The 57478-nt window shown below is 48.5% G+C and carries 54 protein-coding genes (2 of these 54 cut by a window edge); 29 read left to right on the forward strand and 25 right to left on the reverse strand.

Translation table 11 applies throughout. The annotated features are described in order from the left end of the window. A protein-coding gene (gene polA, locus V5J35_RS12300; protein WP_354007416.1) for a DNA polymerase I crosses the window boundary here: on the forward strand, positions 1–1491 show its 3' portion. It extends 1302 nt beyond the left edge of the window; only the last 1491 of its 2793 coding nucleotides appear in the window; its start codon lies beyond the left edge, outside the window; its stop codon occupies positions 1489–1491. 678 nt (positions 1492–2169) lie between these two features. Here the strand turns inward: polA and yihA are convergent. After that, positions 2170–2847, reverse strand: a complete 678-nt coding sequence (yihA, locus tag V5J35_RS12305) for a ribosome biogenesis GTP-binding protein YihA/YsxC (RefSeq protein ID WP_354007417.1) — start codon at positions 2845–2847, stop codon at positions 2170–2172. 430 nt (positions 2848–3277) lie between these two features. On the opposite strand from yihA, the gene V5J35_RS12310 reads away from it, so the two are divergent. The 7 genes from V5J35_RS12310 (at position 3278) to V5J35_RS12340 (ending at position 8338) form a co-directional block, all read left to right on the forward strand. Next, on the forward strand, positions 3278–3895 hold the full coding sequence (locus tag V5J35_RS12310) for a c-type cytochrome (protein ID WP_354007418.1): 618 nt from the start codon (positions 3278–3280) through the stop codon (positions 3893–3895). Positions 3896–4015: 120 nt separating this feature from the next. Next, positions 4016–4780, forward strand: a complete 765-nt coding sequence (locus V5J35_RS12315; protein WP_354007419.1) for a thiol:disulfide interchange protein DsbA/DsbL — start codon at positions 4016–4018, stop codon at positions 4778–4780. Positions 4781–4855: 75 nt separating this feature from the next. Next, complete coding sequence (locus V5J35_RS12320; protein ID WP_354007420.1) at positions 4856–5728, forward strand: endonuclease/exonuclease/phosphatase family protein; 873 nt, start codon at positions 4856–4858, stop codon at positions 5726–5728. A gap of 445 nt (positions 5729–6173) precedes the next feature. Further along, positions 6174–6743, forward strand: coding sequence for an adenylyltransferase/cytidyltransferase family protein (locus V5J35_RS12325; protein ID WP_354007421.1), 570 nt, complete (start codon positions 6174–6176; stop codon positions 6741–6743). Between the two features lie 10 nt (positions 6744–6753). Beyond that, positions 6754–7413, forward strand: coding sequence for an NUDIX domain-containing protein (locus V5J35_RS12330; RefSeq protein ID WP_354007422.1), 660 nt, complete (start codon positions 6754–6756; stop codon positions 7411–7413). Beyond that, a complete protein-coding gene (locus V5J35_RS12335; RefSeq protein ID WP_354007423.1) occupies positions 7406–7954 on the forward strand; it encodes a hypothetical protein in 549 nt (182 codons plus the stop codon). Before V5J35_RS12330 ends, V5J35_RS12335 begins: the two co-directional genes overlap by 8 nt. A 39-nt stretch (positions 7955–7993) precedes the next feature. Further along, positions 7994–8338 (forward strand): hypothetical protein, encoded by a 345-nt coding sequence (locus tag V5J35_RS12340; RefSeq protein ID WP_354007424.1) that lies wholly within the window; start codon positions 7994–7996, stop codon positions 8336–8338. Here V5J35_RS12340 and def read toward each other — a convergent pair. Further along, complete coding sequence (gene def / locus V5J35_RS12345; protein WP_354007425.1) at positions 8335–8943, reverse strand: peptide deformylase; 609 nt, start codon at positions 8941–8943, stop codon at positions 8335–8337. The genes V5J35_RS12340 and def overlap by 4 nt on opposite strands. Before the next feature lie 154 nt (positions 8944–9097). On the opposite strand from def, the gene purU reads away from it, so the two are divergent. Both purU and V5J35_RS12355 read left to right on the forward strand, forming a co-directional pair. Further along, a complete protein-coding gene (gene purU, locus V5J35_RS12350) occupies positions 9098–9952 on the forward strand; it encodes a formyltetrahydrofolate deformylase (RefSeq protein WP_354007426.1) in 855 nt (284 codons plus the stop codon). A gap of 108 nt (positions 9953–10060) precedes the next feature. Beyond that, positions 10061–10354, forward strand: coding sequence for a hypothetical protein (locus tag V5J35_RS12355; RefSeq protein ID WP_354007427.1), 294 nt, complete (start codon positions 10061–10063; stop codon positions 10352–10354). On the opposite strand, the gene znuA is transcribed toward V5J35_RS12355, so the two are convergent. The 3 genes from znuA to V5J35_RS12370 all read right to left on the reverse strand — a co-directional run bounded on the left by znuA (position 10355) and on the right by V5J35_RS12370 (position 12663). Continuing rightward, the gene (gene znuA, locus V5J35_RS12360; RefSeq protein WP_354007428.1) at positions 10355–11296 is read right to left on the reverse strand and encodes a zinc ABC transporter substrate-binding protein ZnuA; all 942 of its coding nucleotides are present in this window, start codon (positions 11294–11296) and stop codon (positions 10355–10357) included. Between the two features lie 214 nt (positions 11297–11510). Then, positions 11511–11687, reverse strand: coding sequence for a hypothetical protein (locus tag V5J35_RS12365; protein WP_354007429.1), 177 nt, complete (start codon positions 11685–11687; stop codon positions 11511–11513). A 118-nt stretch (positions 11688–11805) separates the two neighbouring features. Further along, positions 11806–12663 (reverse strand): MurR/RpiR family transcriptional regulator, encoded by an 858-nt coding sequence (locus V5J35_RS12370; RefSeq protein ID WP_354007430.1) that lies wholly within the window; start codon positions 12661–12663, stop codon positions 11806–11808. A gap of 133 nt (positions 12664–12796) precedes the next feature. Here V5J35_RS12370 and uvrD point away from each other — a divergent pair, with 133 nt between their 5' ends. Then, entirely contained in the window at positions 12797–14968 is a 2172-nt protein-coding gene (uvrD, locus tag V5J35_RS12375) for a DNA helicase II (protein ID WP_354007431.1), read from the forward strand. A 41-nt stretch (positions 14969–15009) separates the two neighbouring features. On the opposite strand, the gene V5J35_RS12380 is transcribed toward uvrD, so the two are convergent. Next, positions 15010–16302 carry a hypothetical protein gene (locus tag V5J35_RS12380; protein ID WP_354016393.1) on the reverse strand — a complete coding sequence of 431 codons (1293 nt, stop codon included), beginning with the start codon at positions 16300–16302 and terminating at the stop codon, positions 15010–15012. A 206-nt stretch (positions 16303–16508) separates the two neighbouring features. Between V5J35_RS12380 and V5J35_RS12385 the strand changes: the two genes are divergently transcribed. Then, positions 16509–17615 carry a TRAP transporter substrate-binding protein gene (locus V5J35_RS12385; RefSeq protein WP_354007434.1) on the forward strand — a complete coding sequence of 369 codons (1107 nt, stop codon included), beginning with the start codon at positions 16509–16511 and terminating at the stop codon, positions 17613–17615. An 18-nt stretch (positions 17616–17633) separates the two neighbouring features. On the opposite strand, the gene murI is transcribed toward V5J35_RS12385, so the two are convergent. Continuing rightward, positions 17634–18641, reverse strand: a complete 1008-nt coding sequence (gene murI, locus V5J35_RS12390) for a glutamate racemase (protein WP_354007435.1) — start codon at positions 18639–18641, stop codon at positions 17634–17636. 6 nt (positions 18642–18647) lie between these two features. On the opposite strand from murI, the gene cdd reads away from it, so the two are divergent. Together cdd and V5J35_RS12400 are read left to right on the forward strand one after the other, a co-directional pair. Further along, entirely contained in the window at positions 18648–19559 is a 912-nt protein-coding gene (gene cdd, locus V5J35_RS12395; protein ID WP_354016394.1) for a cytidine deaminase, read from the forward strand. A 57-nt stretch (positions 19560–19616) separates the two neighbouring features. After that, entirely contained in the window at positions 19617–19853 is a 237-nt protein-coding gene (locus V5J35_RS12400) for a hypothetical protein (RefSeq protein WP_354007438.1), read from the forward strand. 13 nt (positions 19854–19866) lie between these two features. Here the strand turns inward: V5J35_RS12400 and V5J35_RS12405 are convergent, their stop codons facing one another. Then, positions 19867–21558 carry a hypothetical protein gene (locus V5J35_RS12405; protein WP_354007439.1) on the reverse strand — a complete coding sequence of 564 codons (1692 nt, stop codon included), beginning with the start codon at positions 21556–21558 and terminating at the stop codon, positions 19867–19869. 212 nt (positions 21559–21770) lie between these two features. Here V5J35_RS12405 and V5J35_RS12410 point away from each other — a divergent pair, with 212 nt between their 5' ends. Both V5J35_RS12410 and V5J35_RS12415 read left to right on the forward strand, forming a co-directional pair. Then, positions 21771–23024 carry an FAD-dependent monooxygenase gene (locus V5J35_RS12410; protein ID WP_354007440.1) on the forward strand — a complete coding sequence of 418 codons (1254 nt, stop codon included), beginning with the start codon at positions 21771–21773 and terminating at the stop codon, positions 23022–23024. A gap of 96 nt (positions 23025–23120) precedes the next feature. Then, the gene (locus V5J35_RS12415; RefSeq protein WP_354007441.1) at positions 23121–23342 is read left to right on the forward strand and encodes a hypothetical protein; all 222 of its coding nucleotides are present in this window, start codon (positions 23121–23123) and stop codon (positions 23340–23342) included. A gap of 34 nt (positions 23343–23376) precedes the next feature. Here V5J35_RS12415 and V5J35_RS12420 read toward each other — a convergent pair whose 3' ends face one another. Further along, complete coding sequence (locus V5J35_RS12420; protein ID WP_354007442.1) at positions 23377–24294, reverse strand: cation diffusion facilitator family transporter; 918 nt, start codon at positions 24292–24294, stop codon at positions 23377–23379. A 219-nt stretch (positions 24295–24513) separates the two neighbouring features. On the opposite strand from V5J35_RS12420, the gene V5J35_RS12425 reads away from it, so the two are divergent. From V5J35_RS12425 to parC, 3 genes are all read left to right on the forward strand, one after another. After that, entirely contained in the window at positions 24514–25158 is a 645-nt protein-coding gene (locus tag V5J35_RS12425) for a queuosine precursor transporter (protein WP_354007443.1), read from the forward strand. A gap of 151 nt (positions 25159–25309) precedes the next feature. Then, positions 25310–26011, forward strand: coding sequence for an endonuclease (locus V5J35_RS12430; protein ID WP_354016395.1), 702 nt, complete (start codon positions 25310–25312; stop codon positions 26009–26011). 59 nt (positions 26012–26070) lie between these two features. Beyond that, positions 26071–28326: a DNA topoisomerase IV subunit A gene (gene parC, locus V5J35_RS12435; RefSeq protein WP_354007445.1), complete on the forward strand. Its 2256-nt coding sequence runs from the start codon at positions 26071–26073 to the stop codon at positions 28324–28326. Positions 28327–28368: 42 nt separating this feature from the next. On the opposite strand, the gene V5J35_RS12440 is transcribed toward parC, so the two are convergent. The 5 genes from V5J35_RS12440 to trxA form a co-directional block, all read right to left on the reverse strand. After that, on the reverse strand, positions 28369–29016 hold the full coding sequence (locus V5J35_RS12440) for a TetR/AcrR family transcriptional regulator (protein ID WP_354007446.1): 648 nt from the start codon (positions 29014–29016) through the stop codon (positions 28369–28371). Positions 29017–29214: 198 nt separating this feature from the next. After that, positions 29215–29943 carry a hypothetical protein gene (locus V5J35_RS12445; RefSeq protein WP_354007447.1) on the reverse strand — a complete coding sequence of 243 codons (729 nt, stop codon included), beginning with the start codon at positions 29941–29943 and terminating at the stop codon, positions 29215–29217. Between the two features lie 5 nt (positions 29944–29948). Then, complete coding sequence (ubiD, locus tag V5J35_RS12450; RefSeq protein ID WP_354011289.1) at positions 29949–31424, reverse strand: 4-hydroxy-3-polyprenylbenzoate decarboxylase; 1476 nt, start codon at positions 31422–31424, stop codon at positions 29949–29951. A gap of 117 nt (positions 31425–31541) precedes the next feature. Further along, positions 31542–32801, reverse strand: coding sequence for a transcription termination factor Rho (gene rho / locus V5J35_RS12455; protein WP_262565037.1), 1260 nt, complete (start codon positions 32799–32801; stop codon positions 31542–31544). Between the two features lie 514 nt (positions 32802–33315). Next, on the reverse strand, positions 33316–33639 hold the full coding sequence (gene trxA, locus V5J35_RS12460) for a thioredoxin TrxA (RefSeq protein ID WP_354007448.1): 324 nt from the start codon (positions 33637–33639) through the stop codon (positions 33316–33318). 197 nt (positions 33640–33836) lie between these two features. Between trxA and ppx the strand changes: the two genes are divergently transcribed. Further along, entirely contained in the window at positions 33837–35339 is a 1503-nt protein-coding gene (gene ppx / locus V5J35_RS12465) for an exopolyphosphatase (protein WP_354007449.1), read from the forward strand. Positions 35340–35378: 39 nt separating this feature from the next. On the opposite strand, the gene V5J35_RS12470 is transcribed toward ppx, so the two are convergent. Next, positions 35379–37190 carry a Na/Pi cotransporter family protein gene (locus V5J35_RS12470; protein WP_354007450.1) on the reverse strand — a complete coding sequence of 604 codons (1812 nt, stop codon included), beginning with the start codon at positions 37188–37190 and terminating at the stop codon, positions 35379–35381. A gap of 193 nt (positions 37191–37383) precedes the next feature. Between V5J35_RS12470 and V5J35_RS12475 the strand changes: the two genes are divergently transcribed. From V5J35_RS12475 to V5J35_RS12485, 3 genes are all read left to right on the forward strand, one after another. Then, positions 37384–37599, forward strand: a complete 216-nt coding sequence (locus V5J35_RS12475) for a hypothetical protein (protein WP_354007451.1) — start codon at positions 37384–37386, stop codon at positions 37597–37599. Positions 37600–38142: 543 nt separating this feature from the next. Further along, positions 38143–38571: an H-NS family histone-like protein gene (locus tag V5J35_RS12480; protein ID WP_354007452.1), complete on the forward strand. Its 429-nt coding sequence runs from the start codon at positions 38143–38145 to the stop codon at positions 38569–38571. Between the two features lie 184 nt (positions 38572–38755). Next, the gene (locus V5J35_RS12485) at positions 38756–40075 is read left to right on the forward strand and encodes a hypothetical protein (RefSeq protein WP_354007453.1); all 1320 of its coding nucleotides are present in this window, start codon (positions 38756–38758) and stop codon (positions 40073–40075) included. 5 nt (positions 40076–40080) lie between these two features. On the opposite strand, the gene V5J35_RS12490 is transcribed toward V5J35_RS12485, so the two are convergent. The 7 genes from V5J35_RS12490 to V5J35_RS12520 all read right to left on the reverse strand — a co-directional run bounded on the left by V5J35_RS12490 (position 40081) and on the right by V5J35_RS12520 (position 47873). Further along, positions 40081–40743 (reverse strand): hypothetical protein, encoded by a 663-nt coding sequence (locus V5J35_RS12490; RefSeq protein ID WP_354007454.1) that lies wholly within the window; start codon positions 40741–40743, stop codon positions 40081–40083. Positions 40744–40820: 77 nt separating this feature from the next. Beyond that, positions 40821–42143 carry a prephenate-dependent tRNA uridine(34) hydroxylase TrhP gene (trhP, locus tag V5J35_RS12495; RefSeq protein ID WP_354007455.1) on the reverse strand — a complete coding sequence of 441 codons (1323 nt, stop codon included), beginning with the start codon at positions 42141–42143 and terminating at the stop codon, positions 40821–40823. A 317-nt stretch (positions 42144–42460) separates the two neighbouring features. Beyond that, the gene (locus tag V5J35_RS12500) at positions 42461–42787 is read right to left on the reverse strand and encodes a hypothetical protein (protein WP_354007456.1); all 327 of its coding nucleotides are present in this window, start codon (positions 42785–42787) and stop codon (positions 42461–42463) included. Positions 42788–43014: 227 nt separating this feature from the next. Continuing rightward, on the reverse strand, positions 43015–43182 hold the full coding sequence (gene rpmG / locus V5J35_RS12505; protein ID WP_034879088.1) for a 50S ribosomal protein L33: 168 nt from the start codon (positions 43180–43182) through the stop codon (positions 43015–43017). 20 nt (positions 43183–43202) lie between these two features. Beyond that, positions 43203–43439, reverse strand: coding sequence for a 50S ribosomal protein L28 (gene rpmB, locus V5J35_RS12510; RefSeq protein WP_034879091.1), 237 nt, complete (start codon positions 43437–43439; stop codon positions 43203–43205). 337 nt (positions 43440–43776) lie between these two features. Beyond that, on the reverse strand, positions 43777–44466 hold the full coding sequence (gene radC / locus V5J35_RS12515; protein ID WP_354007457.1) for a RadC family protein: 690 nt from the start codon (positions 44464–44466) through the stop codon (positions 43777–43779). A 143-nt stretch (positions 44467–44609) separates the two neighbouring features. After that, positions 44610–47873 carry a hypothetical protein gene (locus V5J35_RS12520; RefSeq protein ID WP_354016396.1) on the reverse strand — a complete coding sequence of 1088 codons (3264 nt, stop codon included), beginning with the start codon at positions 47871–47873 and terminating at the stop codon, positions 44610–44612. Positions 47874–48142: 269 nt separating this feature from the next. Between V5J35_RS12520 and coaBC the strand changes: the two genes are divergently transcribed. The 5 genes from coaBC (at position 48143) to V5J35_RS12545 (ending at position 53875) form a co-directional block, all read left to right on the forward strand. Continuing rightward, positions 48143–49372, forward strand: coding sequence for a bifunctional phosphopantothenoylcysteine decarboxylase/phosphopantothenate--cysteine ligase CoaBC (gene coaBC, locus V5J35_RS12525; RefSeq protein ID WP_354007459.1), 1230 nt, complete (start codon positions 48143–48145; stop codon positions 49370–49372). Continuing rightward, complete coding sequence (gene dut, locus V5J35_RS12530) at positions 49369–49824, forward strand: dUTP diphosphatase (RefSeq protein WP_354007460.1); 456 nt, start codon at positions 49369–49371, stop codon at positions 49822–49824. Before coaBC ends, dut begins: the two co-directional genes overlap by 4 nt. Before the next feature lie 237 nt (positions 49825–50061). After that, positions 50062–51015 (forward strand): acetylglutamate kinase, encoded by a 954-nt coding sequence (argB, locus tag V5J35_RS12535; RefSeq protein WP_419095758.1) that lies wholly within the window; start codon positions 50062–50064, stop codon positions 51013–51015. After that, complete coding sequence (gene slmA, locus V5J35_RS12540) at positions 51008–51598, forward strand: nucleoid occlusion factor SlmA (RefSeq protein ID WP_354007461.1); 591 nt, start codon at positions 51008–51010, stop codon at positions 51596–51598. Before argB ends, slmA begins: the two co-directional genes overlap by 8 nt. A 189-nt stretch (positions 51599–51787) precedes the next feature. Further along, positions 51788–53875, forward strand: coding sequence for an alpha-amylase family glycosyl hydrolase (locus V5J35_RS12545; RefSeq protein ID WP_354007462.1), 2088 nt, complete (start codon positions 51788–51790; stop codon positions 53873–53875). 63 nt (positions 53876–53938) lie between these two features. Here V5J35_RS12545 and pyrE read toward each other — a convergent pair whose 3' ends face one another. Next, on the reverse strand, positions 53939–54583 hold the full coding sequence (gene pyrE / locus V5J35_RS12550; protein ID WP_354007463.1) for an orotate phosphoribosyltransferase: 645 nt from the start codon (positions 54581–54583) through the stop codon (positions 53939–53941). A 398-nt stretch (positions 54584–54981) separates the two neighbouring features. On the opposite strand from pyrE, the gene V5J35_RS12555 reads away from it, so the two are divergent. Further along, the gene (locus tag V5J35_RS12555; protein ID WP_354007464.1) at positions 54982–55758 is read left to right on the forward strand and encodes an exodeoxyribonuclease III; all 777 of its coding nucleotides are present in this window, start codon (positions 54982–54984) and stop codon (positions 55756–55758) included. Positions 55759–55776: 18 nt separating this feature from the next. On the opposite strand, the gene V5J35_RS12560 is transcribed toward V5J35_RS12555, so the two are convergent. Both V5J35_RS12560 and V5J35_RS12565 read right to left on the reverse strand, forming a co-directional pair. Then, the gene (locus tag V5J35_RS12560) at positions 55777–56373 is read right to left on the reverse strand and encodes an AAA family ATPase (protein ID WP_354007465.1); all 597 of its coding nucleotides are present in this window, start codon (positions 56371–56373) and stop codon (positions 55777–55779) included. A gap of 38 nt (positions 56374–56411) precedes the next feature. Next, positions 56412–57478, reverse strand: the 3' portion of a protein-coding gene (locus V5J35_RS12565) for a hypothetical protein (RefSeq protein WP_354007466.1). 583 nt of this gene lie beyond the right edge of the window; only the last 1067 of its 1650 coding nucleotides appear in the window; the start codon falls outside the window, past its right edge — the gene reads right to left on this strand; its stop codon occupies positions 56412–56414.

A 57478-nucleotide genomic window follows, 5' to 3' on the forward strand; every position in this document is an offset into this window, starting at 1 on the left:
ATCCATTTGAAAGGCATTGCCTTTGATACCATGCTGGAGTCGTACGTATTCAATTCCACGGCAACCCGCCACGATATGGACAGCCTGGCTGACAAATACCTTGGTCATCAATGTACGTCTTTTGAAGACATTGCCGGCAAGGGTAAAAAACAACTGACGTTTAACCAGATCGAACTGGAGAAAGCCTCGCCTTATGCGGCGGAAGACGCCGATATCACCCTGCGTCTGCATCAGGCACTTTATCCGGGGCTGGAATCCGAACCTTCACTTGGCAAAGTGTTCCATGACATTGAGATGCCGCTGGTGGATATTATCTCGCGCATGGAGCGCAATGGTGCGAAAGTCGACGGGGCTTTGCTGGCAAAGCAGAGCATGGAGATCGGAGAACGACTGAAAGAGCTGGAACGTCAGGCCCATGAAATGGCGGGTGAACCGTTCAATCTGGCGTCTCCAAAGCAGTTGCAGGCTTTGTTGTTTGAAAAGCTGGGGCTGCCCGTCATCAAGAAAACTCCCAAGGGGCAACCATCCACAGCGGAAGAGGTGTTGCAGGAGCTGGCGCTGGATTACCCTCTGCCGAAACTGTTGATTGAGCACCGGGGGCTGAGCAAACTGAAGTCGACTTACACCGACAAACTGCCACAGATGATCAACCCAGGAACCGGGCGTATTCATACGTCGTATCATCAGGCGGTGACGGCTACCGGACGCTTGTCGTCTTCTGACCCTAACCTGCAGAATATTCCGATTCGTACGGAAGAAGGCCGCAGGGTTCGACAGGCGTTTGTTGCGCCCGAGGGCTATAAACTCATTGCTGCGGACTACTCCCAGATTGAATTACGGATTATGGCACACCTCTCTGGCGACAGAGGCTTGCTGGAAGCCTTTGCCAACGGGCTGGATATCCACAAAGCTACGGCTTCGGAAGTATTTGGAGTTGATCTGGACGATGTCACCTCTGAACAGCGGCGGAGTGCCAAGGCGATTAACTTTGGCCTGATCTATGGTATGTCTTCGTTCGGATTATCGAAACAGCTGAATATTTCCAGAAAGTCAGCTCAGGAATACATTGACCTGTATTTTGACCGCTATCCGGGTGTACTCCGTTATATGGAAACCACCAAAGAGAGCGCCCGTGAAAAAGGGTATGTTGAAACCCTGTTTGGTCGCCGTCTCTACCTGCCGGAAATTAACGCCCGTAACGGTATGCGCCGCCAGGGCGCTGAACGTACTGCTATCAATGCCCCGATGCAAGGGACGGCAGCCGATATCATCAAACGCGCGATGATTGATGTTGACCAATGGCTGATGGAAAGCGGTCTGGATGCCCGTATGATTATGCAGGTACACGATGAACTGGTACTGGAAGTCGCTGAAAGTGATCTGGAAGCGGCTTGTAGAGGGGTTGAGGAGAAAATGTCTCAGGCGGCTTCTCTGGATGTACCACTACTGGTCGAAGCGGGTGTTGGCGACAACTGGGATGAAGCCCACTAGGCAGAAACTCATTAAGCAGAATCTCACCAAGCAAGAGTATGCAGGTGCAGTCAGGAGATTTGTAAGGTTTTTGTAAGGATGAAAAAAGCCGGGAACTAATCTCTGAACGACTTGTCTTAGATAGTAACAGTCACGTTTAGTGGCTTGTTTACTCCTTGTGTGTTTAGTGTTGGCAAAGCAGTGGCTGTTCCCCTGCAGACCACTGCGATCAACCAGCTTCCTTCCCCCAAAGGTAGCTGGTTTTTTTTGCCCTGAAAAAAATTCAAAAAAATTTTGAACTTTTCTAAATAACGGTTGTCTTAAGTAATGCAGGAGGGAAACTTTCTGCATTCCTTGTGTGTTTAGTGTTGGCATTAACGGGCAGTCTGACGTTCCCCAACAACAGACTGTCATCACCAGCTATCGGTCCCCACTGGTAGCTGGTTTTTTTTGTCCATATATACGACGACTGTTTGTTTTTTACATGGTTGTCTGGATAAAGCTTTTCTCTTTTTTGTCGATTTCTTACTCTATGACCCACTTTTTTTGAACTATTCAGAAAAACGCTGGTCTGAGGTTGTGTAAGGAGACAAATGCTCTTCTTACACCAACTCCTTGTGTGTTTAGTGTTGGCAAATACTCCGTTATCGGAGCTTTAAACTCCAGTTCCCCTCCCCCGGGAACTGGAGTTTTTTTTGCTTACTCTTCGGAAGCTTCTACATCATCATCTGCCTCTTCATCGAAAAAGGCTTCGTCTTCAACACCCAGCCAGGTATCGAGGTGGTGAGCCAGCTCGGTAACACCGGTTTTTTTCAGGGAAGAAAATAGCTGAACGGTTACCTGGTCATACTCTCTGACTTCATTTTTAAGCTTGTTCAGAGCCTGTTTGCCTACACCGGATTTCAGCTTGTCTGCCTTGGTCAGAAGGATACGAAGTGGCATATGGGACTGGATGCTCCACTGCAGGATCATCCGGTCAAACTCTTTCATCGGGTGGCGAATATCAACGAGCAGCACAACACCTGCCAGTGATTCACGGTTGGTCAGGTAGTCATCCAGATGCTTTTGCCATTTAATTTTCATGGCTTCAGGCACTTTGGCGTAACCGTAACCTGGCAGGTCAACAAGGTATCGATTTTCTTCTATTGCAAAGAAGTTGATCAGCTGCGTCCGTCCTGGTGTTTTACTGGTTCTTGCCAGCTTGGATGAACCCGTCAGGGCATTAAGGGCGCTGGACTTTCCTGCATTAGATCGACCGGCAAATGCCACTTCGCGGGCATTATCCGGTGGACACTGCTTCAGGGTGGGCGCACTCGTCACGAATTGCGCTTTACGATAATTCAGGTGACGGGGAGTTGTATTATTTGTTTCAGTCATGGGGCTTGTTCTGGTCGCAGACTCGGTAAGTGTTTATACTAGTCAGCGTTTCGGGGTATATGCAGCCTTTGGCTGCTGCGATTGTGTCATCTAAGTACTCAGCCGTATGGAATCGAATATTTCTGGCTTATTGGGCAGGTGCTATGCAAGGCGCAACGGCGGGAGCATAGCAAGCTATGTGACCAGAGTTGCAACGCAGTCACGACTGCATGGATGCAGGAGATAGGGCAACGCAGGAGCAGTTGCCGGGAGCGCCTGAACAATGAGTCAGAAAATATGATTTCATATGGTTGGGTACTTATAAGTTGTGTCATCCAAAATCTCTCTCAGGAGATTCGGAAACGCTGATTATAACAAACAGTATTTCTGTATGGTTTGGCCAGAATAATAACAGCCATTGTTGGCAAGTGCCGTAGCTGGGTCAGGGGTAATGAAAAAAATCATTCTCAGTCTCTTAGTTCCATTGGGTGTCTCATTAGGTGTTTCAGGGTTGGCGTTTGCGAAAGGAGACGCAGAAGCCGGTAAGGCAAAAGCAACTACCTGTACAGCCTGTCACGGGGCGACAGGAGTCAGCGCTACTCCCAACTATCCCAATATTGCCGGTCAGGGGGAGCGTTACCTGATCAAGCAGATAAAAGAAATAAAATCGGGCGTACGAAGTGTGCCGGAAATGACTCCATTTGTTGCCAAACTTTCCGACCAGGATATTGAAGATATCTCTGCGTTTTATGCCAGCCAGACAGCCGCTAAAGGTGTAGCTGATCCGGAAAAAGTGGCGCTGGGTGAAAAACTGTTCCGCTTTGGTGACGCCAAAAAAGCCATACCGGCATGCAGTGCCTGTCATTCACCAACCGGTCAGGGCAACTTTCTGGCAGGTTTCCCGCATATCTCCGGACAGCATCCGGCATACACCGAGAAACAGCTGAAGGAGTTCCGGGAAGGTATTCGGGTTAACGATGGTGACTCTAAAACCATGCGTATGGTTGCTGAAAAGCTCAGTAATAAGGAAGTTGAAGCTTTGGCCAGTTATATCAGCGGACTTCAGTAAGTCTTATTGGGCTAAAGGGTCTATGCTGTTCTCTGGTAAAAACAGAAGACCGGACGTCGCAGGCTAGCCCGAAAGCTGGTAAGTCAGACGGGGAAGAAGCTGCACTGGCAGGAGTTCTTGATGAAAAAAATAATTCGAAGCTTTTGGATAATGGCTTTACTGCTTCCAGTTTTGCTACAGGCGGCACCCCTTAAGAAAGCCCAGGAGGTTACAGAAGCCAGGGAAGTTAAGGAATCCAGGGATTATGAGGAAGGTAGAGACTACCGTCTGCTTAAATCGCCTGTTCAGACTTCTGTTGGCCCTGACCGTATCGAAGTAGCAGAAGTATTCTGGTACGGCTGCCCCCACTGTTACAGCCTTGACAAGGTTGTGAATGAATGGAAACCCAAACTTGCCAAAGAGGCTAAGCTTGTTCGGGTTCCTGGTTTTTTTGGCCCCAACCTCTGGCAAACTCATGCGCAACTCTATTACACGCTAGAAAGCCTTTTTCCGGATGAAAAGTTACTTGACTCCGTTCACGACGCAGTATTCCGGCAGGTTCAGGAAACCAATAACCGCTTGACCAATGAGAAGGAAATGACAGATTACCTGAGTCAGCATTACAAAGTGGACAAAGAAAAGTTTCTGTCTTACTACAACTCATTTGGTGTAAAAAATCTGCTGAATCAGGCGTCTTCCAAGGTTCGTGGCTATCAGTTAACGGGTGTACCAGCCCTGGTTGTTGATGGGCGATTTGTTATTGAGCCAAAGGTAGGCCTGGAAAAAATGCCTGAAATTGCTGATTTTCTGATCCAGAAGGTTAGTACTGAGCGCGCTGAAGCTAAAGCGAAGAAAGCTCCCGTAACCAGCCAGCCCGTTAAGGATCAGAACGTTAAAGTAAAGTAATTGTTACGGTTATGGGATAGTCGATAAACCTTGGGGTAAGCTTAAGAAAGAGTCTGTAACGTTCGGATATCACCGATGCCGATAAGAACCCTTAAGGGAGCTATTGCTGCCAGTTTACGAAGACGCAGCAAGTCTCCTCAGGCTGTTGCCTGCAGTGAACTCGATTATTTTCCTGTGAGCTTTAATAAACATCAGTGCCTGCGACTTCTCAGCTTTAACATTCAGGTGGGTATCAATACCCAGCAATATCGCCACTACCTTACCCGTAGCTGGCAGCACGTTTTACCTCATGCCAAACGTGTCCATAACCTCAACTCTATCGCTTCTGTTTTGCCTGATTTCGATATTGTTGCTTTGCAGGAAGTCGATGGCGGCAGCTTGCGCAGCGGCTTTGTGAATCAGACCGAATACCTTGCACTCAGAGGGCGATTTCCTTACTGGTACCAGCAGTTGAACCGCAACCTGGGTAAGTTTGCCCAGCACAGTAATGGACTTCTAAGCCGTTACAAGCCTGCAAGTCTCGAAGATCACAAATTGCCGGGTATCATTCCCGGACGTGGTGCTATTGTTGCGGAATATGGTCAGGGACGGGATACGCTGCTGGTGGTTATGATGCACCTTGCGCTGAGTCGCCGGACCCGTGACATTCAACTGTCCTATATTCGTGAGTTGGTGCAGTCGTACCGACACGTTGTACTGATGGGGGATATGAACACTCATGCAGAGCAACTGTTAAATCAGTCCCCGCTGAGAGGAAGTGGCTTACAGGCTGCGCACTGGGAACAAAACACTTTCCCCAGCTGGAAACCCCATAAATCCCTTGATCATATTCTTGTCAGCCAGTCACTGCTGGTGAACAAAATGGAAGTACTGAATATACCCATTTCCGACCATCTGCCAGTTGCCGTTGAAATAGAAGTTCCGGATAGTGTTCAGTTGAGGAAATAAAGCAAATCTTCTGTGGAACGGGTGTCAGACTGATAAAAAAAGGTCTGGCATCGAGGGGGAAGGAGGAGGGGTGATGCCAGACCTTAACAAATTCCAACCAGAAGTCAGGGAGTAATTGATGGGGAGTATATTACTCCCCTGAAAATTGATTTGTATCAGTATATTTGTGTTGTCTGATAAGTAATCAAACTGATTAAGGCTGTTTTTCCTGTCAAGCTGCAAAAGCGGTATTTCAAAGCTGATAATCGTATATTGTTGACTGAAATCAACAACATGAAGGGCTTTATAGTTTTTTTGACCACAATAAATACGCTGAAAAAATATTTCGATCAGCTGCATTAGTTACTTATAAGATGTTTGTTTTGCGAAGCCCAGGTATCCGGAAGAGATCATTAGAAACAAAAGCAGATGATAGAATAGAGTACAAACTTCTGGATGAGACAGTATGAATCCAATAAAAATCGGAGTATTCGGCTCTGCTTTTAATCCCCCTACTCTCGGGCATCAGGACGTTCTGAGTCAGGCTGCCGGTCATTTTGACCGGATTCTTCTGGTGCCGTCAGCTTCTCATGCTTTTTCCAAAAAGTTGCTGCCTTTTGCTGAGCGGGTAGCCATGCTGCAATGTTTTTTGAGAGAAGCTCTGGTTTCGGACTGTGAACTGGAACTCTGCACGCTTGAAGAAACTCTGCTGAGAAATAACCCCGATACGCCAGTGTATACTTTTGATCTGATGGAAGCGCTGGAGCAGCAATATGGCGAAGAGGTAGAGCTTGGTTTTATTCGCGGGCCGGACAACGCTGACCCTGCTACCTGGAACCGGTTCTATAAGGCTCAGGAAATAGAGCAACGCTGGAAGCTGTTTACAGCACAGGAAAGGCGTTCGATTCGAAGCAGCCTGGTACGGGAACTAACAGCTTCGGTAACATCGGACGATAACAGAAAAAAGGTGCTGGATGGTTTGCTGCATCCATCCGTACGTGACTACATTCTGACCAATAAACTCTATCAGGTCTGACAAAGCATTTATGAAGCAATCTAATGAACAAACTGCCCAGCAATCTACCCGGCCATCTACCCAGCAAGCCGCTTTTGGAATGGACGATGTTCGTATTGATGAAGAAGAAAATGTCTATTCCGGTTTTTTGAAGCTAAGCCGATACAAAATTCGACATGCCCTTTTTGAGGGAGGGTGGAGTCCTCAGCTCATTCGGGAAGCGGTCTATCGTGTACCGTCAGTTGGTGTACTCCTTTATGATCCGGGGCTGGATCAGGTGGTGCTGGTTGAACAGTTTCGTGTTGGCCCGATGTTAAGCAGGGAAGATCCCTGGTTGCTTGAAGTGGTGGCAGGGATTTCTGAGCCAAATGAAACTCTGGAGTCGGTTGCTCGCCGGGAGGTCAAAGAAGAAGCCAACTGCGAAGTGAAAGAGCTGCTGCCCATTTCTAATTTTTATATGAGTCCGGGGGCAACCAATGAAAGGCTGATGCTTTACTGTGGCATTACCGATGCTTCCGGAGCCGGTGGTTGCTATGGGCTGAAAGAAGAAGGTGAAGACATTCGGGTGCAGGTCGTGCCTTTTGCTGAAGCCTATGCGATGGTAGAAGACGGACGCATTGCTAATGCACCTGCCGTTATCGCTATTCAGTGGCTGAAACTACATCATCAGGAGCTACAGCAATATGCTTAAAAACAGTGTGATGCTAAAAAACAATGTGTTTGCTCTGTTGGTACTGTTTCTGCTGGCGGGTTGTCAGTCTTCCGGTATTCCCAACCTGTACAGGGAAGGGTTGCCAGGTACTGCCAGTTGGGCTGTACTCCCCTTCGCTAACTATACCGAATCTGAAAACGTCGCTACTCAGGTTGAGAGAATTCTGATGGTTATGCTGCCATCTAACGGTATCGACGAGCCTCAACTGTATCCGGAATTTATGGTTACCAGCGCAAATAATACACTGGCAGATGCTCACAGAATTCAGAATGGACGACAGTGGGCAGCACAGAGTGGCATAAGCTTCGCATTTTCCGGTGCTGTTAATGAGTGGATGTTTGATGATGAGGGCAGGCCTCGTGTAGCCCTGAGCCTGAATGTTACGGACGTTCGCAGTGATGAAACGCTATGGAGTATCAGCGGTGCCAGTGAAGGGTTGCCAGGCGATGACCTGTATGCTGTCAGTCGGGGGCTGATTAATGACCTGCTCCGGTCATTACCCATTAACCGTCGCTTATAAACCGCCATGTGCGAAGGATAATAAAGAGGATAGGCAAGGATGCTATACGCGCTAAAGGATGATCAGGGGCTGATAATCGCGGTTTCGGAAAAACAGCTTTCTGATGAGTGGAAATCGGTAGACCTGGAAGATGAGGCAGTTCTCATTTTTCTTCAACGTAACCCAACCATTGGCGGCAAGGTTATGCAGGCTGCCGATGCTGATTTTATCCGTGTACTGGAAGATGTTATCGACCTGTTGATTGATAAAGCCGTTATCCAGTTCACCGAACTGCCTGACCCGGTTCAGAACAAGTTATTGAATCGTCGCCGTTACCGTGAAGAACTTCGCAAAGACGACCGAACCAACCTGATTGGTGGTGAAGAAGATGAAGGCATTTTCTAACGTTCTTTTGAAATAACCCCTCCCGGGGTGTTTCTTGCGTTGGGTGTAGGCCATCCCTCAGCCCATTCATCCTGGTTAAATATGGCTCCGTCAGGAATCAGCAGGCTTTTGTCATCCACTCGCATGGGGTACAGAATTCCGTTGAGATGGTCCAGTTCGTGCTGCATTAACCGGGCATGGAAACCGGTCAGCTCCGCTTCCTGACGTTGGCCAGACTGGTCATAGCCTGCCACAGTAATCGATTCTGGCCTTTCAACCCAGCCACGCATGCCCGGTACAGAAAGGCAGCCTTCCCAGGTCCAGCAGGTGTCTGCACTGCTTTCAATGATTTGTGGATTAATCCAGAAGTTGAAAGGAATGTGTTCTATATCGGGGTAACGTATTCGATTTTCTTCAGAAATTCCCACACTTAACACTCTGACCGGCCAACCTGCCTGTGGCGCGGCTATACCGATGCCATTACTCCTGAGCTGTATCTGGCGGAGGGCATCCAGATTATCCTGAAATTCACTGGTGGCTATTTCGTCCAGTGTCACCTGTGGCTGCTCCTGAAAGAGCAGCGGATGACCCATCAGTAAAACGTCTGCTTCTGGTGACAACTTCATTGATCTTCCCCTATTTCCGTTTAATCATTAAAAAATAATAAAGATATCACGGCTGAGTCGTCATATAATGCCGCTTTTTAAAGCCTGGCTCTTTTCAAAAACGTTTTCAGGCTGAGTACTTATCATAATAATCTTGAACTAAAAGAATAGAACGATGACAAGAACCTATAGACTGTTAATCTCCTGTCCGGATGCCAGTGGCATTGTAGCAACAGTCAGCCAGTTTATTGCTGGGGAAGGTGGCTGGATTCTTGAAGCTAACCACCACTCCGATCCCGTGACAGGTCGTTTCTACATGCGCCATGAGATCAAAGCGGACAGCCTGCCGTTTGGGCTGAAGGAGTTCTGCACGAGGTTTCAGCCCATTGCTGATCAGTTAAAACTGGATTGGCGTATCAACGACTCAGGGCAGCCCCACCGGGTTGCCCTGTTAGCCAGCAAGCAGGCTCACTGTCTGTCTGACCTGCTCTATCGCTGGCGCAGTGGTGATCTGGCGATGGATATTCCATGCGTTATTTCTAACCATGAAGACTTGCGCAGTTTTGTTGAGTGGCATGGCATCCCCTTTCATTATGTGCCGGTTGATAAAGACAACAAGGCCGTGGCTTACGAGCGCATGAAAGAGCTTTTGTCTGAGTATGCCGTTGATACAGTTGTACTGGCGCGCTACATGCAGATCATCCCACCAGAGTTGTGCTCTCTCTATGAAAACCGGTTGATCAATATTCACCACAGTTTCCTGCCCTCGTTTGTTGGCGCAAAACCCTATCACCAAGCTTATGATCGCGGTGTAAAACTGGTGGGAGCCACCTGTCATTATGTCACTGAAGAGCTGGATGCCGGCCCTATCATTGAACAGGATGTGATTCGAGTGGGTCACAATCATCTGCCAGAAGATATGGTGCGTTTAGGGAAAGATGTAGAGAAAAACGTTCTGGCTCATGGTCTGCGCTATCATCTTGAAGACCGCGTTATTGTCGATGGCAAAAAGACCGTTATTCTGGACTGAACACTTTTCAACAGAAGCAGGCTAATAACTTTGATTGGTATAGCTTGTGGATAACCTGTTAGAGAATGTGTAAAACTGATTCTAAGTGATATTCACGTTGAGCTGCTTATGGAAAAGAATCTGCCATTTGCGCTTCTCAAGCCCTGCCCCTGCTGCCGGGGAAAGGCCGAACTCTCTGATATGGTCGTTTCAGAAACACAAATGTGGCAGGTTCACTGCAATCGGTGTGGACTGTCCTCCGAGCTGGATGATGACCTGGAGTTCAGTGTGCAGTGCTGGAATCGCCGACTGGAGTCTGAGAGGCTGAGAATGTGGCTGACCCTGTCAGCCACTTCGGTTCCCCTGGCAGCTGCTTTAGCCTTTCTGGCTGGCAGCTATCTGGGGCTCAGTTTATTTTCCTGATTATTTCAGGCAGTCAACAATGTTGTTCACAAGCCCGTTGATAAATTCTGGATAGGCATTGGGTCCTTCCGCAATATCCGTTGCCAGAGGATCAAGCAGAGAGACTTTGGTGTCGAGCCCTTCAACAATTCTATTGATATAAGCAGGCTGGAACTGTGGTTCTCTGAATACACAGGTTTTGCCAGATTCCTTCAGCTTCCCTCTTAACTCTGCCAGATGACGGGCTCCTGGCTGCTGTTCGGGATTCAGGGTGAAATGTCCGGCAATATTGAGGTGGTAATGATCCTGAAGGTAACCATACGCATCGTGGAACACAAAAATAGGGCGCTTGATGAAAGGTGCCAGCTTTTTCTTATTGCGGGCATCAACCTGGTTCATATTACTTACGAAGTTTTTCAGATTGTTTTTGTAAAGGCTGGCATTGGCCGGGTCCATCTCACTCAGGGTTGAACTCATGGCTGTCGCCATAGCGATGGCATTCTGCGGACTTAACCAGATATGAGCATCGTAGTCTCCATGGTGATGATGACCGTCGTCATGATGATGGTGGTGGTGTTCATCACCATCATCAGAATGCCTTAAATGAATGCCTTTGGCGCTCATCATAGGGACAGAGCGGGTATTTCTGTTATTGGCCAGCATCCTCTCAAGAAACACCTCCATATCCGGGCCAATCCAGAACATGACATCAGCGCTTTGCAGCAGGCGGGCATCAGAAGGTCTCAGACTGTGGCTATGAGGTGAAGCTCCGGGAGGCAGAAGAACATCTGGCTCTGTAACACCCTCAGTGATTGCCTGGGCAATCAGCTGTACTGGCTTGATGGATGTTAATACTTTCGGAGGCTGCGGCTGGCTGGGCAGTTTGCTGGAAAATGCTGGCGTATGGAAAAACAGCAAACTGATAAGGCTGATTATTATAGGGAATTTCTTATTGGGAACCATGAAACGTTACAACACTGCTTAAATTCGGAACGTTATAATATAACATATACAAAATGATGTGTACTTTTGTACAATTAATGGTTTTTTTCCAGACCCCCTGTTTTTAGCACATGCAGGCCCGTCGGGTGATTTTTTTCGATAAGTAGAAGCAGTCGTTGAAGGAATTCAGGCAGCCTCGAAGCTGCCTTATTGTTTCCGTTACTTGCTGTATCCGTTAATAGCTACCCCAGTAATCTTCACCACATTCACTACTCAGGCGCTTCTTTTCTTCCCGGTCTTCCAGAGCGCGACGGATGTACAGAGCCCGCTTTGATCCTTTTTCGGGCATTCCGTCCCGGGGGTGACCGGAAGCGGCGATGGACGTTTTTTTGGAGGCTTTATTCTTGGGCATGGCAGTAATCTCTTATTATTTTTTTGCTTACTGACCCTTTTAAAATAAGCCTGTGTCATATTATTGACAAGGGTGCATGTCTTTTATCTGTGTAAGACATTTCGTACAGCTCCTGGTTTCAGGTTTCTGTCTTGCTGGCACTTAAACTCTGTTTAATGTTTCGCAGTTGCTCAGAAACCTCGGGTTGTTTGAGTACAGCTACACCTGTTGCCAGTACATCGATCACGATCAGGTGAGCAATTCTTGACGACAGTGGTGTAAAGAGAGCGGTGTTTTCTCTTGCTTCGATTGACAGCGGAATATGGCAGTACTCAGCCAGCGGTGTGTTGACAGAGCAGACGCCGATAATGGTGGCACCCTTTGTTCTGGCCTGCTTCACACTTTGTAGCAGTTCCCGGGAGCGACCTGATTGCGAAATGGCAATAACGACATCGGCTTCAGTCATGGTTGAGGCAGAGATCAGTTGCAGGTGCGGATCTGAACTGGCAAAGGTCAGCGGTTTCAGGCGCATGAATTTATGCTGTGCATCCTGGGCAACCATGCCTGAAGCGCCAAACCCGAAGAACTCAACCCTTCTTGCCCGGGCAATAGCCTGGGTGGCGGTGTCTATCAGGCCAGTATTCAGAGCGTGTTTTACCTGTAGAATCTCTCTGATTGAGCTGTCAAAAACCTTACGACTGAGGTCTTCCATAGAATCGTCAGGGTTCAGTGAAAACTCTGCAAACTGTGGCGTGGAGGTATCGCTGCTGCCCACTGTTTTTGCCAACTTCAACCGGAAGTCCTGATAGCCAGCGCAACCAATGGCTTTGCAGAAACGAATCACGGTTGGTTCACTGACCTGCGTCTTCTTTGCCAGGTCAGCAATGCTGCAGTTCAGGCTTTCATGAGGGCATTTGAGGACAAAGTCGGCCACTTTTTTCTCGGAGCGGCGTAGGGAAGAGTAACCCTGTTGTACGGCAATAATAGGGTCGTTCATAAACTTCAGACTTCATTATTATTAGTATGTTTGTATTTATACTACATCGCTTGAAAATAAGACATAAGCCCCTGATCGATAACGTATCGAGTATTCGTTACACTGTTCCAAGTTTTAATTGCGAAGACCCGCTATGGATGTAACACCGATAATTGACTCTCTGAATGATGCCCAGCGGCAGGCGGTAACAGCCCCGCTGAGTTCGATGTTGGTACTGGCTGGAGCCGGAAGTGGTAAGACCAGAGTACTGGTGCATCGCATTGCCTGGCTGGTGCAGGTAGAAGCAATATCGCCTTACTCCATCATGGCCGTTACCTTTACCAACAAGGCAGCGGCAGAAATGCGCTCTCGAATTGAAGACCTGCTGGGGATTCCTCCGAGAGGCATGTGGGTGGGGACATTTCATGGTTTGTCTCACCGACTGTTGCGGGCTCATTACCAGGATGCCGGTCTGCCGGAAAGCTTCCAGATTCTCGACAGTGATGATCAGCTTCGTGTCATAAAACGCATTATGAAAGCGATGCAGCTGGATGAACAGCGCTGGCCACCAAGACAGGCGCAGTGGTACATCAACAGCAAGAAAGACGAAGGACTTCGCCCTGATTACATTGATCCGGGATATGATCCGTTTGAACGCACCATGCTGGATGTTTACCGGGCCTATCACCAGTACTGCGAGCAGATGGGGGTGGTGGACTTTGGTGAGCTGCTGTTACGAGCCCATGAGCTGTTCCTGAAACGCCCGGATATCCTTCAACACTACCGACAGCGTTTTCGCTACGTTCTGGTGGACGAATTTCAGGATACCAACGCCGTACAATACGCCTGGTTAAGACTGCTGGTGGGTGATGAAGACAAAATGATGGTCGTGGGGGATGATGACCAGTCCATTTATGGCTGGCGTGGTGCTCGTATTGAGAATATCCGCCAGTTTACCGAAGACTTTCCAAAATCCACCACGGTTAAACTTGAGCAGAACTACCGCTCTACAGGCATGATTCTTGATGCTGCCAATGCGGTTATTGCCAACAACCCTGACCGCCTTGGCAAAGAGCTGCGTACTGACAGTGGCGATGGAGAAGCGATCCAGCTTTATTCCGGTTTCAACGAAATGGATGAGGCCAGGTTTATTTCTGACCGCATCAGTGAAGCCGTTAACGAAGGCAAATCCCGTAGCGACATTGCCATCCTTTATCGTTCCAATGCCCAGTCCCGGAACCTGGAAGAAGCGTTGTTGAGAGCCGGAATTCCTTACCGGATTTATGGCGGCCAGCGTTTCTTCGAACGGGCTGAAATCAAGAATGCCCTCGCTTATCTGAGGTTGATCAGTACACCCCATGACGACACATCTCTGGAACGGGTGATCAATATTCCGGCACGGGGTATCGGTGAGAAAACCGTTGAAAAACTCAGGGAGGCTGCCCGCACACAGGATGTCTCCCTGTGGCTGGCAATCAAGAGCGTGATTGCCAACAAGGCTATTGGTGGCAAGGCCGGTCGTTCGCTGGCAGAGTTTGTCGACCTGATTGAAACCCTCGCTGCGGCAGGTGACGACCTTGATCTTGGTGAACTGACGGATCGTGTGATCACCCACACAGGCCTGGTTGAACACCATGAAAAAGAGAAGGGTGAAAAAGGTCGTGCCAGGGTGGAAAACCTTGAAGAACTGGTGACCGCCTGTCGCCAGTTTGATATCGACGACCTTGATCTGGATGAAGAAACTGAAACCATGAGTCCGCTGGATGCGTTTCTGGCCAATGCGGCACTGGAAGCCGGTGACAACCAGGCCGACCAGTTTTCTGACAGTGTTCAGATGATGACACTGCACTCGGCTAAAGGTCTGGAGTTCCCGATGGTGTTCCTTGCAGGCATGGAAGAAGGTCTGTTCCCTCACAAAATGTCTCTGGAAGAAGGCAATCTGGAAGAAGAACGTCGTCTTTGTTATGTAGGTATTACCCGGGCCATGGAGAAGCTGACCCTCAGCTATGCTGAAAATCGTCGTTTATATGGCAAGGATACCTTCAATCGCCCTTCCCGGTTTATTCGTGAAATACCCGGTGAGCTGATCCGGGAAGTGCGTCTGGGAGGCACGATTTCACGCCCGACCACTACACGACAGCCTGCGTCTTCTGCAGCGTCCGCCGGGCTGGAGCTTGGACAGCGGGTACACCACGATGTGTTTGGCGAAGGTACTATTTTAAGCGCTGAAGGTGACGGGGCTCAGGCAAGAGTGCAGGTGAATTTTGACAGTGAAGGCACCAAATGGCTGATGATGGCTTACGCTAATCTGGCGGTGATTTCATAATCTTTACCAGCCCGGATGTTCAGTCCGGGCTGATTATTTGACTACTGTCTGGATAAATTGACGGTTGCTGATTCACTCCCTTCACTGAAGGTGATTTGCAGAGTATTACCCTCCACCGTGGCGGAAGATTCAGCCTGTTCAACCGCAGAAAGCAAAGATTCTCCACTATGGTCCTGTTCTATCTTAAAGGTCAGTTTTGACTCGGAAAGATCAAAAGTCCCGTACTCTCCCCCGATCTGATTATTGGGTTCTTTTGACTGAATGCCGTAATAGCGACCATCTTCAGCAAAGACGAATACAGAGTCATTACCTTCTGACGGCTCAGGGCGCCAGACGCCGTACAGTTCTTCATAAACAGACTTTATCCGGGAAAACGCTGATTCTTCGCTTTCGATAGTGCCAGTAAGAGGATTGTAGGATGCCCTGTTAATTGCCAGTACGTTTTTGTTGTTAAGTATCTGAATATTAAGCAGTCTGTGATTAGAATCTCTGACCGACTCATCATTAATACCTGCCGGACCGTTGGTATCGACTTCATTAATAAAAGTCAGTTGTCCGGTGTCTGGTTGATAGGTGTAGGAACCGTATTCTATACCGTTGTTATTGTCAGGCTCGTTAAACTCAGCCTGATAATAAATGCCTGAGCCACTTTCCTGCTCAATGAAAATAAGCAGCGAAACCTTATCCTGACTCGAATCAAGCAGCCATGCACCGGTGTAGTCAGGCTTGTCTTTAGTCGCCAGCTGTTCTTTAAAATGCCGCAGGGCTTCCCCTTCCGGTTTTATCGTTTTACTGCTGTCACCGGATACTTCGCGCACAAAATCCAGAATACTGCCCTGTGCATCCAGGTCGAGGTTCTGGTCTGTAAAATCAATACCGGAGGAAAGAAGCTGATTGGCGAACTGTGCTGCTGTGGCTGGAATCCTTATACCGGTTTCTGGGTTGCCATCCAGATCCAGGGATTGAAGCACTCTGAGTATATTCACAGAAACCGGGTGGTCGGTTTTAACATTTTGATTACCGGGGTCGGCGGCTTGTGCAATATCCAGAGGCGTTACGGTAGCCTCCGCATTCACTGGTGGGAACGCAATAGAACCAATATAGAAAGTCACTTTTTCACTGGCCCGGTACTGGAACTCTCCCTGTTCATTCGTGAATCCTTCTTGCGTTGCGGTTCTGTAACCAATGTTTTGAACCGGGCTGTCCAGAAACTGTCCGGTAAAACTGGTTGCGCTGGATGAGCTGCTGGAGCTGCCAGAGCCACCACCGCATGCAGTTAGCAGCAAAGCGATGACGGTAAGAGCCAGATGAACATGGAATTTGGTTGTCTTCATTATTCTTCACCAGTCCCTGTGTCGAATAGGTTTATTATTTAATCGAAAAATAAATAGTTCAATCAATACTGCAATGAATAGCTTAATGAATCGTTTGATGAGCAGCTTAATGAATTTCAGTTGCTTGAAAAAACACACCTGCTAACATGCTCCTGTCTTCTATAAAAACAGCTACATAAAAACAACAATGACAGAAAGGTAAAGTCATGAAACGTCGTAACCTGCTTGCCTCCGTTGGGCTGGCATTGTCTGCAACATTCCTCGCCGGTTGTGGATCGTCCGAGCAAGCTGAAACTTCCGCTGCAGCAGAGCCTGAAGCTCAATCCTTTGAATGGAAACTGGTCACGTCCTGGCCGAAAAACTTCCCCGGACTGGGCATGGGGCCGGAACGTTTTGCCAGTATGGTTGATGAAATGAGTGCTGGTCGTCTTAAGGTTAAGGTATACGGCGCTGGTGAACTGGTTCCGGCACTGGAAGTGTTTGATGCAGTGTCCAATGGTACCGCTGACATGGGACATGCAGGAGCCTACTACTGGAAGGGAAAAGAGCCTGCCGCTCAGTTTTTTGCCGCCGTACCTTTTGGTTTAAACGCTCAGGAAATCAGCAGCTGGATTCACTATGGCGGTGGACAGGCCCTGTGGGATGAAGTGTACAAGCCTTTTAACATCAAGCCTCTGGCGGGTGGTAACACCGGCGTACAGATGGCGGGCTGGTTTAATAAGGAAATTAACTCTCTTGATGATATCAGGGGGTTGAAAATGCGCATTCCCGGCATGGGCGGAGAAGTGCTGAAGCGTCTGGGAGGCGTCCCGGTAACACTGCCGGGCGGTGAACTCTTTACGGCTCTTCAGACCGGAGCCATTGATGCGACCGAATGGGTTGGCCCCTACAACGATATGGCCTTTGGTTTCTATAAAGTCGCTTCCTATTACTACTATCCGGGCTGGCATGAGCCTGGCACCATGCTGGAATTTACCATTAACCTGAATGCCTGGAACGCTTTGCCAGCTGACCTTCAGGCCATCGTAACGGCTGCCGCCAGAGCGGTTAACCAGGACATGATCGACGAGTACACTGCCAGAAATAATGCGGCACTGAACCAGCTGGTGTTTGAGCATGGCGTGAAGCTGCGTCGTTTGCCGGATGACGTATTAAAAGAGCTGAAGAAAACCGCTGATGAGGTGACGGCTGAAGTGGCTGCCACCAGTGATGTTGCCAAACGGGTTTACGATTCCTTCAATGCCTTCCGCGAACAGTCCATCCAGTATCACAAAATATCTGAAGAAGCTTATTACGACGCTCGTTCTTTATAGAAGCTAAATGAGCAGGGATTAACTTCCCTGCTCCAGCTCATGCACCTCTTGAAATCCCATTGACTCCAGCGCGGGCATCAGGGCATGAATGCCGTCAGGGCTACCGGTATAGATAAACCGGTCAGAGGTCGGTGTTCTGGAATCAGGGACAGTATCCAGTAGAAATTCAACCCGTCTGGCAATAGCTTCGCCGGAATTAATCCAGTGAATGGGAGCCGGACAGGCGGCCTGAAGCTGTTGCTCCAGCAAAGGAAAGTGGGTGCAGCCTAATACAATGCAGTCGGGCTGTTTGCCATTGGCAAAAAAAGGTTCAACGACGGTTTTGTACTCCTCATGGCTGACAGGCTGTTCACGCAGATGGCGTTCTGCCATTTCAACCAGTTCACTGGAACCCACAGAAATGACATCGCAGTCTCTGGCAAAATCACGAATTAACTGATGAGTATATTCTCTGGCAATGGTTCCCGGTGTGGCCAGCAATCCAATACTGCGTTTTTTTGACCACTCTCCTGCCGGTTTGATGGCTGGAACAACACCCACCACCGGAATTTGCAGCGTCTGTCGGGCTCGGGGTAGAGAGATGGTACTGGCTGTATTGCAGGCAATAATGGCAAGGGATGGCTGATATTGCTCAGCCAGCTGGCTCAGGCAATACAGGGTTCGGTCAATGACTTCAGCCTCTGGCTTTGGGCCATAAGGGAATGCTTCATTGTCCGCGCAGTAAATGACCTCGATCCCCGGAAGTCTGCGTTTGACTTCCTGATAAATACTCAGCCCCCCAACGCCGGAGTCGAAGATTACAATGGGGTTCTCTTGCTGAATAGATCGATGAATAGGTCGTTGCGTGAGCCGTTGCATAGACAAAGGTGCTGTCGTTCCACAAAAGCAAACAGGGTAGACGCTGGCAACCGGTTTGCAAATAAGTTCATACTGCAACAGCCTTCCGGAGATTGCAGTTTTGCCTGAAAACTGGACAGAGCGCTGCAATACAGTATTGTAAAGCTCCGTCACTTTCTTACTGGTCATTATGTCATGCAGATTAAAAATGACTTCAATAGTCTTTTGGACGAATTTCCTGTTGAACCTGCATCGATCCTGCAAAATTTGTCCACGCAGTCCGGGCGACTGGATAAAAAGCAGGTTGACTCATTACTGTCTTGTCTGAATATGACAATAGGGGAGCTGATGAAAGCTCTGTTGCCTCTCGCAGCTTCCCTGAGTGTTACTCCGATTTCCGGTTTTCAGGTAGGAACCGTCGCAGAAGGAGGCAGTGGCAATCTGTATTTCGGTGCGAACCTTGAGTTTTTGCAGCACCCTCTGAAAATTACAGTCCATGCTGAGCAGTGTGTTGTCACCAATGCCTGGCACCAGGGGGAAACCCGGTTGCAACGCCTGATGGTGAATGAGGCTCCCTGCGGGCATTGTCGTCAGTTTTTAAAAGAGCTGAACCGGGTTGATGAGATGCAGATCATTATTGATCGCAGCCCCGGTGGGGAAATCGTGAATTGCAGGATCGCCGATTTGCTGCCAGGTGCTTTTGGCCCTGATGACCTGGGTGTCAAAGAGTACCTGATGAGCGATGTTTGTTATCCATTGACGCTGGAAGAGATGTCGCTGGCAGAAAACAGCGAGCTGGCTCAGGCGGCACTGGAGGCGGCTCAGCGAAGCCATGCGCCCATTTCAAACAGCCGGGCGGGCGTAGCTCTGCAACTGTCCAGTGGTCGGGTGGTCACCGGACGCTATGGAGAGAACGCCGCTTTTAATCCGGGCATTTCAGCTATGGAAGCGGTGGTTGTTAACTGGCGGATGGCACTGCTTGCGCAGCCAGAAGATCGTGTGGTTGCCGCTGTGATGGTTGAACAGCAGGGAGCCAGTTCACAGCGCTATCTGGCAGAGGCTTTTCTGGCTGACTATGGTGTTAACCTTGAGTATTTCAGGGTCTAAACTAAACAGGAAGCCAAGTTAGTAAATGTTGAATATTTCGGGCAGGGACGCTCAGCGATGAAAATAGATCCTTCCACCACATCCACGAATCTTGATTACGGTCACAACTCCGACGATGGTTCGGGTGAAAACCAGCAAAATAAAAAGCAGGATGACAAGCCGTATAATCCTGTTTTGCCCCATGATCATGCTGATGTCACCCGCTCGAAAAAACTGGCTGCACGCAAGGCTCGTAAAAAGAAAAGAAAAATCGCCGAGCGCAGAGCCCGGCGAAAAAAGAGTGAAGATAATTAGCTTTCAGTTCCCATTAAAAATACTCTAAAAAAGAACTCATTTGTTCAGGGCCTTCTGGCTGACTTTGCTGTTGATCCGTGCTTCCTCCTTCCTCAGAACTGATTGAATCTGGGGAATCTTCTGCGCACTCACTTCCTCTGTATTCTTCAGCTTCCCACTGTGCTTGAGGGTTAATGCGATTTTTATTTTTTCCTTTATGATGATTTTTACCATCTTTATTTGAGCGGTCATCTTTTGTTTTTCTTTTACGTTCTTTACCATCTTTTTGGTCATGTGTTCTTTTTTGCTTTTTTTCAATTCTGCTTTTTTTGCTGTTAGTTAAAATGGCATCTTCATCGTTTGTGCCAAAGACTTGTTCTTGGTCACTTTGGTCACTTTGGTCACTGTCGTCACAGGATGTTGCACTCTCACTATCACTATTACTATCAGTTAGTGAGGATCTTCTTTCAGATGGAGGAGTCCCGGGAGCCATTTCATCTGGAACCGACTGTATGTATTGCCGGGCAACCGGATAATGAGGGTCATTCTGAATCATAGGGATAGTTAGGCGGGGCTTTCGTCCGCCCACTGCAGAGTAAGGAAGTTCAAATCTTTTAGATGGGTTGGATGGGAAGTATGTCGCAACTCCAGAATTTTTAGCTACTTTTGTTATTCTTTTTTTCCTGGTTTTGTTAGGCGCAACACCTTCTTCTGGTTCTTTTTTCTCATATTTGACAGGTCTGCGGGGAGGCTCATTACCCCCCGCTGAACCATAACTGGAACCTTTAGGTTCGGCAGTCACTGAAGGTGGGCTTTGCTTTGTGTCTGAGGAGGCTGCAGAAGACTCCCTGCTGTCAGAGCCTTCATTTTTTGAAGAACTGTTGCCGTCCACAGGCTCTTCCTTAGAACTGATTTCACCTATAACAGAAATTTTGACAGGTTCTCCTTTGCGCGTTAAAAGCAAATACTCATCAGATAAGAACCAGCTTTCGTCAAAGCCAAACTGTTGCCAGCCAAATGAAAAATCTGGTGGTGAAGGAAAAGGTGCGGCATCCGCTGCCTGATAAACATATAGCTTTTCCTTTTTATTCCATGATAAATGTGAACCGTCATCACAGATTACAGTGGAGTAGAAAAAGTAACCTGCATTCTCATAGCAGGACCAGGCACTGGTCATATCCTTTAATGATGTACGGTGAAGCATTGTAAAACCGGTCAAAACTCCCTCAGGGTAATCATCTCTGTCTACACGGGAAGGCACTTTGATTCGGTATGCTGTTTTGGTTGTTGCAGAGAGAATAAAGTTAGAGCTGACCTCATCAAACAAAACCTTAAGTTTATTATTAGCGACAGGCTCCGCTATTTTAAGCAGCCGACTTTGATAGTCGGAAGCATTCTGTTGACCTGATTCGGGCGGTACCGTGCCGTATTCCCCAGAGAGTTTGAAAGACAAAGACTGCTTTCCATTGGTATAACGAAAAAGCTGAGCAGAAATACCGTTAAGAGGCAGCGCTACCTGTTGGGTTTGCTGTAGTTCTGGCATTACCCGGGAGGTTGTGATGTCGGCTATGCTGTCAGCTAAAACAGTGTCCTTTCTAATGAAGCCAACTTCGGGAGTAGAAAATTCCAGCCCACCTGATGGCATTACTGAACCAAAGCCTGAGTCAAAAGCCAATGCAGGAAAAGTTGCAAAAAGAGAGACAATCGGAAGAGTCCGATACTTCATTATGTGTTCCTCGCTCAACCATTATATTTATAGACCGTATCTGTTTAGCAGTGACTGAGGGAGTTGCAAGTTCTTGAGCAATTAAACAGGCTATGCTCTGATGACCACAAAATAAAAAACTGACCAGAATGGCGATCGTAAAGGCAGCGATAAAGAACGACTATAAAGCGCAGCTAAAAGAGTAACGATAAGAGTAATGATAAAGAGCAGCTATGACTAAAAAACACTACGATGTACTGGTAGTTGGTGGGGGAATGGTAGGCGCGGCACTGGCTGCGGCGCTGGGGTTGCATGGCATTACTGTAGCCGTTTTCGACCAGAAAATGCCGGAACCGTTTGCGGCAGAGGCTTTGCCTGATATTCGTGTGTCTGCATTGAGCCAGGCTTCAGAAGCCTTACTACGAAAGGTGGGGGCCTGGTCGCTCATGCAATCCATGCGCATGTGTCCGTATCGGAAAATGGCTGTCTGGGAAAAGCTTGAGCATCCTTTCAGTCAGCGCTTCAATCAAACCCTGTTTGACGCCGCAGATGCTCACTTTGAGCAGCTGGGTTTTATCGTCGAAAACCGGGTCACTCAGCTGGGTTTGCTGGAAGCCCTAAAAGACAATGACAGTGTAGACCTGCATTGCCCGGTGACGATTGAACACATAAACCTCTCCGGTCAACAACCCGAACTTACTTTGCAGGATGGACGTGTCTTCTCCGGTGAACTGCTGGTCGGAGCGGATGGCGCTCAATCCAGAGTTCGTGAACAGGCAGGTATTCGTCTTGAAACGTCTGAATATGCCCAGCAGTGCTTTGTTGCCACCGTTGAAATTGCCGGCGGGCAGCAGGACATCACCTGGCAGGCATTCACCCCGACGGGTCCCGAGGCGTTTTTGCCCCTGCCTGATATCAATGGCAGAAGCTATGCTTCTGTCGTCTGGTATCACCAGCCGGAACCGATTCGGCGGTTAATGTCGCTGGCGAACCAGCAACGCACTGATGAGCTTATTAATGAAATAGAGACAACCTTTCCCACTGAGTTGCCAGAAATAAAAGCGTTGCACGAGTGCAGCTATTTTCCTTTAGCCAGAAGGCATGCAATAAATTACTACACACAGGGTGTGGTTCTGGTAGGAGATGCTGCACACACCATAAACCCTCTGGCAGGTCAGGGTGTGAATCTTGGTTTTCAGGACGTTGCCTGGCTGGGTCAACACCTGTTTGATGCAAAAAAACAGCAGCGTAACCTGGGCTCTGCCGATGTTCTGGCGGGTTATGAAAAGGCCAGACGTAAAGACAATCTGTTAATGATGACGACAATGGATGCTTTCTATCATACGTTCAGCAATAACAGTCTGCCTTTGAAGCTTGCTCGCAATGCGATGTTAGCCATTGCCGGGAAAAACAGGCCAGCAGTTACGCAGGTGATGAAGTATGCGATGGGTGTTTCCGGTAAAAAGCCGGAATGGTTATTACAATAAAACACAGTGTTTGCGTTAATCCCTGATGCCTCTGGAATCTCAGGGGCGTTACGATTCTCTGGCTAAATATTTCAGGTAGGGAGTCAGGTTATGCGGATGGTGCTATCAGCCTTTTTAAAACTGGCTGCAATTGCTTCTTTAGGTTATTGGTGGATGTGGCTGTTTCTGGGAACTGCCTACCATTACCTGATCCGGCATGACTCTCTATGGTCTTCCGTGCAGTCCGGTGCGGGCATGATGCTGGTCGTTTTTGTGATTGGCATGCTGAGCGTCCAGCTCTCGGAAGTGCTGGTTCCCATGGAAGAATACAGTGACTGATTCTAAAGGGCAGCTGAAGCTGCCCTTTTGCGTTTTATTGCTTTGTCTCATTCCACGGATCAACGTGTATCAGCACCTCAAGAATCTGAGGCCCCTCTTCAAGCAATAACTTTTCAACCGCTAACGCAATATCATGCCCCTGATTGACGGTCAGAGTGCCATCAACGTGCAGGTGCATATCCACAAACAACCCACCATGGTGCCGGGTTCTTAACCGGTGAATGCCCTTAACGCCTTCAACGGTGACTGCAAGCTCATGGAGCCGCTCGATAATGTCTTCTGAAGCCCCGGTATCCACCAGGGAGCCCAGTGCAGGGGAGCAGATTTTAAAGGCTGAAAACAGGATGAACAGCGCAATAATGAGCGCACCCGCCAGATCGATCCAGGCAAACTGGGGCAGAAACATTGATACCAGTACCGCAATGGCTGCGGGCATTGAGCTTAACGCATCACTTCGATGATGCCAGGCGTTGGCGATCAGGGCTGACGAATTAACCTGTTTACCTTTGTGCAGAGTCCAGTGGAACAGACCTTCTTTGGTAACGATGGAGATCAGTGCGGCAACGAGAGCAACAGGTTCTGCGCTGGAAATATTTCCTTTATCCCAGGAAGAAAAAGCATCCCAGGCTATGCCAATGCCTGTACCAACCATCAGAACCCCGATAAACAGGGTAACAAGGGTTTCAAAGCGTTGATGTCCGTAAGGGTGCCGACTGTCGGCAGGTTTTGACCAGATTTTTACGCCTGCAAGCACCGCAAAGTCACTGATAAGGTCGGAAAGGCTGTGCAAACCGTCAGCCACAACAGCCCGGCTGTTGCCCAGTGTTCCTGCCAGAATTTTCAGAACAGAAAGGGCCAGATTAACGATTAAGCCAATCCAGGTGGTAACAGTAACAGTGTGTGCTGCCAGCTCTGTGTTATGAACGAACGGCGATGGTTGTGTATCAGTCATTGGATCCATGGTTTATGGGCGTTTTTATGAGTTTTCTGGCTGCAACCTTAAGGTGACCGGACCGATTTGAAAATACTGGATTACCCTGTTTCATCCCTGTTGCTGATAAACCCCCATTGACCCCATGCAGATAGACCGATAAGGTTCACAGCCTCCAAATTGTGTACTCTCGTACATATCCTATAAACGACAGCGGTTTCAAACGAGGAGTCTCTCTTTATGAGTACCCGGGAATACCCACTGCCGAGAATGATCGTATTTTCACTGTTCTTCTCCGGCATGGCCATCGCAGCAGTTCTGGCTGCAAAAATCATCAACATTGCTGGCTTTGCCGTACCTGCCGGGGTACTGGCTTACGCAATTACTTTTGCCTGCACCGACATCATTGGTGAAGTGTATGGCGAAAAAGTAGCGCGTAAAATGGTATTGGCGGGTTTTGTTGCCATGATTTCGGTGACCTTGCTGATTCAGCTGGCTATCGTCTGGCCAGCCGCCTATTTCTGGCAGGGACAGGAAGTGTTCGAACAGGTATTAGGCAGCAGCCCACGTATTATCATTGCCAGTATGGCGGCTTATATTTCCAGCCAGTATCTGGATATCACCATTTTCAGCCGTTTGAAAAAGGCGACCAATGGTAAGCACCTGTGGCTGCGTAACAACGCTTCTACGTTCTCTTCTCAACTGATTGATTCAGCCGTTTTTGTAACGGTTGCCTTTTATGGTGTGTTTCCGATCGGTGAAATGATTATTGGACAGTGGATTGTTAAAATGCTGATTGCGGCGATTGATACACCTGTTGTGTATATGGGGGTGTCGATGCTGAAGAAACAACTGGTTTCAGAGGCGCAGACAGCTTACGCTTGATCAATACTCTTGATCTGCACTTAAGCCGTCTATATAAATCAGACGGCTTAAGTCGTATTATTTCCTTTCCTGCTTCTTATCTCTTTCCATCTCTGAAGATACAATCAAACACTTTCCGGTCATCTGTCTGAATTTGTGAGTGTCTTACCCAATGTCGTTTTCCTTTAAAGCTGCTTTGCTGGCTGGTTTCTGTGCCATTTCATTTCAGGCTTTTTCTGCACCTTCTGCCCCGGAGAACTTCTCACAGGCCAAACGCGAGGCTGAAAAAATCTACGAAGCCAATATGACCAGCTTTTACTGTGGCTGTGATATCAAACGTGAAGGCAAAAGGCTGGTACCCGATCTTGAATCCTGTGGTTATGAAATTCGGAAGCAGGAAGTTCGTGCCAACCGTATTGAATGGGAGCATGTTGTACCCGCCTGGGAGTTTGGTCATCAGCTGCAGTGCTGGCAGGATGGCGGGCGCAGAAACTGTGGAAGGAACGAAAAATTTCGCCGCATGGAAGCCGACCTTCATAATCTGGCACCGGCCGTGGGCGAAGTAAATGGCGACCGATCCAACTACCGGTTTGGCTTTCTTCTCGACACACCGGAAATGTACGGACAGTGTGACTTCAAAGTGAACTTCAAAGAACGTAAGGCGCAGCCACCCATAGCCAAGCGGGGCAAAATTGCCCGAATTTACCTGTATATGGAGGACCGTTATCCGTTCAAACTGAGTGACGGTCAGCGCAAGCTTTACGAAGCCTGGGACAAACTGTATCCGCCAACAGAGTGGGAGCTTCAGCGCAATGACAAGATTTCGAGGGTTCAGGGCTGGGAGAACCCTTACGTTTCAGCACACGCCGGATAGTCTGACTCTTAGGTATGATATTATAACTCGATTCATTAACGCTTCCGGATTTTATCAGAATGGAACAAACCGTTATTGGCGACGACGGAATAGAACGCCAGTCATTGCGTGCGTACACAGAAAGTGCCTATCTGAATTATTCCATGTACGTCATTCTGGATCGGGCTCTGCCTCATATTGGCGACGGGCTTAAGCCGGTACAGCGTCGTATTGTCTATGCGATGAGTGAACTGGGTCTTAAAAATACGGCCAAGTTCAAAAAGTCTGCCCGTACCGTGGGTGATGTACTGGGTAAGTTTCATCCCCATGGCGACAGCGCCTGTTACGAAGCCATGGTGCTTATGGCACAGCCATTTTCCTATCGTTATACGCTGGTGGATGGTCAGGGCAACTGGGGTTCTCCTGACGACCCCAAGTCGTTTGCGGCGATGCGTTACACCGAATCCCGCCTGACAAAGTATTCGGATGTTCTTCTGGGTGAGCTGGGACAGGGAACCGTAGACTGGGAACCCAACTTCGATGGCACGCTGGAAGAACCTTCCATTCTGCCAGCCCGCCTGCCCAACCTGCTGCTGAACGGTACTACGGGTATTGCGGTTGGCATGGCGACTGACGTTCCTCCCCACAATCTGAGCGAAGTTGCCGATGCCTGTGTGCATTTGCTGGACAATCCGAAGGCAACGATTGCAGAGCTGGTTGAGCATATTCAGGGGCCGGACTATCCGACAGAAGCTGAAATCATCACGCCCCGTGAAGACATTCTTAAAATGTACGAGCAGGGGCGTGGCTCTGTCCGGATGCGTGCGGTTTATCAGAAGGAATCGGGCGATATCATTATCACCGCCCTGCCCCACCAGTGTTCAGGTGCCAAGGTGCTGGAGCAGATTGCAGCCCAGATGCAGGCGAAAAAACTGCCAATGGTGGCTGACCTGCGTGATGAGTCTGACCATGAAAACCCTACCCGTCTGGTGATTGTCCCCAAGTCCAGCCGCATTGATGTAGAAGGTCTGATGAATCACCTGTTCGCCACCACTGATCTGGAAAAGACCTATCGGGTCAATATGAACATGATTGGTGTGAATGGTCGCCCACAGGTTAAGTCGCTGGATCGTATGCTGACCGAATGGTTGTCGTGGCGGACTGACACGGTACGCCGTCGTTTGCAGTATCGTCTCGACAAGGTGCTGGCACGGCTGCATATTCTGGAAGGCTTGCTGGTAGCTTTCCTGAATATCGATGAAGTGATCGACATTATACGCAGTGAAGACAAACCCAAAGCCGCCCTGATGGCAAAATTCGGGCTGTCTGAGTTGCAGGCAGACGCCATTCTGGAAATCAAGCTGCGTCAGCTGGCAAAGCTGGAAGAGATGAAGATCCGTGCCGAGCAGGAAGAGCTGGATAATGAACGTAAGCAGCTGGAACTGGTATTAAGCTCCGAGCGTCGTTTGAAGACCCTGATCAAAAAAGAAATTGTTGCGGATAAAGAACAGTATGGCGATGAGCGCCGTTCTCCCATTGAACAGCGTCAGGAAGCCAGAGCTTTGTCTGAGACAGACCTGATGAGTTCAGAACCTGTCACCATCATTCTGTCGGAAAAAGGCTGGGTGCGTTGTGCCAAAGGCCATGAAGTCGACCCTTCTACCATGAACTACAAGTCGGGTGATAAATATCGACTGTCGGCACGGGGCAAGAGTAATCAGTCGTCTGTCTTTATCGACTCAACCGGACGAGCCTACTCGGTTCAAACCCATAGCCTGCCCTCTGCCCGTGGTCAGGGCGAGCCTTTGACGGGACGTGTCAATCCGCCTTCCGGTGCAACCTTTGAAGGGTTATGCGTGGGCGATACCAGTGACTGTTACCTGATGGCATCAGACGCCGGTTATGGGTTTGTGGTTCAGCACGGCGATATGGTCAGCAAGAACAAAGCCGGTAAGGCGCTTCTTACTCTGCCCAAAAATGCCAGAGTGATGTCGCCTGTCCCCGTACAGGGTGAAGAACAGCTGCTGGCGGCCATTACCAATGAAGGCAGAATGTTGGTATTCCCATTGTCTGAGTTGCCGAAACTTGGTCGGGGCAAGGGTAACAAAATTATCAGTATCGCAACGGCAAGGGCGGCAGAGCGGGTTGAAATTCTGGTTGGCCTGGCGGTCTTCAGCAAAGACGATTCACTGGTGCTGCGGGCGGGGAAACGTCATGTGACGCTGAAACCGGCAGACCTGGAACACTATCATGGTGAGCGTGGGCGTAGGGGTAACAAGTTGCCCAGAGGTTTCCAGAAAGTAGATAGTGTTGAAGTGGCAGGCGACAGTGAATAGTTAAATTCACTGCCCTGTCTGCAGGACGTGGTGGGGAAAGTGTTAAGCCCTGATACCACAGCCTTTGATAACCAGGTTGCACAGATGATCGGTTGCAGCCTGGATATCTTTCTCACTGAGTTCTTCCTTCCCTAAGACAGTGGCTACCTGGGGGTTGTAGTCCACATAATATTGTGTGGTGGCCCAGATGGTAAACAACAGATGCAACGGGTCGACCGGATCCATTTTTCCCAAGTCAATCCATGCCTGAATCACTCTGGATTTGTCGTCGATCCAGTCTTTAAAGTGTTTGAAGTGTTCTTTAAGGTGCTGACCTCCGTGAAGGATTTCACTGCTGAAAATGCGGGAAGCACTGGAATGAGCCAGGCAGTATCGCATCTTGGCGTTAATGTATTGTCGTAATGCTCTGGCTGGATCGTCCTCCGGATTCAGTCCGCTGAAAACCGCTTCCCACAAGTCCATTATGTGGGACAGCACAGCACTGTACAGATCCATTTTGCTGTTGAAGTAGTAGTGTACATTGGCTTTAGGAAGCCCTGCCCGGTTCGCGATGTCACGGATCGAAGCCCCTTTGAACCCACTGATCACAAATTCGTCTTCAGCGGCTTTGAGTATGACCTGGATATTTTTCTGTCGGACCCGGCTGGTCTTTATTCCTGTATGCCCAATAGTGGACGCAGAAGATTGCATGACAGGTACCATGTTTACGTTGTGAGTTATGACGGTCGAGTACCAATATAGACAAGGGTTACATAATTGCCATTCAATAACGGCAGTTTTTAAACGTCGAATGACTTATAAACGAAAGAGGGTAGTTAATATAAAATAATTATTATTCAGTTAAATAGAGATAAGAATGAAGTAGCAGTAGTCGACTGTCGTTTTAAATCAAGGTCTGGGTGCATAAGCAAAAACATCTGAGTGCATGCTTTTTCGATTAAAGCCAGCCCTTTCAATAGCGTCAACCGTCGTGTAAACCATTTGTGGCGATCCGCTCAGATATATATGACCCGTGAGCAGCCGGTCTTTGTCAGCCAGGATGGCATGGTAGAGTAAACCGTGACGCCCACACCAGTCGTCATCGGCAACGGCATCACTGACTACCGGGTGGTAATGAATGCCTCTGGCTGACCATTCCACAGGCAGGTAGGGCTGGTAGAAGCCAGCAGGCGTGCGAGCCCCCCAGTACAGGTAGATGTCTCCGGAGTGTTTCAGGTTCAGACAGTGTTCTATCATGCTTTTCATCTGGGCAAAGCCTGTACCTGCCGCAATAAACACCAGAGGCGTCTCCGGCAGAGGCTCTGGCAGAAAGCAGTTGCCTGAAGGCATGCGAACATCAACGCATCCGTTGTCAAACAGATCAAACAGTGAAGCGGAGTTTGGGCTGTCTGGCAACTTCTGTATGTGCAGTTCCAGTGCTTCCTGCTGGTGTAATGGTGCGGAAGCAATGGAAAAGGCACAGGGCTGTTTATTGGGTAAAAGAATTTCCAGGTATTGCCCGGCTCGGTAAGGCGGTACAAAACCTGACCGGGGTTTCAGGATAATCCGGTAAACGTCGGAACCTGCCGGATGAATGTCGGTTACATCAAAAGCCTGTTCCGAAACGTTATTGTCCATTGTCATTATTCCTCTGGAAAAATGCCCAGTTCCTGCCAGCGATCATCGACCCGGTTTTTAATGTCATCGCTCATGGTGATGACCCGGCCCCACTCCCGGTCCGTTTCACCCTGCCATTTATTGGTTGCGTCAAAACCCACCTTTGAACCTAAGCCAGCGACAGGAGAGGCAAAGTCCAGGTAATCAATGGGCGTGTTTTCAATAAACACGGAGTCCCGTTTGGGGTCCATTCTGGTGGTCATTGCCCATATTACGTCGTTCCAGTCCCGAGCATTCACGTCATCGTCGGTCACGATCACGAACTTGGTGTACATAAACTGTCTGAGAAAAGACCATACTCCCAGCATAATACGCTTGGCGTGACCCGGATACTCTTTGCGCATGGTAACAACGGCCATGCGATAGGAGCAGCCTTCCGGTGGCAGGTAGAAATCCACAATTTCCGGAAACTGCTTTTTCAGAATCGGAACAAACACTTCGTTCAGCGCGACCCCAAGTACAGCGGGCTCATCGGGTGGACGGCCTGTATAGGTGCTGTGGTAGATCGGGTCTTTGCGATGGGTGATGCAGTCAACAGTGAACACCGGGAACGATTCGACTTCGTTGTAATAGCCGGTATGGTCACCATAGGGGCCTTCTTCTGCCATTTCCCCCGGATGGATATGCCCTTCCAGAACAAATTCGGCACTGGCTGGTACCTGCAGGTCGCTGGTTTTACATTTGACCAGCTCGGTTCGGGAACCACGCAGAAGACCTGCAAATGCATACTCTGACAGAGAATCCGGAACCGGTGTCACAGCACCAAGAATGGTGGCCGGGTCTGCGCCTAATGCAACGGCAACAGGAAAAGGCTTATCCGGATGTTTCTGCTGCCAGTCCCTGTAATCAAGAGCGCCGCCACGATGAGACAGCCAGCGCATAATCAGCTTGTTGGGTCCAAGCAACTGCTGGCGATAGATGCCCAGGTTCTGGCGGTCTTTTTCAGGACCTTTCGTGATAACCAGAGGCCAGGTAACAAGGGGTGCTGCATCGCCGGGCCAGCAGGTTTGTATGGGCAATCGGGTTAAATCAACCTCATCACCTTTCAGAACCACTTCCTGACAGGGAGCGTTGTTGACCACCCTGGGACCCATGTTTAAAACCTGCTTGAAAATCGGAAGCTTCTGCAATGCATCTTTAAAGCCTTTGGGTGGGTCAGGCTCTTTAAGGTAAGCGAGTAACTGCCCGACTTCTTTCAGGGCGCTGACATTGTCCTGCCCCATTCCCAGGGCAACTCGTCGTGGTGTGCCAAACAGGTTGGTTAATACCGGCGTATCAAAGCCTTTGGGGTTTTCAAACAGTAGCGCCGGTCCCTTTTTACGCAGGGTTCGGTCGCTGATCTCGGTCATTTCCAGGTAAGGGTCGACTTCAGCGGTAATTCGCTTCAGTTCGCCCTGCTGTTCCAGCAATTGGATAAAATCTCGAAGGTCCCTGTATTTCATGGATTCTACTGCCGGGAGGTTATCGTTATAGGGAACTGATTGTGTTGTTATCAGGGAGGGAGACTCTTCTACAGAAACGGCCACGGGGTAGCTGTTTCTGTAGAAAAAGAAGAAGACTTACTTGCGCTTCATGGCCTGGAAGAATTCTTCATTGGTCTTGGTGTGCTTCATACGATCCAGCAGGAATTCAACGGCCTGGATTTCGTCCATCGGGTGCAGGATCTTACGCAGAATCCACATGCGCTGCAGTTCTTCTTCCGTGGTCAGCAGGTCTTCACGACGGGTACCGGACTTGTTAATACCGATAGCCGGGAACACACGCTTTTCAGCGATGCGACGGTCGAGGTTCAGTTCCATGTTACCGGTACCTTTGAATTCCTCAAAGATCACTTCGTCCATCTTGGAGCCGGTATCCACCAGTGCAGTGGCTACGATGGTCAGGCTGCCGCCTTCTTCAATGTTACGGGCAGCACCAAAGAAACGCTTAGGACGTTCCAGGGCGTGGGCATCCACACCACCGGTCAGAACCTTGCCGGAAGATGGAATGACGGTGTTGTAAGCGCGTGCCAGACGGGTAATGGAGTCGAGCAGGATGACAACGTCTTTCTTGTGTTCAACCAGGCGCTTGGCCTTCTCCAGTACCATTTCGGCCACCTGAACGTGACGTGATGGTGGTTCGTCAAACGTGGACGCGACCACTTCGCCACGAACGGAACGTGCCATCTCTGTCACTTCCTCAGGACGTTCGTCGATCAGCAGTACAATCAGGTGACATTCAGGGTTGTTACGGGTGATGTTGGCTGCAATATTTTGCAGCATCAGGGTTTTACCGGCTTTTGGCGGGGATACGATCAGACCGCGCTGACCTTTGCCGATTGGGGAGACCAGATCAATAATTCGACCGGTCAGGTCTTCTGTAGAACCGTTGCCCATTTCCATCACCAGACGATCCTGTGGGAACAGTGGCGTCAGGTTTTCAAACAGAATTTTGTTGCGGGCATTTTCAGGCTGATCAAAATTAATTTCGTTAACTTTCAGCAGCGCGAAATAACGCTCGCCTTCTTTTGGCGGGCGAATTTTACCAGAGATGCTGTCGCCGGTTCTAAGGTTAAAACGGCGAATCTGGCTTGGGGATACGTAAATATCATCAGGGCCTGCCAGATAGGAACTGTCGGCAGAGCGCAGGAAACCAAAGCCGTCCTGGAGAATTTCCAGAACGCCTTCGCCAAAGATGTCTTCCCCGCTGCGGGCATGGCGCTTGAGGATAGAGAATATTACGTCCTGCTTTCGTGAACGGGCGAGGTTGTCCAGGCCCATTTCATTGGCTTTTGCCAGAAGCTCAGGAACAGATTGTTTCTTCAGTTCGGTAAGATGCATAACAGTTTGAGAACGTTATATTGAAAGGTAGTGGCCGTCGTAGTTGCAGGAAAATCAGGTATTATTGAGATTATTATAATCAGGATCGCTTAATGCCGATCCCTGCGAAAGCTGTTTACAGCCTTCCAGCTACAGCCCGATATTTAGGTCATGTTATTGAATTAAGTGAGTGTTGGCTCGAAAGAATTCAAAACAAGCCTGGCCGGAAATAATTCTATTGACTGTCATTGTACCAATTTATCAACCGTTGGCATCTGACATGTGTCACTTCGACAGTCTATATCCTTTTCTGGAAAATAATCAAGAACTAGTGTCTCGTCAACTTTAAATAGGTTTTATTATTCTTTTTTCTACTTTCTACTCAGAATATTGAAAGGTCTGTCTGAGTTACATTGACGAACATAGCGCAATGCTGAAACGAACGCAATGCTGGTGCAGGCATCAGGCAGACCGCCGGATGAAAATACCAAAATAACATCCGGCCATTTCTGGCTTGCCTATTCCCTGAAAATGATCAAAGGTTACTGTCCAGAAATGCGGTCAGCTGGGATTTTGACAGAGCGCCGACTTTAGTCGCTTCAACGTTGCCGCCCTTGAACAACATCAGGGTCGGGATACCGCGTACACCGTATTTGGGTGGAGTGGCTTCGTTTTCGTCGATGTTCAGTTTGCAGATCGTCAGTTTGCCGTCGTAGTCCTGGGCAATTTCATCCAGAACCGGAGCAATCATTTTGCAGGGGCCGCACCACTCTGCCCAGTAGTCGACCAGTACCGGTCCGTCAGCCTTCAGTACGTCCTCTTCGAAGGAAGCGTCTGTCACATTGACAATATCGCTCATGGAATGGGTCTCCTAGCCATTTGCATTCAGTTTCGAAATCATAGCAAACGGTCTGCCTGAGAAACAATTGTTCGAATTTTTAAATTTGCATGGTTTTGCAGGATCAGCCAGGAATTAATGATCTGTTATGTGAGACAAGCCACCTTCTGTTATGCTGAGTCCGGCTTTCAGGTAAAAAAACCTTGCAGTAAAGGATCATGAGAGAAATCGGTCAAAGTGAGACAGACAGCCAGCCTTTGGTAGCGGCTATTGATCTGGGGTCTAACAGTTTTCATATGATTGTGGCCCGGGTCGACCAGGGAGAAATCCGGCCTGTAGAACGGTTGGGCGAGAAAGTTCAGCTGGCCGCCGGGCTGGCAAAAGATGGCAGTTTGTCTGAAGCAGCCATGGAACGTGGACTCAACTGTCTGGCACAGTTTGCCCAGTACATGAAGGGCAGAACGTTTCAGGCCATCAGAATTGTTGGTACCAATGCGCTGAGAAAAGCCAGGAACAGTGACGAATTTGTCCGAAATGCCACAAAAATTCTGCCTTATCCCATAGAGATTATTGCCGGGCGCGAAGAAGCGCGACTGATTTATCTGGGGGTTGCCCAGACTCAGGCTGATGATAATGATCGCAGGCTGGTGGTGGACATTGGTGGTGGCAGTACCGAACTGATCGTTGGTGAACGCTTTGAACCCCGGCTGCTTGAGAGTTTGCACATGGGGTGTGTGACGTTCAATGACCGCTTTTTTTCCGGAGGTCATTTGTCGCCGGAACGTTTCCAGTCAGCTTATTATGCCGCCCGACTGGAACTGCTGAATATAGAGAAAACGTATCGGGAGCTTAGCTGGGAAGACGCTGTGGGTTCCTCAGGGTCTATCCGTACGGTCAGCAGTATCCTTCAGGCAACGGGCGAAGGGGATATAATTACCCGGGAACGACTGGATAAACTGAAAAATGACCTGCTGGTATTCAACCGCACAGATCGTATCCGCTTTCCCGGACTGAAACCTGAACGGCAGACAATTTTCCCTGCAGGTCTGGCGATTCTGACTGCCTGTTTTGATGCGTTTGATATTGAGCAGATGCAGTATTCCGATGGCGCTCTGCGGGAAGGCGTGTTGTACGACATGCTGGGGCGTGACCGGCATGAAGATGTTCGTGGCCGGACCATTTCTGCCCTGATGAAACGTTATCATGTAGACCAGAGTAATGCGGAAGCCGTTCGTCAGCATGCGTTGTGCTGCTTTGACCAGGTGGCAGAAACATGGGGATTGTGTCAGGCCGAAAGGGAGTTGCTGTCCTGGGCTGCCCTGGTATGCGAAGTCGGACTGGATATTTCCCATTCCCAGTACCATCGTCATGGTGCTTACCTGATTCATCACTCCGATTTAATGGGGTTCAGCAAGGAGCAACAGCGCAAGCTGGCTCTGCTGGTCAGAGGACACCGGCGCACGATTCCCAGGACGTTGATTGACAGTGATGATGAAGAAGGCAGACTGTTGAAACTGACTGTTCTGTTGCGAATCGCCATTGTCCTGAATCATATCAGAGGTGCGGATAACGGGTTTACCTACTCTCTTGAAGCAGACAATAAAAAGCTGACGGTTTCTTTCCCTAAGAAATGGCTGAAACAGCATCCGCTAACGGCAGCGGATTTTGAGCGGGAGCGAATCGAACAGATTCGGGTAGGATACTGGCTGGTTGTTGACTGATTACCTGTCCGGCTGGGCCTTGCTCAGCCGTATGGTTTGTTATGAACTGGCGACCTCTGGTGTGACATCAAAATCGTGATACTCCTGACTGTCCCGGGTCAACATAATCACAGCACCATCAATCAGGTTGGTACAGGCATCATGTACATGAGCGCTGTCGTTTAGAAGAGAACTGGCCATATAGGCATCAACCTGACCGGAACGAATCAGTTCATTCAGGGCTGTGTTGGTTTGCTCGTCCTGCTCCCTTAGCTCCTGTTTTAACTGGTCAGTATGCTCGCGAATATGGCTGTACCGGCGTTTTACGCCCAACAGGTCGACCAGTTTCAAAACCGACGCAATGCAGAGCCTGAGCTGGTTGTATTGCTCCCGAATCTGCTCATTTTCTGAATCGGTGTACTTACCCATATTTTTATAAATATGCTTTACGTGCTTGATGGCCTGTACAAAATCTCTGCAGGCCACTTTCAGGGCAAACAGTTCCTGAGCCTGTTGTTTGGGCAGGCGACCTTCAAGCGCCCCGGAATACTGGATGATATCGGCATAGATACCTTTAATATGGCGGATATACAGGTCCTTGATGGACCAGGGCTGTTCTTCTCTTTTCCAGTTCCTGACCAGCTCCTGCAGGTTATCGGTTTCCCGCAGCTTTTCACCGGATAGATAGATGCTGTAACAGATGATTTCCAGTGCGTTCCGGTACAGGTGTGCGCACTCCCTCGTCATAGCCCGCATGGCAGTATCCGGATAACTGAGTGTGACCGGGTTGAGGTAGATCGCTTTTTCCGGCTCAGTCTCATCGTGGCTGGCAAGGTTGAGGGGTTTCGCGGCGGATTGATCGCGGAATAGAGACTGCAACCATTTCACCATCAATCCCAGAAACGGAAGCAGTGTCAGCATGCCCAGAATATTGAACAGAGTATGGAAAATAGCCAGTTTGAGCGTGTAGTTGTTACTGGCAACACCATGGTACTCAGCAATGTGATTAACCAGGTTGATCAGGGGCTCAATCAGGATAATGGCAAGCATTGCAGTGATCACATTGAAGGTCAGGTGTGCGACGGCCAGTCGTTTGCCTTCGGCATTGGCACTGATTGCGCCTAAAATAGCGGTAATGGTGGTACCCACGTTAGAGCCAATAGCGATGGCCAGAGCGTTTTCATAAGAAAGCTGGCCAATCGCCAGGGCAGAGAAGGTGAGTACCATTGTGGCATTGGTCGACTGCATGATAACGGTGGCAACCATGCCAATCATGGTGTAAACCATCAGCCCGGCAAAACCGTCCATGGCATATTCGGCAAGATCTATTGCGCTTTTAAAGGCTTCGAAGCCTTCTTTCATGTAGTGAATGCCCAGAAACAGAAAGCCGATGCCAAGAAGGATAAAACCAAACCCATTAAGCTGTTTTGCCCGTTGAGTTTTCAGCAGCAGCCCAATCACAAGCATTGGCATAGCGTAGGATGACAATTTTACTTTCAGGCCAAACACGGCAACCAGCCATGCGCCTGCCGTACTGCCCAGGTTGGCTCCGAAAATAATACCCACACCGGCTGCCAGCCCAATCAAGCCTGCGCTGAGAAATGAGATAACAATGACGGAAACCAGTGAGCTTGATTGCAGAATGGCGGTTGAGACAATACCAAAGCTGAGACTTTTCCAAACTTTGTCGGTGGTTTTTTGCAGAATATTTTCCAGCAGCCCACCAGTGAACACCTTGAATCCCTGTTCAAGGTAAACCATGCCAAACAGAAATATCGCGACTCCGGCCGCAATGATTTTGAACTCCGGGCTGACCCAGAACCCGTAAATTAATAGCAGCAGGGCTGATGGTAAAAAAAGTCGACTAAGCATAAAGCCTCATCCATTGGCTATAGGCTGATTTATCGGCGTTACTGTGCAGGCTCTACAGTGCTCAGTGGCGAATTTTTATGTTTATAGCAGCCAGTGTCAGGTGTCTTCAATCGGTCGTAAAAATGTCATTAAAGTGTCTACAACTGCAACCGATAATAGAGGCTCGGGATTTTTGAGCGGGCTAAGAAAAGCAATGAATGGCAGTTTAAGAGTAAAAGACCGAAATACATTTGAAGAAGGTCGTTTGTTCCAGAGCCTGAAAACGGGTTGGGTGAAAGTCTTGATGGATAATGGGGAAGTCAGGGAATATCGACCGACAGACCTTATTGCGTCGACTGGTTCTGCATTGCAGGAAACGTTGCAGGAAGTGCCTTTCAAAAAGATCAGGCAAAACGACCATGACTTCTGACTATAAAAATGTAATGTTCACCATCTGTGCTGCAATATGAAGGCCGTTTTTTCGTATGAGAAGATAATGTCTGAGTGTTAATTACATTTCTGTTTTTCGCAGCTTCTCTCTGCCTCATACTCCTTACCGTTTCAAAGAACTCAGTGCCTGAAAATAACGATGATTTTTACCGTAAAAAAACTTCGAAATAAATAATGACAGCTATTATACAGGCTGTTGTTATTATTATTGCGAGTGAGTGTTGAAAAGGCACGCAAAAACCATCCAGTGCTGGTCGTATGAGAGGTTTTAGCATCGTTAAATAGCCATGGTCGTACGGCAAGATGGTGTAATCTATGAACTGAAAGTCTATTCCAGCGAATCAATGGCTGGCTTTATGTCATGGATATTCCGCTTGGATTATGCGTAACTGGTCAACAGTTATCTGGCGTTAGGGAGGATAGATGGTTTTTTGTTAAACGCCGTTGCAGCTCAGGATTACCAAGGGCTCAACAAGCATTTAAGAATGCACCTTCTATCTGGATTGGCCACTGAGGTAGAGTAATGAATATATTCGAAGAACTTCATCACAGATTAGGCAGCAAAACCAGAATTCGCTCTCTTTTCAAAGACGTGAATGCTGAAGAGATGGAGCGAATAATTAATCGTATGAATGAGGTATTGCAGGAAAAATTCAATGAGAAAGAGGCCGAAGAGGCCAAGCGCGAAGAGAAAAAGCACAGCATCGAAGAAATCAAGAAAGCCATGGCCGAACGGGGCCTGTCTATTTCTGACTTAAGCCTGCTGGATGAAATGGGGAAAGAATCTAAGCGCAAGCGCAATGTCAGCAAGCACAACTTTGAATACCAGACCATATCGGGAGACACCGTTCGCTGGTATGGTTCAACGACCGGACGCCTGCCCAAAGATTTTCAGGACTACCTTGATCGAACGAACAAGAAGCGAACCGACTGTATTGTTGATAACGATTAGGAGTCAGTAGGGCAGCCTTAAGTCCAACAGGCTCCTGATATAACGGTTAATCTGAGTACACCCTGTGCATAGATTCCCAAGCAGGCACAGGGTGTACCCGGCAGATGAATCCCCCAACGACTGAGCATTGATCTATTCTATTCGGCAGGCCGAATCTCGAATGCAAAGAGTAGTGGTGTATCTTATGCTAAACCGATCGCTTCCTGCGTTTATACTGGCGGTTTCAAGTTGTTATTGTGGGGCTGACTCTGTAGGCAGGGATGAGTTTTACAATCCTTGCGACTCTGCTCATTACGATATCAGCAGAGAAGCATCACCGGGAGAAGATCTGCTCGACCACCTGAAGGCAATCAGGGGTAATATATCCAAAAAAACGGCTCCATCAGATGTTGAGTTTTCCGGCTCCGGCTCTGGTTTTTATCTGGATACAAATAGAACAACAGGAAAAAATAATTTTTTTGAAGCGTATATAAAAAAACAACTCAACAAATTTAAGCATTCAAGCGTTATTACCTCTCTTAACAGTGATGATGAAGATTATATAAGTTCCGGATCAGCAACCGACGAGATTCAGAGCTATTCAGGAAGAGGACCGTCAGGGTATTCCAAAATGACGACAGCCCTGATTCTTCTGAAACCCTCTGAGACCCCCTATAAAATGAGCGGTTCGATTGATGTTTCCGGTTTTTCTCTGACAATCTGCAGCCCTGTTAAAAACCACCAGGATGGTATTGTACCGGAAGTAAAAGACGACAAACCTGCGACCATTAAGCTGGCTCCTGTCTCATCCTCAAACGGTTCTGACCGTTCTGACATTAAACCTCAGAAAGCCTGGTTTTCAGTTACAGAAAAAGGCGAGTTATCCATTGTCGGTGTGTTCTTAGATGCCTTTGAGTCAAAGGAAAACTTCCCAGTCATTTATGCCGATGGGGAAAGCAAAGTAGCCTTAGACTGGTCAGATATTATTCGAACGACCTCTGAGCCAGATGCTATCAAGCATTCAAACAGGAGTATGATCGTTGTAAGGCGGGGAACGCAGGTTCCCAGAATACACATCGCCCACTCACGGCTTTACAGCAACCTGCATAAAGGGAGTATTATCAAATCGACACCCGTACCCGATTTCATAGTCTGGTCAGGGAAAAATCGTATCACCATAGACGTATCAAACTCTTATCTTTATGTGCCAGAAGGTACGGCAAAAGACCAGAGTTATTTTGATATAGGAACTCTCGCTACGCTGACCAGAAAAAAAGTTTGCAAATACTTCTCAGCGACTCCTGACCACTATAAATACTTTGTGCAAACGAATTCAGATAATCCTTTAAAGCTGCTGAACAACCATTACGCTTACAGTGACAGGATCAGTATGACGGATTATATACCGCCTACCCCTTCAGAGATGTCTGGGCATACACCATTCACACAAAGTCATAGCACTGCCTACACCGTTAAAGCAGGGATGATTCCTTTAATTCTGTCTTTTGCTCATGCCTGGTTTTGAATGGATCAGTTTTGAAGATGCACAATCAGGGAGCGCATCCACAGCGCTAAATCACTGATGCCATCAAGAATTAAAAATAAGAGTGCCACATCTACCGGGTCGATGTGACGTTCAAACTGGCAGGCGTGATGCCTGATTTCCTGACTGGTGTCTCTAAGTTCGTCAGTGCAAAGCGCCAGTTGCTTTCGTAGCAGTTGCAGAGAACTTTTGTGCCGTTTTCTGTATCCGCTGGCATTTAGCTGCTCCAGCTCGTCGATGCCCTGCCTGAGTTGATAGACCGTTTGCCCAAACTGACGGGCCAGTACATTCATGGGTACTATCAATTCCGGTGGCAAATTAAGGGGCCGATAGCCCAGCCGCTCTGAAAGACGACAAATTTCATGGGCAAGAGAGTTTTGTATCTGCAGAGTGTTAATCACAACGTCTTTGGGCTGAGAGGTGATGGATGGCTGATGGAAACGCTGCAGCGTTTCGTGTTCCAGCTTTTCAAGCTGGCCGGGAAAGGCCTTTATCCAGTCAGAAGATTGAGCATTATGTGATTTGTCAGAGTTCAGGCTGTGAACCTGCCGGTTCAGGTGCAACAGTGCGTCCAGTATCAGTTCGCGATGTTGGAGCAAAGGCTTGAACGGTGAGCCGGAGAACAGTTTGGTAAAGGTTTTGAGATCCATGAAGGCTCTATCGACCGGTGACACGGCCAAATGAGCCTTCAATGGTTAAGGCAACTGCTGATCGTTACTTCTGATAGTTACTGCGGGAGATTTCGTACCAGCAGAGACATCTCGTCTGGCTGAACACCTTCCGGTACCAGAATTTTTACCTTATGACCGGAGCCAGGAGCCACAGAAACGGATTCACCGTGTTTGTTTTCGATGTTATCCAGAGTGAAGGCAATATTTCCCTTTGGTGTCATCAACTCCATGGTGTCACCGGTTTCGAAGCGGTTCTTCACGTCGATAGTGGCTTGTTGTCCGTCGAAGTCGAGGATGTCCCCGACAAACTGCTGTTTGTTGCCACGGGAGTTGCCGGTCTCATAGTTCTGGTATTCGTCGTGAACATGGCGACGATAGAAACCTTCGGTAAAGCCGCGATTAGCCAGGTTTTCCAGCGTATCCATTGCACTCATATCAAACGGGCGACCTGCTGCGGCATCGTCGATGGTCTTCCGGTAAACCTGTGCAGTACGGGCCACGTAGTAGAAGGACTTGGTGCGACCTTCAATTTTCAGGGAGTGAATCCCCATATCCGTCAGACGATGAACATGCTGCACGGCACGCAGGTCTTTGGAGTTCATGATGTAGGTGCCATGCTCATCTTCAAAAGCAGGCATGTACTGCTCAGGACGACCTTTTTCCTGCAAAAGCACAATCTGGTCTGTTGGCGCGCCCTGCCCCAGCGTTGGTTGAACACTTTCAGGTTTTGCCAGTGGCACGACTTCACCCGTGTAGCTTTCCGTGGCGGCATGGGGCTGATACTCCCAGCGGCAGGCATTGGTGCAGGTACCCTGGTTGGGATCACGTTTGTTGATATAGCCAGACAACAGGCAGCGACCCGAGTAAGCAATGCACAGGGAGCCATGGACAAACACTTCTATTTCCATCTCCGGCGCTTCTTCCCGAATTTCCTGAATCTCATCCAGAGACAGTTCGCGGGACAGAATGATGCGCTCAACCCCCTGCTTCGCCCAGAACTTAACGGTAGCAAAGTTAACGACATTGGCCTGTACCGACAGATGTACGGGCATATCTGGCCAGGTTTCACGAACCATCATGATAAGGCCCGGGTCCGACATAATCAGGGCGTCCGGCTTCATCGCGATTACCGGTTCCATATGCTTCAGAAAGGTTTTTACCTTGCTGTTGTGGGGCGCAAGATTGCTGGCGAGATAGAACTTCTTGCCCTGGGCGTGAGCTTCGTTAATGCCGTTCTCAAGGTTTTCCAGCTTAAAGTCGTTGTTGCGAACACGCAGGCTGTAGCGGGGCTGGCCGGCGTATACTGCATCAGCGCCATAAGCGAAGGCGTAACGCATGTTTTTCAGAGTGCCAGCGGGTGAAAGAAGTTCTGGTTTCATAGATTTGATTAGACTGTTTGCAGGACAGGTGGCGCATTATATCAGCGACAGGGCTTGAGGAAATAAGCAGTTTTGCAAACAGCTTTGAGGGACAGTCAGGAGTTCGTAAGGTGAACTACCTGACTAATACCAATTCCACCTTCTAAACATGAATTGCGCAGCCATTCTGAATCACGGGAGCTGCGTTGGAACTCCTCGCAATAGCTCGCTATTATTCGTCGTTCCGCCTTTATGCCCTTCAGGGTATTGTCCCGCGACCCAGAATGACTTGCTCATTGTCATATTTAGAAAGCGGAATTGGTATAAAATGCTCTGTTTCAGATCTCGAAGGTTTGCATAAGACGTGTGCCGTCTTTCAGGCAGACATGAACGTTAACTCTGCGCCAGGATACCTTGCCTTCTTTTACCAGCACTCTTGCCATTGGCCCTGCCGGAGTCTGATCCGCTGTCACAACAATTTTACCACCATTCTCCTGTTGAAACTCTGCCGATGCCCCTTTATCCAGGTAAACCTGAACAGCCAGTTCACTGGCTTCCGATGCTTCATGTGTTGTAAAGGTTTCGCTTAACGCCTCAATCTGGTCGAAAGCTTTTTCAGCTACCGCTTCAGAGGAGGTTTCGGATAAAGCGTTGTGGTACATCATAATCAGTCAAAAGCTCTTACTGAGGGAGTTGGGCGCGCTTATCATGAATAATTCGTCTGCGCTGGTCGAGGGGGAGTTTTACTGAAAACGATTACATATTTCAATGAATTAGTGGAATAGTTATGCATTGATTCTGCAAAATTTACAGGCAGCTTCTGAAAAATTTACAGGCACAAAAAAACCAGACCGGATTGAATCGGGTCTGGTTTTTTTAGAAACCGTCGATCTTACTTGATCTTGTGTTCCTTGTACTCCACGTGCTTGCGCACAACAGGATCGTACTTCTTGAATACGAGCTTGTCTGGAGTGTTACGCTTGTTCTTGTTGGTGGTGTAGTAGTGACCAGTACCAGCCGTAGAAACCAGCTTAATTTTCTCGCGAATACCTTTTGCCATGACTTATTGCTCCCGCTGTCTTAGATTTTTTGACCGTTGGCGCGCATGTCAGCCAGAACAGCGTCGATGCCTTTCTTGTCGATGATGCGCATGCCTTTGGAGGAAACACGCAGGCGTACAAAGCGATTTTCGCTCTCTACCCAGAAGCGCTTGGAGTGCAGGTTAGGCACGAAGCGACGACGAGTTTTGTTTTGCGCGTGGGATACGTTGTTCCCAGTAACCGGGCGCTTGCCGGTAACCTGACAAACTTTGGACATTATGATGGCCTCTCAAAGCTATCTGTCTAAACAATGATCCAGCCATCAGGCCGGAAAACTAAACTGAATTCCAGAGTCTGCTTATTTCAGCCCAAACAGCCATGAGCCAGAAAATACGCTTTATTAAGCCCTTTATTAAGCTATAAAACCGCATTTCCTTATTAAATCATGAGCCAGAGCTCTCAGCAGTTACCCTCAAACAAAGATCGGGCTTTATACCAGAGTCAAGCCTGAATCGCAAGTTGACCCAGGGTGAACTTCTACCTACAACCCCTTGTAAAATGCTGGTCTGGCAGGACTTCGAGGCCATCAGCAGGGGATTTATTGTACGGTCGACTTAGGTGAGCAGACCTCTTTCAGCCAGGGACACAATCTGGCCCCGACCGACAATCATATGATCCAGACACTCAATGTCAATCAGTTCTAATGCCTGTTTAATGGTTTGGGTGATCCGGATATCAGCCTGGCTGGGCTCCGGGTCTCCGCTGGGATGATTATGGCTGAGAATAACCGCACTGGCATTTAATGCTAATGCACGTTTCAGAATTTCCCGGGGATAAACTGCTGCAGAGTTAATGGTGCCGTAAAACAGCGTTTCCAGAACGATAACCCGATGGCGCGTATCCAGAAACAGGCAGGCAAACTGCTCGCTACTCTTCCCCCTGAAATGCATTTGCAGATATTGCCGTGTACTGTCCGGACTGGTCAGCGCGTTACCCTGCTTTACCCGATGTTCAAGTACTCGCTGACAAATCGCTAAAATAGCCTGCAATTCGGCGATTTTAGCCTGTCCAAGTCCTTTAAACCGTTTGAGCTGTGCAGGTCTGGCGGTCAGTAACTCGTCCAGCGACCCAAAATGATGAATAAGCGTATGTGACAGTTCAATCACTCCTATACCTTTTGAGCCCGTTCGCAGCAGTATGGCGAGGAGTTCGGTATCGCTTAAGGACTCTGCCCCATGGTTCAGCAGTTTCTCTCTGGGGCGATCAGAAGGCGGCTGGGAAGCCTGGTGTCGCGAGTCAGACATGAATAAAGAGTTCTCTGATAATGTTTATTCATGTCTGACAAGGAGAGGGATATAAAATTCCATGAGTGATGGACAGACAAATGAGGAACGTCAGGCAAGCAGGAAAGACTGACCACTTATAGTCAGGCTTTCCGTTGCGAGGCTTAAAGTCCGTTTTGCAAGATGATAATGGGTGGCAAATCCCTGTTAGAGGGAGAGGTTGAAGCAGCGTCATCCGGGTCGGGATCTTGCCCTGAGCCGGTTGTACTGTTTAACGGGGGCTGAAGATCAGGCATTAGGGTGGCCTGCCCTTGTGGAGTGAAGCGAAACCATATGTGACGATTAACGGCTTGAAATCGTTCGTAACCTACTATTAGCGGTGAGTGTGAGCGAATATACTCACGCAGATGATTTGAGTCTGAAATAGGGTCCGGTTGACTCTGGTTTGGGTCGGTGCTGAAAAAATATGCCCCGTAAGGAAGTGTGCCGCTAGCAGGTGAAGGAAAAATAAACACGATAGGTTTTTTGAGGTAGAAAGCGAATGATTTGAGAAGAGAATATACAGATTGTTTTAGTTTCGTTTCTATTTCCTGGTCGCTATCCGTAAAAAGGTGGAGAAGACGGGCCATTTGATTGATCGTTATATCTTCTGGTTTTTTTCCCTGTTCATTAAGAATGGTCAATACAGTTTGTATTTCAGGGGCGTTTATTGCTTTTAACAATTCATGTAAAAAATCATCGGCAGAGACTGGTGCCGGTTCTTCTTCAGAAAAAACATCATTTCCTTCTCTTCCAAGCGATGACACCAGATCAAACAAATGATCAAATACTTCGTAATTAAATGCCAGATTTTTTGCCAGCCGAACTATTGAACTGTCTTTATATTCAATATTAACAGGGGTAGCTGCATTGCGCAGTTCCATCAGCAGTGCGGGTAGAAGGCTGTATTGTGTTTCATTCTGCAGGGGTTGGTTGGGCTGGTCAGGTTGGTTGTTTTCAGGCAGGCTGCTGAAAAAGGAAGAAACTAAATTGCAATCATCTTGCCATTGCTGGTTCAGCGCGGTATCAGGGCTGATCAGTTGTAGCCGGCTTAATGGATCGATAGCGGAAGCTCCTTCAGTTTCAGTCGCCCTGTTCAGAATCGGGTTTATGAGTCTTTGCAGTTGAAGGGTTTGCCGGTTTCTTTCATTCACAGGGCCTGGTTCAACAGGCACCCCATGCGTCATATGGGGTTTTAAAAAAATTCTTTGCCGGGTACATGCAAGGCGTTGAATAAAGAGAATATTGTATATTAACCAGTGATGCTGCTCACTGGCAGTGTCCAGATTTGACATATAGGCTTCCAGCAGCCCGGTATAGTTGTCGGGCAAAAGATTCAGAAGGTGATCAATCAATTCGTCATCATTCAGAATGTGGGCTGCCAGAACAGCCCAGATAAATGCTGGAATAGCATCAGGATTATTGTCAAAATTAAAGTTATAGTTTATCAATGTTCTTCTCAGAGGGGCTTCATGCTTTTTAAAATTCTCACGCATCAAGGTCAGAAGTATTGAGGTACCCTTGTCGTCTGGCTTTGCTGTCAGTGCTTCTTCAGATAATGATTCCAGAGCCCTGGATGCTGGTGGCTTGAATACAGGAGTTAACCGGAGGAAAAATGGTGATCCTGTGTGCATTAAAGCGGGAAACTGGCTGACCAGTTCAATCCATAGTGTTATATGCGCAGAAAATAAGTCACCAGCACTGGTATCACGAAATATGTCTGCTTCTGTTATCCGGGGCTCTATTTGATCTGAAGATGATGACGGAGGAGGTGCTTCCTGAGATGAGGTGAACTGGTTTCTTTCAATAATGTCACTCATCAATTTTTCCAGCTCTTCCTGTAAAAAAAACGCAATACTTTCGGGGCTGTCGTGATTGATATGATCTCTGAGAAATTCGTTGCAATATGAGTTAATAGCTTCAGATATCTGGCTACGCTCCTGAGTACTGTTTGCTGTTTCACCAGCTTTTTTGGAATTGCGTCTTATGGTTGATTTGGATTTATTTATTTCTTTCTTAAAATTATCCGAGTTTGTTTTTTTTTCAGCAGTTTTCTGCCGGGCAGGCTGTTCTGGCAATGAATTTCCTTCTTTATATTCTTCGTTTTGCTGAAAAACGGTGTCTGTTTCTATTTTAGTTTCTGGTGGCTTTTTCTTTTTTTTGCGGTATTTTTTTTTATTAAGGTTTTCCGGCACATGTTTTTCCTGGTCCTTATTACTCTGCTCTGGTTCGGTTGGTGTTGTCTGGGTTGACTGGTCATTCATACGGCGGGCTTCCATTTGAGTTGCCACATGGTTATTAACCGTAGCCTCTGTTTGACTTTCCATATGCCTGTGATCAACCGGGGGCTGTGAAAACAAATCAGTCTGTACCGCCTGAGAGGCTTGTTGTGTTAATTGGCGGTTGGACTGCTGAAGCGATTTTTGCTTTGCCTGATAGGCATTATTTTTCTTTTCCAGTCCATCCATCTTTTTATTCTGTTTTTTCAGTGTTGCAGACATCTCACTAAGTTGCTTAGTCAGTTCAGTAATACGAGTCTGATCATTCTGAGTTTGCTGGTGATAACCTTCGACGCGACTGGAGAGCTCATCATTTTGAGTTGTCAGCTTTTGAGCCTGTTCTGTGACTTCTCGATTGGACTGTCGAAGCGATTCCTGCTCTGCCTGATAGACATTATTTCTCTTTGTTAGCCCGTCATTTTGCTTAGCCAGTACATCCATCTTTTTTTCCTGGTTTTTCAGTGTTGCAGACATCTCACTAAGTTGCTTAGTCAGTTCAGCAATTCTGTCCTGATCGCTCTGAATTTGCTGGCGATAACCCTCGACGCGACTGGAGAGTTCATTATTACGGGCTCTCAGCTCTTGTGCCTGATGGCTTAGATCCGTGTTTTTTCTGGAAAGCCTTAATTGCTCCTGCTGCTGCGTGGCTTGCCACTGCGATATAGAAGGGGGAGTCACAGGCGGATAAAAATAATGTTGTGGGCCTATAAAGTTGTGGCCATGTGGGTAATCAGGAACCCGGGGCGTTGTTGAGGTGTTAGCTAAATGGGTATAAGTAGTGGGTAAGGAGGAATGAGGTATGGCCTCTGGAATAACATAGATCTGGCCACCAATCTCCAGACTGTGTTGTCGTTGCTGTTGCGTGCCGTGTATCTCTAAGTCCAAACCAAAGTTTTGACCCTGACCATCACTGACAACGAGCCTTGAATATTGCCTGTTCTCTTTAATTTCAGTGTGAATAAAACAGGAACCTGGCAGCTGCAGCTGAATTCCATTAGTTGATATGCCGAAGTAGTGTTCAAGCCCCTCCGGGGAATAGGCGCTAAGGTATGAACTTGAGAAAATTGCTGAAAAAAACAGCAAAAAACAACATTTCATGTTTATGACCATTTGAGCATTTTTTTGTTTGGGTCTTCTGGCAACATCCTTACCGCTTCTTTGGGATTATTAAGAATGTGTTATAAGTGCTGCCAAGGCAAAGAACAGTAGTTTAGAATCCATCCGATCTAAGATAGTTATTTTTTGTTACGTACAGCCTATGAGATGCCGTTTATGCCTGCAGGTACAAAACAACAAAGCAGTATAACGACTGTTATCTTTCGACCATTTCAGACAAAATAGCCCGGATAAAATTCTGTACTAACTTTTCAGGAACCTCCATGCAACGCTTATGCAATAAACGGATTGTCCTCGGCGTGACGGGTGGTATTGCCGCCTATAAAAGTGCTGAACTGATACGATCGCTCTGCAAGCTGGGGGCGGATGTTCGGGTTGTAATGACAAAAGCAGCCTGTGAGTTCATTACGCCACTGACGCTTCAGGCTCTTTCCCACAATCCGGTACACCTTGATCTGCTGGATACTCGTGCAGAAGCTGCCATGGGGCATATTGAACTGGCAAAATGGGCAGATATTGTTCTTGTAGCACCGGCAACCGCTGATTTTATTGCACGCCTTGCGGGTGGACAGGCTGATGACCTGTTAACAACGCTGTGTCTGGCAACGGGAGCGCCTATTTGTCTTGCTCCAGCTATGAACCAGGGGATGTGGCGCGATGCCACGACTCAGGAGAACATAGCCAAACTGGTGGGAAAAGGGCTGAAAATGTTTGGCCCTGCTGATGGCAGCCAGGCCTGTGGTGATGTCGGCCCCGGACGTATGCTGGACCCTGATTTGATCACCCTGCATACCGCAGAAATGTTTAAACACGATATTTTCACTGGCCGAAGTGTATTGATCACTGCGGGACCAACCCGTGAAGACATTGACCCGGTCAGATATATCTCCAATCACAGCTCTGGAAAGATGGCTTATGCCCTTGCTGAAGTTGCAGTAGAAGCTGGTGCCAAAGTGACGCTTGTGAGTGGTCCGGTGAGTATAGATAAGCCTGGCCGGGTAAAGACTATTGATGTTATCAGTGCACAGCAAATGCACGATGCGGTTCAGGAGAACATCGAAGGTGTGGATATTTTTATCGGCTGCGCAGCGGTAAGCGATTATCGTCCGGTTGAGATCCTGAAAGACAAGATCAAGAAAGACCCTAATAATACGGAAGAAATTCTGGAACTCAAGCTGGTGCGTAACCCGGATATCGTTGCTTCTGTGGCAGCGCGGGATGAAGCCCCGTTTGTGATTGGGTTTGCTGCTGAAACCAGCAATGTCATTGAGTATGCAACCAGAAAAATGCAGAAGAAAAAGCTGAACATGATTGTCGCTAATGATGTGTCAGATAAAAGCATTGGTTTTTCCAGTGACATGAATGAGGTGACCGTACTGGCTGAAGGCATAGAGAAAACGCTCCCGAAAGCTTCCAAGAAAGTACTGGCCCGTAAAATTTTGAATATTGCATCTCGCAGTTACCATCAATGGAGAAGAGATCAGGAATCATGAGATCCATCAAAACCCGCATTCTGGATAATCGTCTGGGCAATGAGTTCCCAATGCCTGCCCATGCGACCGATGGCTCCGCTGGTATCGACCTGCGCGCGTGCGTCGATGAGGCGCTGACCCTGGAACCCGGACAGACGGAACTGCTGCCTACCGGAATGGCTATTCATATTGAAGACCCTTCTCTGGCGGCTATGATTCTGCCTCGCTCAGGACTGGGTCATAAACATGGCGTTGTTCTGGGTAACCTGGTCGGGCTGATTGACTCCGACTATCAGGGACAGCTGATGGTATCCTGCTGGAACCGGGGCAATACCACCTTTACTGTCGAACCTGGCGAGCGTATTGCCCAGCTGGTACTGGTGCCTGTTGTTCAGGCTGAGCTGGATATTGTTGACAGTTTTGAAGAAAGTGACCGTGGTACAGGCGGGTTTGGTCATACTGGCAAGCACTGATCATAGGTGAATATGTATTCATTTATGATTAAATAATATTGACTTCAAGTCGTGTACTATTCCAGTTGAAATGAATTAAAGTACTTTTTCATTTTGACTGGTGGTTCAGACAGCAAGCAGCCATAAGTGGCTCTTTCATAGAACGACTCTTTATAGAAAGAGTACGTTTTTCGATCCCGGCGATGAGAAGCGTATTGTCATAGAAAAAAATAAGGTACGTTGAGTACCGGAGAAGCAATGGAACAGACGACCATGCCCCCGGCAACAGTGACAGAAAGTGTGGATTTTCAGGACAGGGCGCTGGTGCTGACCGAAGCACTGCCTTACCTCCAGCAATACGCTGGCAAAACCATTGTCGTTAAATACGGCGGCAATGCGATGGAAAACGATGAACTGAAGCGCAGCTTTGCCCGCAGCGTGGTGTTGCTGAAAGCAGTGGGTATTAACCCGGTTGTGGTGCATGGTGGTGGTCCACAGATAGGCGAAATGCTGAATCGGCTGAATCTGGAAAGCCGGTTTGTTCAGGGAATGCGAGTGACTGACTCCAGCACAATGGACGTTGTTCAGATGGTGCTTGGCGGGTTGGTTAACAAGGAAATCGTATCCCTGATCAACAGCAATGGCGGCAGAGCGGTTGGCATTACCGGGAAAGATGGTCGGTTTATCCGGGCAAAACGTCTGAAAGTGACCCATAAAACGCCGGAAATGACAGTGCCTGAAATTATTGATATCGGGCAGGTGGGTGAAGTGGAGTCTATAGACACCAGCATTGTAGAAATGCTGCAAAACTCTGACTTCATTCCTGTCATTGCTCCCATTGGTGTCGATGATGCAGGCGCTTCTTACAATATCAATGCGGATCTGGTGGCAGGTAAGCTGGCAGAAGCCCTGAAGGCTGAAAAACTGCTGCTACTGACCAACACCCAGGGATTGCTGAGCAAGGATGGCGAGTTATTAACCGGCCTGAACGCTGAACAGGTTCAGGCCCTGATTGATGATGGCACCATTTATGGTGGCATGTTGCCCAAAATTCAGTGCGCCCTGAGCGCTGTCGGTAATGGGGTTAACACAGCACTGATCATTGACGGGCGAGTACCCCATGCATTGTTGCTGGAACTGTTAACCGACCAGGGCGTTGGCACCCTGATTACCGGAGAACACGTGGAGACGGTATCTGGTTGTAATGGTTAAACCACAGAAAATTTCTCGCAAAGATCAAATCCTACAGGCTCTGGCACATATGCTGGAAACATCACCGGGAGTTCGAATCACTACTTCTGCCCTGGCTAAGGAAGTTGGCGTATCGGAAGCAGCGCTTTACCGGCACTTTCCCAGTAAGGCGAAAATGTTCGAGGGACTGATCGAGTTTATAGAAGAAACCCTGTTTTCCCGCATTGCGCTGATTCTGGATGACGAGCCGGAAGCCCTGAGACGTTGTGAAAAAATTCTGACGTTGTTGTTAACGTTCTGCGAACGTAACCCGGGGCTGACCCGTATCATCAATGGTGATGCCCTGGCGGGCGAGCCAGATCGTCTGCGCCATCGAATGATTCAGCTGTTTGACCGACTGGAAACCCAGGTCAAACAGATTTTGCGTGAAGCGGAGATCAATGAAGGCCTGCGTACCCGTTCAACAGTTGGTACGACTGCCAACATGATTCTGGCACTGGCTGAAGGCCGCATCAGCCAGTTTGTACGCAGTGAGTTTAAACGCAAGCCTACCGAACTGTGGCAGGATCAGTGGCAGGATATATCGACAGTTGTTTTCAGATAATAGTGCCTGCTGGTGTTATTTTTGAAAAAGCCCCGTGAGGGCTTTTTCTTTATCTGAATATTCAGGATCTGTATATTCAGATAAAGAAAAATACACCCCGTTTTCACGGTTCTGCTGAAAACATTTACATATCGAGTAACCCCTTTTACCCCTTGATAATACGCCAGTAAATAATAAATGGGGGTGTGTATGAAAAAGTCTCTTTTGGCTGTGAGTATCAGTGTATTGCTGGCTGGTTGCCTTTCTACACCAGAAAGAGCAACACCAGGAAAAACAGTGCCGTCAAAAGACTGGGTTGAGGTAACCGCTGCTCAGGGGAAGCAGGAAAGCCGGTTAGCCTGTAACAGTGAAACGGCTTCAGAGCTTTGTGATCTGCGTATTTTCCATATTATGACCGAAGCGTTTGTCGATGGTGACCCTGCAAAAGGGTTTGGTGACGGTTATGGCACCAGTCATCATCGCGGAGACCTGGCAGGTGTCACTCAATCCCTTGATTACATCAAAACGTCGGGTTTCAATGCCATCTGGCTGACGCCAGTTTTCCACAGCGCACCCATTACAGGACAAGATGTCTGGGCGGATAAGCTGGATGCCACAGGCTATTATGCCAGTGATTTTTTTGCGATTGACCCACGTTTTGGGTCCATGGACGATGCCCGGACTCTGGTCGAGGAAGCTCATGCCCGGGGGTTGTACGTATTCTTTGATGGTGTTTTCGGACACTTCAAAAATAATGCAAACGACTACCCTTCTCCTTCAGGCCTGACACTGTCGGAGAGCGGTGCGCCGCAAACCAGCGTTGGGCGTCAGGCAATCTATCCCCGGGATTTGGATTTCTTTAAAGAGGTAGCGACCTACTGGATCAGGGAGCTGAAGATTGATGGCTGGCGCCTGGATCAGGCCTATCAGGTACCCGTCGAGTTCTGGCCGGAGCTTCGGGCTGCGGTTGAAGACGCTTCCCGGTCGGTGACCTATAAAAACGATGCGGGCGAAACCGTTAACCCTTTAGGTTATATGGTTGCAGAGATCTGGAACGATGCCGGTTACATTACTGAAACTGGTTATGGCACGGATGAGACGCCCGCCTTGTATTCAGCTTTTGATTTCCCGGTCAGAACGGCAGTGGTGCAAACTTTTGGCAGCGACAAGGAAGGCAATCATAGCCGTCCGGCTACTCATCTTGCCAATGCCATGGGTATGTCAGTGAACTACCCCGATCATGCGATGCCTAACCTGATGCTCAGCACCCACGACGTCCCCCGTTTTGGAAACCTGCTAAAGCGCGCAAAACTGGCAGACTACGGTTCCGAAGACTACTGGGCAAGACATCGGGCAGCCATGAGTTTTATGGCCGCTTATTCTGGTCCTCTGACTATGTTCTATAACGAAGAAATCGGTGTACGAACAGAAGATTTTGCCCAACCTGTTTCAAACGACACTTGTGCGATGAGAGGACTGTGTGATGATCATGTTGGCAGGATTTCCGGGCGTGCGGATGCATTCGGGCTGTCAGAAGACGAAGCGGCTTTGCGTAACTATTTCAACCAGCTGATGCAACTGCGGGACAGGCATCCGGCGTTATCGAAAGGCACAAGAACGCATATCTATTCTGATGATCGAATCTATATTGATCGCAAAGACAGAGGCGATGAGCATCTGTTGTATCTGGTGAATGTCAGTGCAGAAGACGTGCAGGTTCAGATAAACGGTTCAGCTATAGGCAGTGAAGGCTCCCTGACTGATCTGATGGATGGATCTGAAGTTAATGTCAGGCAGAATGTTTACACCCTTCAGCTTAAGGGGTTTGAGAGTCGTTTTCTGAATATTGATTCTGCAACGGAGGTTCAGACAGATATTGGACAAGTGTCCACTATAACAGACGATATGGCCCGTTGTGATATTCCGGATGCAGATGGTAAGGGACCGCTGGGTAAAGACATGTGGGTACGGGGCAGCTACCGGGGAGGCAATAACTTTCTGGCGACTCCGGACAGTCGAAGATTCCGGTACAAGGGTGGTGATCTGTATCAGGTGGTGGTGAATGAATCTCGCTCTACCGCTTTTTCATTCAAGTTTGCCAGCTCAAACTGGAGCCCGGAAATGGCGGTAAAACGTTCGGCACCGGTACAGTTGGGAAGCATTCAGGATATGACAACGGCGTCAGGTTACGGTACTGAATCCAGCATTGTGATTCCGGAACCGGGTGAGTATGTCTACAGTTTCAGGATTGATCAGACCGGTCGTGCCGGAAGTCTGTATGTAGGTCGCTGCCAGTAAACAGGCTTCTCTCGTCTCGATAAAGGCTTCCTGTGTCGTACAGAAGCCTTTATCCGGTTTGGTTTATTCTACGCCGTACTGCTCACGATAAGCGCGGATAGCCGGTGCAAACTGCTGGAATTCTTCCTGGCCTTCCACATAGGTCAGCAGGTCTTTCAGCTTAACGATGCTGATGACCGGAATGCCAAAGTCACGCTCTACTTCCTGAATGGCTGACAGCTCACCCTGGCCTTTTTCCTGACGATCCAGTGCTATCATTACAGCGGCAGGTTTGGCATCAGAAGGCTCAATGATCTGCATGACTTCGCGGACAGCAGTTCCTGCACTGATGACGTCATCGACAATAATCGCACGGCCTTCCAGAGATGCACCTACAATATTGCCGCCTTCGCCGTGATCCTTCACTTCCTTACGGTTGAAGCACCAGGGGACATTACGCCCATGCTGTTCAGACAATGCCACCGCTGTTGCGGTTGCCAGCGGAATGCCTTTATAGGCGGGTCCAAACAGAATATCGAATTCGATTCCGGAATTAACCAGTGCCTGGGCATAGAATTTACCCAGCTTGCTCATGGCTTCGCCGGTATTGAAAAGGCCGGCATTAAAAAAGTAGGGGGACTTACGACCGGACTTGAGTGTAAATTCACCAAATCGAATGACTTCCTGTTGCAGGGCAAACTCGATAAATTCTCTCTGGTAATCAAACATTAGCTATTCAACCTGTTCCACATTGGTTAATGGCTGTGCATTTTATGCGCCGCAAGGCTCCATGTATAGCGCAGGGTAAGGCTATTCATGTCCATGAGTGTATTTTATAGCCAAATGCTTTTTATTATTTACTTTTGCTTATGGCTGTCAGTTAAGGAGCCGCATTTATGCGGATAAACATTGTTTTGCCGAACCTGTATTATTTATACGATACAGTTCCCCCATTTTTTCCTGATACTGCCTATTTGGATCGGTCGAATTTGACCGGCGGCTGGTTTCGACCAGAGTGCTAAGCCGTATCAGGCAGGTCTGTCACGAGTAATGACGGTTAGGCGTTGCTTGTCAGACTTTTGCTTTATGTCCGCAGCGTCCCTGACCCGGACAAGGTGTAGTCAATAATGAGAGTTATCAGTTTCAATTGCGAAGGCATTAATAACGCGCGAGAAAAAGGCCTGTTCGATTGGCTCAATGAGCAGGATGCCGATGTTATCTGTCTGCAGGACATCCGTGAGGATGACTATACGATGGAGCAGGACAGGTTCCAGCTCGATGGTTACTTCTGCTACGCCTACGGCGGCTATCAGAGACCAGACCGGGGCGGTGTTGCGATTTATACCCGTCAGGCTCCAAAAGCGATAATCAGCGGTCTGGGTTTCCCTGAAGCGGATGAAACAGGACGCTATCTGCAGGCGGATTTTGATAAGATCAGTATCGCCAGCCTGTACGTTCCTGAAGGTCATGACGACGAAAGTCAGAACTTTAAGTACCGCTTTCTGGACAATTATTCCCACCATCTGAACAAACAGCGTCGAAAGCGTCGTGAGTTTATTATGGCGGGTACCTGGAACATTGCTCATCGCAAGATTGATGTAGCCAACTGGCGTGAACAGGAAGAAGTGTCCGGCTTCCAGCCTGCTGAACGAGGCTGGATGGAAGGTTTGCTGGGTGATATGGGCTTCCACGACGCTTATCGTGAAATGGATCGTGAGTCGGGCAAATACAGTTATTGGGAAGATGATTCCCTGCGCAATGACAATATGGGTATTCGTCTGGACTATCAGATTATTACTGCCGGTATGCGCAGTCGTGTTCTGAATGGCGGTATCTACAAGAACCAGACCTTTTCCAAACACGGTCCGGTGATCATTGATTACGACTGGGAACTTAGCCTCTGAGAAATCCCGAATCAGCTCTCACGCCTGAAGCGTGAGAGCTAAACCGGTTAACCAGTCAGACGCTTCCTTTACTCTCTCCCCAATGTTTCTACTGCTGACTGACAGCAGTTTCTGTTCAGGTATTTCCAGCTCCTGAATGCACCGTTTAACCCATTGATCCACGTCCTGCTGAAAAATCGGGTCTGCTGAACGCATGGCATCCTTTTCAATAGGAAAATGATTGCTGGGCAGATAAATGTAACCGTCGATCTGATCCGAGATTTTTCGGCAGAGGTGTAACAAATAAGGCGAGACGGTTTTTTTGCAGACAGCCATCCAGTAACGCTGGTGAGCCAGCAGGGCGGGCGGACCAAGGTCAATAAACCCGTCAGGGGCTGAAGTATTGAACCATTGTTGCATAGCTCCCAGTGCTGCCGATGTCATGGCAGTAATCGTGTTGTCCTTGTTCGGGCTGTCTTCCAGCAGAATATCCCTTGGCCGGCTGTAACCCAGATTTTTGGCGGTACTTCTGTAGTAATCAGCAAACACTGGCCAGTCGGTACCGGGCTGTCGGCGCAGCTGGTTGATCAGGGTCGTTTTACCGGTGCCATGAGAGCCAATGATTGAAATCAGCATAGTTCTACAGTGAAAGTTCTACAGTCAAAGCTCCACAATCAAAGCTCAATACCGCCAGCGACATGAACACGTATGTTCTGGGTCAGAGACTGGGCAACAAAAGCCTGAACAACGTCTTTCAGATTTTCTTCCGGTACATAGGCAACGGTAATGTGATTACTTTGATGCCCCGCCATCAGGTCATCACGATCGATGCCGTCGAGAGTACAGTTCATCAGCGGCCATTCGCGGGTGGTACTGTCCAGACGACGCTGAAATTCTTTCTGTGGTAATTCAAAAGCTGTACCGGTGCCTATATGCATGTGAACGTCAATGCCCTGATAGTAGGCACGAGCCCACAAGAATTTGCCGGCTTTGCTCTGGCCACCAATGCTGGAACCACCTTTCGGAAAATACATGGCAGGCTGGCGGTAGCCCTTTGCACCAGCAATGCCGCCCTTGAGGTGTTCAAAAGGAACCGAACCGGAGATTTCAAAGTCCCAGTAAAAGGTGCCTTCAAATTCACTGCCCCAGCGAATGTCATGCAGAGTGGTTTCAGCGGACAGACCGAGGCTGTCCAGCAGGCGGAACATCATGGTTTGTGGAATGGCTGTTCCCATATCCACTTCATTAACACAGGGGATAGGCTTTCCTTCGTTGATGATGTTGCCGTTTTCATCTTTAACCGGAAAACGTTGAGAAGAACCGATGGCACCTTCGGCAAAGTCAGAAGCTGCACAACAGTCTTTCAGGCCCTGCTGGTATTGCACGCCCACGCTGGTCAGACCAAAGCGTCTGGTGAAACGGGCCATGGCGATCATCATGGCGCACTGCTCCAGAACCTGTTCACGAACCAGCTCTGTTGAGCCATCGGTACCAAACCTGAAGTCCATGCCGTGATCGATATAAAACTGCAGACACTCTTCACGCTCTTCCTCAGTCACACGACTCATTTCGAACAATAGAGCCGACTGGGACAGGGCTTCGACAGGTAGTCCGATTCTGGTCAGGGATGCCTGAGGAAACACGCCATTGATCATGCCCATACAGAACATGTCGAATAGCCCTATGATTTCTTTGTTGTTGAGAATAAATTCCCCGACCTGCTGACCAACACTGCCTGCTT

The sequence above is a fragment of the Endozoicomonas sp. NE40 genome (assembly GCF_040549045.1).
In the GTDB taxonomy this organism is placed as follows: Bacteria; Pseudomonadota; Gammaproteobacteria; order Pseudomonadales; family Endozoicomonadaceae; genus Endozoicomonas_A; species Endozoicomonas_A lisbonensis.

Coding starts and splice junctions, on each gene's coding strand:
- V5J35_RS12405 (WP_354007439.1), bottom strand. CDS start 21,558: ATGAAGTATCGGACTCTTCCGATTGTCTCTCTTTTTGCAACTTTTCCT.
- V5J35_RS12420 (WP_354007442.1), bottom strand. CDS start 24,294: ATGACTGATACACAACCATCGCCGTTCGTTCATAACACAGAGCTGGCA.
- radC (WP_354007457.1), bottom strand. CDS start 44,466: ATGTCTGACTCGCGACACCAGGCTTCCCAGCCGCCTTCTGATCGCCCC.
- cdd (WP_354016394.1), top strand. CDS start 18,648: ATGCAGATTAAAAATGACTTCAATAGTCTTTTGGACGAATTTCCTGTT.
- V5J35_RS12440 (WP_354007446.1), bottom strand. CDS start 29,016: ATGCAATCTTCTGCGTCCACTATTGGGCATACAGGAATAAAGACCAGC.
- V5J35_RS12330 (WP_354007422.1), top strand. CDS start 6,754: ATGAAGCAATCTAATGAACAAACTGCCCAGCAATCTACCCGGCCATCT.
- rho (WP_262565037.1), bottom strand. CDS start 32,801: ATGCATCTTACCGAACTGAAGAAACAATCTGTTCCTGAGCTTCTGGCA.
- V5J35_RS12310 (WP_354007418.1), top strand. CDS start 3,278: ATGAAAAAAATCATTCTCAGTCTCTTAGTTCCATTGGGTGTCTCATTA.
- dut (WP_354007460.1), top strand. CDS start 49,369: ATGAGATCCATCAAAACCCGCATTCTGGATAATCGTCTGGGCAATGAG.
- coaBC (WP_354007459.1), top strand. CDS start 48,143: ATGCAACGCTTATGCAATAAACGGATTGTCCTCGGCGTGACGGGTGGT.
- V5J35_RS12480 (WP_354007452.1), top strand. CDS start 38,143: ATGAATATATTCGAAGAACTTCATCACAGATTAGGCAGCAAAACCAGA.
- V5J35_RS12490 (WP_354007454.1), bottom strand. CDS start 40,743: ATGGATCTCAAAACCTTTACCAAACTGTTCTCCGGCTCACCGTTCAAG.
- uvrD (WP_354007431.1), top strand. CDS start 12,797: ATGGATGTAACACCGATAATTGACTCTCTGAATGATGCCCAGCGGCAG.
- rpmG (WP_034879088.1), bottom strand. CDS start 43,182: ATGGCAAAAGGTATTCGCGAGAAAATTAAGCTGGTTTCTACGGCTGGT.
- argB (WP_419095758.1), top strand. CDS start 50,062: ATGGAACAGACGACCATGCCCCCGGCAACAGTGACAGAAAGTGTGGAT.
- V5J35_RS12325 (WP_354007421.1), top strand. CDS start 6,174: ATGAATCCAATAAAAATCGGAGTATTCGGCTCTGCTTTTAATCCCCCT.
- ubiD (WP_354011289.1), bottom strand. CDS start 31,424: ATGAAATACAGGGACCTTCGAGATTTTATCCAATTGCTGGAACAGCAG.
- V5J35_RS12430 (WP_354016395.1), top strand. CDS start 25,310: ATGTCGTTTTCCTTTAAAGCTGCTTTGCTGGCTGGTTTCTGTGCCATT.
- V5J35_RS12470 (WP_354007450.1), bottom strand. CDS start 37,190: ATGCTTAGTCGACTTTTTTTACCATCAGCCCTGCTGCTATTAATTTAC.
- V5J35_RS12315 (WP_354007419.1), top strand. CDS start 4,016: ATGAAAAAAATAATTCGAAGCTTTTGGATAATGGCTTTACTGCTTCCA.
- V5J35_RS12520 (WP_354016396.1), bottom strand. CDS start 47,873: ATGGTCATAAACATGAAATGTTGTTTTTTGCTGTTTTTTTCAGCAATT.
- V5J35_RS12385 (WP_354007434.1), top strand. CDS start 16,509: ATGAAACGTCGTAACCTGCTTGCCTCCGTTGGGCTGGCATTGTCTGCA.
- trhP (WP_354007455.1), bottom strand. CDS start 42,143: ATGAAACCAGAACTTCTTTCACCCGCTGGCACTCTGAAAAACATGCGT.
- pyrE (WP_354007463.1), bottom strand. CDS start 54,583: ATGTTTGATTACCAGAGAGAATTTATCGAGTTTGCCCTGCAACAGGAA.
- znuA (WP_354007428.1), bottom strand. CDS start 11,296: ATGGTTCCCAATAAGAAATTCCCTATAATAATCAGCCTTATCAGTTTG.
- yihA (WP_354007417.1), bottom strand. CDS start 2,847: ATGACTGAAACAAATAATACAACTCCCCGTCACCTGAATTATCGTAAA.
- V5J35_RS12560 (WP_354007465.1), bottom strand. CDS start 56,373: ATGCTGATTTCAATCATTGGCTCTCATGGCACCGGTAAAACGACCCTG.
- V5J35_RS12340 (WP_354007424.1), top strand. CDS start 7,994: ATGCTATACGCGCTAAAGGATGATCAGGGGCTGATAATCGCGGTTTCG.
- V5J35_RS12485 (WP_354007453.1), top strand. CDS start 38,756: ATGCTAAACCGATCGCTTCCTGCGTTTATACTGGCGGTTTCAAGTTGT.
- V5J35_RS12320 (WP_354007420.1), top strand. CDS start 4,856: ATGCCGATAAGAACCCTTAAGGGAGCTATTGCTGCCAGTTTACGAAGA.
- V5J35_RS12410 (WP_354007440.1), top strand. CDS start 21,771: ATGACTAAAAAACACTACGATGTACTGGTAGTTGGTGGGGGAATGGTA.
- V5J35_RS12425 (WP_354007443.1), top strand. CDS start 24,514: ATGAGTACCCGGGAATACCCACTGCCGAGAATGATCGTATTTTCACTG.
- purU (WP_354007426.1), top strand. CDS start 9,098: ATGACAAGAACCTATAGACTGTTAATCTCCTGTCCGGATGCCAGTGGC.
- V5J35_RS12555 (WP_354007464.1), top strand. CDS start 54,982: ATGAGAGTTATCAGTTTCAATTGCGAAGGCATTAATAACGCGCGAGAA.
- parC (WP_354007445.1), top strand. CDS start 26,071: ATGGAACAAACCGTTATTGGCGACGACGGAATAGAACGCCAGTCATTG.
- V5J35_RS12415 (WP_354007441.1), top strand. CDS start 23,121: ATGGTGCTATCAGCCTTTTTAAAACTGGCTGCAATTGCTTCTTTAGGT.
- def (WP_354007425.1), bottom strand. CDS start 8,943: ATGAAGTTGTCACCAGAAGCAGACGTTTTACTGATGGGTCATCCGCTG.
- rpmB (WP_034879091.1), bottom strand. CDS start 43,439: ATGTCCAAAGTTTGTCAGGTTACCGGCAAGCGCCCGGTTACTGGGAAC.
- V5J35_RS12380 (WP_354016393.1), bottom strand. CDS start 16,302: ATGAAGACAACCAAATTCCATGTTCATCTGGCTCTTACCGTCATCGCT.
- trxA (WP_354007448.1), bottom strand. CDS start 33,639: ATGAGCGATATTGTCAATGTGACAGACGCTTCCTTCGAAGAGGACGTA.
- V5J35_RS12370 (WP_354007430.1), bottom strand. CDS start 12,663: ATGAACGACCCTATTATTGCCGTACAACAGGGTTACTCTTCCCTACGC.
- murI (WP_354007435.1), bottom strand. CDS start 18,641: ATGACCAGTAAGAAAGTGACGGAGCTTTACAATACTGTATTGCAGCGC.
- ppx (WP_354007449.1), top strand. CDS start 33,837: ATGAGAGAAATCGGTCAAAGTGAGACAGACAGCCAGCCTTTGGTAGCG.
- V5J35_RS12400 (WP_354007438.1), top strand. CDS start 19,617: ATGAAAATAGATCCTTCCACCACATCCACGAATCTTGATTACGGTCAC.
- V5J35_RS12445 (WP_354007447.1), bottom strand. CDS start 29,943: ATGGACAATAACGTTTCGGAACAGGCTTTTGATGTAACCGACATTCAT.
- V5J35_RS12545 (WP_354007462.1), top strand. CDS start 51,788: ATGAAAAAGTCTCTTTTGGCTGTGAGTATCAGTGTATTGCTGGCTGGT.
- V5J35_RS12500 (WP_354007456.1), bottom strand. CDS start 42,787: ATGATGTACCACAACGCTTTATCCGAAACCTCCTCTGAAGCGGTAGCT.
- V5J35_RS12365 (WP_354007429.1), bottom strand. CDS start 11,687: ATGCCCAAGAATAAAGCCTCCAAAAAAACGTCCATCGCCGCTTCCGGT.
- V5J35_RS12355 (WP_354007427.1), top strand. CDS start 10,061: ATGGAAAAGAATCTGCCATTTGCGCTTCTCAAGCCCTGCCCCTGCTGC.
- V5J35_RS12475 (WP_354007451.1), top strand. CDS start 37,384: ATGAATGGCAGTTTAAGAGTAAAAGACCGAAATACATTTGAAGAAGGT.
- V5J35_RS12335 (WP_354007423.1), top strand. CDS start 7,406: ATGCTTAAAAACAGTGTGATGCTAAAAAACAATGTGTTTGCTCTGTTG.
- slmA (WP_354007461.1), top strand. CDS start 51,008: ATGGTTAAACCACAGAAAATTTCTCGCAAAGATCAAATCCTACAGGCT.